55 protein-coding genes, 1 tRNA gene and 1 pseudogene (1 of these 57 only partly in view) are annotated in these 57,552 nt (G+C 52.8%); 27 read left to right on the forward strand and 30 right to left on the reverse strand.

All coding sequences use genetic code 11. From position 1 onward, the window contains the following. Positions 1-118 precede the first annotated feature (118 nt). Together BLQ17_RS15920 and BLQ17_RS15925 are read right to left on the reverse strand one after the other, a co-directional pair. Positions 119-697, reverse strand: a complete 579-nt coding sequence (locus tag BLQ17_RS15920; protein ID WP_092224622.1) for an IS630 family transposase — start codon at positions 695-697, stop codon at positions 119-121. An 85-nt stretch (positions 698-782) separates the two neighbouring features. Next, positions 783-2,750, reverse strand: a complete 1,968-nt coding sequence (locus BLQ17_RS15925) for a Clp1/GlmU family protein (protein WP_092224624.1) — start codon at positions 2,748-2,750, stop codon at positions 783-785. Positions 2,751-3,001: 251 nt separating this feature from the next. On the opposite strand from BLQ17_RS15925, the gene BLQ17_RS15930 reads away from it, so the two are divergent. From BLQ17_RS15930 to ilvN, 4 genes are all read left to right on the forward strand, one after another. Then, positions 3,002-3,448 (forward strand): Fur family transcriptional regulator, encoded by a 447-nt coding sequence (locus BLQ17_RS15930; RefSeq protein ID WP_092224626.1) that lies wholly within the window; start codon positions 3,002-3,004, stop codon positions 3,446-3,448. Between the two features lie 27 nt (positions 3,449-3,475). Beyond that, positions 3,476-5,647: a catalase/peroxidase HPI gene (gene katG, locus BLQ17_RS15935; RefSeq protein WP_092224628.1), complete on the forward strand. Its 2,172-nt coding sequence runs from the start codon at positions 3,476-3,478 to the stop codon at positions 5,645-5,647. A 398-nt stretch (positions 5,648-6,045) separates the two neighbouring features. Further along, entirely contained in the window at positions 6,046-7,734 is a 1,689-nt protein-coding gene (gene ilvB, locus BLQ17_RS15940; protein WP_092224630.1) for an acetolactate synthase large subunit, read from the forward strand. Further along, a complete protein-coding gene (gene ilvN / locus BLQ17_RS15945; RefSeq protein WP_092224632.1) occupies positions 7,715-8,026 on the forward strand; it encodes an acetolactate synthase small subunit in 312 nt (103 codons plus the stop codon). The genes ilvB and ilvN overlap by 20 nt, the downstream gene beginning before the upstream one ends. A 158-nt stretch (positions 8,027-8,184) precedes the next feature. On the opposite strand, the gene BLQ17_RS15950 is transcribed toward ilvN, so the two are convergent. From BLQ17_RS15950 to BLQ17_RS16025, 16 genes are all read right to left on the reverse strand, one after another. Further along, on the reverse strand, positions 8,185-8,625 hold the full coding sequence (locus BLQ17_RS15950; protein ID WP_092224634.1) for a CBS domain-containing protein: 441 nt from the start codon (positions 8,623-8,625) through the stop codon (positions 8,185-8,187). A gap of 89 nt (positions 8,626-8,714) precedes the next feature. Next, positions 8,715-10,124 (reverse strand): NADH-quinone oxidoreductase subunit N, encoded by a 1,410-nt coding sequence (locus BLQ17_RS15955; protein ID WP_092224636.1) that lies wholly within the window; start codon positions 10,122-10,124, stop codon positions 8,715-8,717. 15 nt (positions 10,125-10,139) lie between these two features. Beyond that, a complete protein-coding gene (locus BLQ17_RS15960; protein ID WP_092224638.1) occupies positions 10,140-11,663 on the reverse strand; it encodes a complex I subunit 4 family protein in 1,524 nt (507 codons plus the stop codon). A gap of 13 nt (positions 11,664-11,676) precedes the next feature. Then, positions 11,677-13,590: an NADH-quinone oxidoreductase subunit L gene (nuoL, locus tag BLQ17_RS15965; protein ID WP_092224640.1), complete on the reverse strand. Its 1,914-nt coding sequence runs from the start codon at positions 13,588-13,590 to the stop codon at positions 11,677-11,679. A gap of 4 nt (positions 13,591-13,594) precedes the next feature. Next, positions 13,595-13,891: an NADH-quinone oxidoreductase subunit NuoK gene (gene nuoK, locus BLQ17_RS15970; protein ID WP_092224641.1), complete on the reverse strand. Its 297-nt coding sequence runs from the start codon at positions 13,889-13,891 to the stop codon at positions 13,595-13,597. After that, positions 13,888-14,397 (reverse strand): NADH-quinone oxidoreductase subunit J family protein, encoded by a 510-nt coding sequence (locus BLQ17_RS15975; RefSeq protein WP_281180549.1) that lies wholly within the window; start codon positions 14,395-14,397, stop codon positions 13,888-13,890. Before BLQ17_RS15975 ends, nuoK begins: the two co-directional genes overlap by 4 nt. Positions 14,398-14,401: 4 nt before the next feature. Beyond that, on the reverse strand, positions 14,402-14,926 hold the full coding sequence (locus tag BLQ17_RS15980; protein WP_092224643.1) for a NuoI/complex I 23 kDa subunit family protein: 525 nt from the start codon (positions 14,924-14,926) through the stop codon (positions 14,402-14,404). An 11-nt stretch (positions 14,927-14,937) separates the two neighbouring features. Next, the gene (locus BLQ17_RS15985) at positions 14,938-16,224 is read right to left on the reverse strand and encodes a complex I subunit 1/NuoH family protein (RefSeq protein ID WP_092224645.1); all 1,287 of its coding nucleotides are present in this window, start codon (positions 16,222-16,224) and stop codon (positions 14,938-14,940) included. Further along, a complete protein-coding gene (locus BLQ17_RS15990) occupies positions 16,211-17,773 on the reverse strand; it encodes an NADH-quinone oxidoreductase subunit G (RefSeq protein WP_092224647.1) in 1,563 nt (520 codons plus the stop codon). Before BLQ17_RS15990 ends, BLQ17_RS15985 begins: the two co-directional genes overlap by 14 nt. Positions 17,774-17,787: 14 nt before the next feature. Beyond that, a complete protein-coding gene (nuoF, locus tag BLQ17_RS15995; protein WP_092224649.1) occupies positions 17,788-19,062 on the reverse strand; it encodes an NADH-quinone oxidoreductase subunit NuoF in 1,275 nt (424 codons plus the stop codon). Positions 19,063-19,075: 13 nt separating this feature from the next. After that, positions 19,076-19,582, reverse strand: coding sequence for an NADH-quinone oxidoreductase subunit NuoE family protein (locus BLQ17_RS16000; RefSeq protein WP_092224651.1), 507 nt, complete (start codon positions 19,580-19,582; stop codon positions 19,076-19,078). After that, positions 19,579-21,294: an NADH-quinone oxidoreductase subunit D gene (locus BLQ17_RS16005; protein WP_092224653.1), complete on the reverse strand. Its 1,716-nt coding sequence runs from the start codon at positions 21,292-21,294 to the stop codon at positions 19,579-19,581. Before BLQ17_RS16005 ends, BLQ17_RS16000 begins: the two co-directional genes overlap by 4 nt. Position 21,295: 1 nt before the next feature. Further along, complete coding sequence (locus BLQ17_RS16010; RefSeq protein WP_092224655.1) at positions 21,296-21,808, reverse strand: NADH-quinone oxidoreductase subunit B; 513 nt, start codon at positions 21,806-21,808, stop codon at positions 21,296-21,298. Continuing rightward, positions 21,799-22,158: an NADH-quinone oxidoreductase subunit A gene (locus BLQ17_RS16015; protein WP_092224657.1), complete on the reverse strand. Its 360-nt coding sequence runs from the start codon at positions 22,156-22,158 to the stop codon at positions 21,799-21,801. The genes BLQ17_RS16010 and BLQ17_RS16015 overlap by 10 nt, the downstream gene beginning before the upstream one ends. A gap of 401 nt (positions 22,159-22,559) precedes the next feature. Continuing rightward, positions 22,560-23,972 (reverse strand): NADPH-dependent glutamate synthase, encoded by a 1,413-nt coding sequence (gltA, locus tag BLQ17_RS16020; RefSeq protein WP_092224659.1) that lies wholly within the window; start codon positions 23,970-23,972, stop codon positions 22,560-22,562. Positions 23,973-24,055: 83 nt separating this feature from the next. Next, positions 24,056-24,892, reverse strand: a complete 837-nt coding sequence (locus BLQ17_RS16025; protein ID WP_092224661.1) for a sulfide/dihydroorotate dehydrogenase-like FAD/NAD-binding protein — start codon at positions 24,890-24,892, stop codon at positions 24,056-24,058. A 258-nt stretch (positions 24,893-25,150) separates the two neighbouring features. Here BLQ17_RS16025 and BLQ17_RS16030 point away from each other — a divergent pair, with 258 nt between their 5' ends. Further along, positions 25,151-26,281 carry an amidohydrolase gene (locus BLQ17_RS16030; RefSeq protein WP_218121818.1) on the forward strand — a complete coding sequence of 377 codons (1,131 nt, stop codon included), beginning with the start codon at positions 25,151-25,153 and terminating at the stop codon, positions 26,279-26,281. 56 nt (positions 26,282-26,337) lie between these two features. Next, positions 26,338-27,228, forward strand: coding sequence for a class I SAM-dependent methyltransferase (locus BLQ17_RS16035; RefSeq protein WP_092224665.1), 891 nt, complete (start codon positions 26,338-26,340; stop codon positions 27,226-27,228). A 26-nt stretch (positions 27,229-27,254) separates the two neighbouring features. Here BLQ17_RS16035 and BLQ17_RS16040 read toward each other — a convergent pair whose 3' ends face one another. Then, a complete protein-coding gene (locus tag BLQ17_RS16040) occupies positions 27,255-27,650 on the reverse strand; it encodes a PaaI family thioesterase (protein ID WP_092224667.1) in 396 nt (131 codons plus the stop codon). A 216-nt stretch (positions 27,651-27,866) separates the two neighbouring features. On the opposite strand from BLQ17_RS16040, the gene BLQ17_RS16045 reads away from it, so the two are divergent. The 4 genes from BLQ17_RS16045 to hpt all read left to right on the forward strand — a co-directional run bounded on the left by BLQ17_RS16045 (position 27,867) and on the right by hpt (position 32,887). Beyond that, positions 27,867-29,444 (forward strand): MBL fold metallo-hydrolase RNA specificity domain-containing protein, encoded by a 1,578-nt coding sequence (locus tag BLQ17_RS16045; protein ID WP_092224669.1) that lies wholly within the window; start codon positions 27,867-27,869, stop codon positions 29,442-29,444. A gap of 152 nt (positions 29,445-29,596) precedes the next feature. Further along, positions 29,597-30,250 carry a lactate utilization protein gene (locus tag BLQ17_RS16050; protein ID WP_092224671.1) on the forward strand — a complete coding sequence of 218 codons (654 nt, stop codon included), beginning with the start codon at positions 29,597-29,599 and terminating at the stop codon, positions 30,248-30,250. A gap of 4 nt (positions 30,251-30,254) precedes the next feature. After that, entirely contained in the window at positions 30,255-32,111 is a 1,857-nt protein-coding gene (locus tag BLQ17_RS16055) for a peptidase U32 family protein (RefSeq protein WP_092224673.1), read from the forward strand. 242 nt (positions 32,112-32,353) lie between these two features. After that, positions 32,354-32,887: a hypoxanthine phosphoribosyltransferase gene (hpt, locus tag BLQ17_RS16060; RefSeq protein WP_245695187.1), complete on the forward strand. Its 534-nt coding sequence runs from the start codon at positions 32,354-32,356 to the stop codon at positions 32,885-32,887. A 44-nt stretch (positions 32,888-32,931) separates the two neighbouring features. On the opposite strand, the gene BLQ17_RS16065 is transcribed toward hpt, so the two are convergent. From BLQ17_RS16065 to lptA, 9 genes are all read right to left on the reverse strand, one after another. Further along, positions 32,932-34,194 carry a TRAP transporter large permease gene (locus BLQ17_RS16065; protein ID WP_092224677.1) on the reverse strand — a complete coding sequence of 421 codons (1,263 nt, stop codon included), beginning with the start codon at positions 34,192-34,194 and terminating at the stop codon, positions 32,932-32,934. Beyond that, entirely contained in the window at positions 34,191-34,763 is a 573-nt protein-coding gene (locus tag BLQ17_RS16070; protein WP_092224680.1) for a TRAP transporter small permease, read from the reverse strand. Before BLQ17_RS16070 ends, BLQ17_RS16065 begins: the two co-directional genes overlap by 4 nt. Beyond that, positions 34,741-35,745: a TRAP transporter substrate-binding protein gene (locus BLQ17_RS16075; protein ID WP_092224682.1), complete on the reverse strand. Its 1,005-nt coding sequence runs from the start codon at positions 35,743-35,745 to the stop codon at positions 34,741-34,743. The genes BLQ17_RS16070 and BLQ17_RS16075 overlap by 23 nt, the downstream gene beginning before the upstream one ends. A 65-nt stretch (positions 35,746-35,810) precedes the next feature. Continuing rightward, entirely contained in the window at positions 35,811-36,737 is a 927-nt protein-coding gene (locus tag BLQ17_RS16080; protein WP_092224684.1) for a TRAP transporter TatT component family protein, read from the reverse strand. A gap of 89 nt (positions 36,738-36,826) precedes the next feature. After that, positions 36,827-37,651 carry a hypothetical protein gene (locus BLQ17_RS16085; RefSeq protein ID WP_092224686.1) on the reverse strand — a complete coding sequence of 275 codons (825 nt, stop codon included), beginning with the start codon at positions 37,649-37,651 and terminating at the stop codon, positions 36,827-36,829. Between the two features lie 309 nt (positions 37,652-37,960). After that, on the reverse strand, positions 37,961-38,926 hold the full coding sequence (locus BLQ17_RS16090) for a helix-turn-helix transcriptional regulator (protein ID WP_092224688.1): 966 nt from the start codon (positions 38,924-38,926) through the stop codon (positions 37,961-37,963). 5 nt (positions 38,927-38,931) lie between these two features. Then, positions 38,932-40,386, reverse strand: coding sequence for an RNA polymerase factor sigma-54 (rpoN, locus tag BLQ17_RS16095; RefSeq protein WP_092224690.1), 1,455 nt, complete (start codon positions 40,384-40,386; stop codon positions 38,932-38,934). 7 nt (positions 40,387-40,393) lie between these two features. Continuing rightward, a complete protein-coding gene (gene lptB / locus BLQ17_RS16100; RefSeq protein ID WP_092224692.1) occupies positions 40,394-41,116 on the reverse strand; it encodes an LPS export ABC transporter ATP-binding protein in 723 nt (240 codons plus the stop codon). Between the two features lie 29 nt (positions 41,117-41,145). Continuing rightward, complete coding sequence (gene lptA, locus BLQ17_RS16105; RefSeq protein ID WP_245695188.1) at positions 41,146-41,685, reverse strand: lipopolysaccharide transport periplasmic protein LptA; 540 nt, start codon at positions 41,683-41,685, stop codon at positions 41,146-41,148. A 432-nt stretch (positions 41,686-42,117) separates the two neighbouring features. On the opposite strand from lptA, the gene argB reads away from it, so the two are divergent. The 13 genes from argB (at position 42,118) to BLQ17_RS16170 (ending at position 54,033) form a co-directional block, all read left to right on the forward strand. Continuing rightward, positions 42,118-43,020: an acetylglutamate kinase gene (gene argB, locus BLQ17_RS16110; protein ID WP_092224695.1), complete on the forward strand. Its 903-nt coding sequence runs from the start codon at positions 42,118-42,120 to the stop codon at positions 43,018-43,020. A gap of 1 nt (position 43,021) precedes the next feature. Continuing rightward, the gene (locus tag BLQ17_RS16115; protein ID WP_245695189.1) at positions 43,022-44,221 is read left to right on the forward strand and encodes an aspartate aminotransferase family protein; all 1,200 of its coding nucleotides are present in this window, start codon (positions 43,022-43,024) and stop codon (positions 44,219-44,221) included. Between the two features lie 188 nt (positions 44,222-44,409). Further along, positions 44,410-45,324, forward strand: coding sequence for an ornithine carbamoyltransferase (gene argF, locus BLQ17_RS16120; RefSeq protein ID WP_092224699.1), 915 nt, complete (start codon positions 44,410-44,412; stop codon positions 45,322-45,324). An 86-nt stretch (positions 45,325-45,410) separates the two neighbouring features. Beyond that, positions 45,411-46,616: an argininosuccinate synthase gene (locus tag BLQ17_RS16125; protein WP_092224701.1), complete on the forward strand. Its 1,206-nt coding sequence runs from the start codon at positions 45,411-45,413 to the stop codon at positions 46,614-46,616. An 18-nt stretch (positions 46,617-46,634) separates the two neighbouring features. Next, positions 46,635-48,038, forward strand: a complete 1,404-nt coding sequence (gene argH / locus BLQ17_RS16130) for an argininosuccinate lyase (protein ID WP_092224702.1) — start codon at positions 46,635-46,637, stop codon at positions 48,036-48,038. Beyond that, complete coding sequence (locus tag BLQ17_RS16135) at positions 48,038-49,099, forward strand: fibronectin type III domain-containing protein (RefSeq protein WP_092224704.1); 1,062 nt, start codon at positions 48,038-48,040, stop codon at positions 49,097-49,099. Before argH ends, BLQ17_RS16135 begins: the two co-directional genes overlap by 1 nt. A gap of 148 nt (positions 49,100-49,247) precedes the next feature. Next, positions 49,248-50,087, forward strand: coding sequence for a diaminopimelate epimerase (dapF, locus tag BLQ17_RS16140; protein WP_092224706.1), 840 nt, complete (start codon positions 49,248-49,250; stop codon positions 50,085-50,087). A 44-nt stretch (positions 50,088-50,131) separates the two neighbouring features. Then, the gene (gene dapA, locus BLQ17_RS16145; RefSeq protein WP_092224708.1) at positions 50,132-51,013 is read left to right on the forward strand and encodes a 4-hydroxy-tetrahydrodipicolinate synthase; all 882 of its coding nucleotides are present in this window, start codon (positions 50,132-50,134) and stop codon (positions 51,011-51,013) included. 27 nt (positions 51,014-51,040) lie between these two features. Next, on the forward strand, positions 51,041-51,850 hold the full coding sequence (gene dapB, locus BLQ17_RS16150; RefSeq protein ID WP_092224710.1) for a 4-hydroxy-tetrahydrodipicolinate reductase: 810 nt from the start codon (positions 51,041-51,043) through the stop codon (positions 51,848-51,850). A gap of 31 nt (positions 51,851-51,881) precedes the next feature. After that, a complete protein-coding gene (gene folK, locus BLQ17_RS16155) occupies positions 51,882-52,430 on the forward strand; it encodes a 2-amino-4-hydroxy-6-hydroxymethyldihydropteridine diphosphokinase (RefSeq protein ID WP_092224745.1) in 549 nt (182 codons plus the stop codon). A 122-nt stretch (positions 52,431-52,552) separates the two neighbouring features. Continuing rightward, positions 52,553-52,693 (forward strand): YHS domain-containing protein, encoded by a 141-nt coding sequence (locus BLQ17_RS23730; protein WP_407919127.1) that lies wholly within the window; start codon positions 52,553-52,555, stop codon positions 52,691-52,693. An 11-nt stretch (positions 52,694-52,704) separates the two neighbouring features. Then, positions 52,705-53,349, forward strand: a complete 645-nt coding sequence (fsa, locus tag BLQ17_RS16165; RefSeq protein ID WP_092224715.1) for a fructose-6-phosphate aldolase — start codon at positions 52,705-52,707, stop codon at positions 53,347-53,349. A gap of 9 nt (positions 53,350-53,358) precedes the next feature. After that, the gene (locus BLQ17_RS16170) at positions 53,359-54,033 is read left to right on the forward strand and encodes a lytic transglycosylase domain-containing protein (RefSeq protein ID WP_245695190.1); all 675 of its coding nucleotides are present in this window, start codon (positions 53,359-53,361) and stop codon (positions 54,031-54,033) included. Between the two features lie 66 nt (positions 54,034-54,099). Here the strand turns inward: BLQ17_RS16170 and BLQ17_RS16175 are convergent, their stop codons facing one another. Continuing rightward, complete coding sequence (locus BLQ17_RS16175) at positions 54,100-54,288, reverse strand: ferredoxin (protein WP_092224717.1); 189 nt, start codon at positions 54,286-54,288, stop codon at positions 54,100-54,102. Positions 54,289-54,514: 226 nt separating this feature from the next. On the opposite strand from BLQ17_RS16175, the gene BLQ17_RS16180 reads away from it, so the two are divergent. Together BLQ17_RS16180 and BLQ17_RS16185 are read left to right on the forward strand one after the other, a co-directional pair. Next, positions 54,515-54,601: transfer RNA gene (locus BLQ17_RS16180), tRNA-Leu, on the forward strand. 176 nt (positions 54,602-54,777) lie between these two features. Then, positions 54,778-56,016, forward strand: coding sequence for a tyrosine-type recombinase/integrase (locus BLQ17_RS16185; RefSeq protein WP_092224719.1), 1,239 nt, complete (start codon positions 54,778-54,780; stop codon positions 56,014-56,016). A gap of 10 nt (positions 56,017-56,026) precedes the next feature. Here the strand turns inward: BLQ17_RS16185 and BLQ17_RS16190 are convergent. Beyond that, positions 56,027-56,236: pseudogene (locus tag BLQ17_RS16190) on the reverse strand (transposase); the annotation flags it as partial. A gap of 239 nt (positions 56,237-56,475) precedes the next feature. Between BLQ17_RS16190 and BLQ17_RS23550 the strand changes: the two are divergent. Beyond that, positions 56,476-56,691 carry a helix-turn-helix transcriptional regulator gene (locus BLQ17_RS23550; RefSeq protein WP_092224723.1) on the forward strand — a complete coding sequence of 72 codons (216 nt, stop codon included), beginning with the start codon at positions 56,476-56,478 and terminating at the stop codon, positions 56,689-56,691. Between the two features lie 122 nt (positions 56,692-56,813). After that, positions 56,814-57,552, forward strand: the 5' portion of a protein-coding gene (locus tag BLQ17_RS16200; protein WP_092224725.1) for a helix-turn-helix domain-containing protein. It continues 32 nt past the right edge of the window; the window shows 739 of its 771 coding nt (coding positions 1-739); the start codon lies at positions 56,814-56,816; the stop codon falls past the right edge of the window.

Below are 57,552 nucleotides of genomic sequence, written 5' to 3' on the forward strand. Positions count from 1 at the left end.
ATGAAGTCGCGCGATATCGCCGAAATATTAGCCGACAGACTGGTGGAAAATGATTGAGCATTACAGGGCGAAGAATTTGCCGGTCACAATAAATTGTTAACCCGGTGGGCATTTAGAGTTATGCCGCATATTGTATTGCAGGGTGTTTGAAATAGTCTCTCACTCTCCCAGGCGTCTTCTGCAACATTCGCGTATGCCCTCGAACCTTACCTTTGAGCTCTTCAAGATTTCTAGAGGGTGAAGAACTACAAATGCCATTCTTCAGGTCACAGTTCAAATACTCATATGGATTCAACTCCGGCGAATACGAAGGCAGATAGAAAACCTCGATCTCGTCTTCATGTCGCTCAAGCCACGCTTTGACCAACTTTGCGTGATGCACCCTCAGATTATCCAGTATCAAGAAAACAGTTTTCTCGGCATCTTTTATTAATCTTTTCATGAACTTGATAAGGACACGAGCAGTCAAGTTTCCCTTATAGGTCATGAACCGCAACAATCCTTGATTGTTGATTGCTGAAATCATGTTGAGAGAAAATCTTTTTGCATTGATCTCAATTACTGGAGTCTTACCTCGTGGAGCGTAGCCACGATTATGCTGGCAGTCATTCCTTATCCCTGTTTTATCACCCCAATAAATTTCAGCATCATCCTTTTTGCGAATTTTTGAATTTCTGGATACGTGTGATCTAACCATTCCTGAACTGCCTTTGGGCCTGATTATTCAGGTGAGGCCGCTGTTTTCAAAAACAGGACCACGATTATCCGGATGGATAGTTCAGTCAGGCAGAATACAAATTGCAATCAACGACTGTTACTCCTTTGCTGTCCTCACGCAGTTCTTCATAGAGCAGTTTCGGGTTACGTTCGTATCTTTTGGAAAAGTGGAAGGGCACAAGATTGCGGACTGCAGCCTCTGTTGCAATCTGTGCGGCTGCAGTGGTGGTAAGATGCTGGGTAGCTTTTGCCCTGTCCCTGTCGCCTGCCGCAAAAGCGGTTTCACAAAACAGAGTATGCGCCCCTCTTGCCAGGCTGGTCACCTTGTACCGATTGGCTGGGGTATCTGCCATATCAGCAACATATACCAGTGTTTTTCCGGGGCGGATTGTGGCCAGTTCGGCGGCGATTTTTTTCGGTGCAAGCCCGGACTGGTCCGGCACGGAGGCCAGGAGTTCCGGTTGCTGCAACATGAGGGATTGTTTCAGGGTTGCCAGCCAGGGGCCGGGGGTGAGGCCGTACTCTTTAAGTTTGTCTCTTCGGATATTGACCGCAGGTTTTAATGTGAGTGCGTAAGCCACCGACGCAATGTTGTGGTCGCAGATTTCGGCTTTTACAGTCAGGTCGTCGTCGGCGAAGATTATGGAGTCTTCAATTATCCTGGTCGGCAGCAGGACTTTTTCCCTGCCGGGCTGCAGCCGCGCCCTTGTGAGTCTGGTGCCGTTTATCTCGGCTACCTCAAAAACCGGTCCCAGATTTTCTATCCTGTCCCAGGCGATCGCCTGAAGGAAATTTTCAATTCGCTCAATGGTATCCTCAGGACCGAAAATCAAACACGGACCGAACGGGCCTATACGGCTTCTGAGAAACCAGGGAAATCCGCCGATATGGTCCAGATGGGCATGACTCAGGAAAACCGCTTGAACCTGATGGGCGATTTTGGCCGGCAGACGGGTCGGGTTCCCGAGATCAAAGAGAAAGCTTCTTTTGCGATTGCGAAGCCGGACATGGACGAGCGGGTCTCCAAAGACACCACCCACCAGGGTGGCAAGAGCCGCTCCGACCTGGCATGATACCGGGGGAGTGTGACGTTTTTCCGATGGCGCCGACCCATGCAGTTCTGCGGGGATCCTGCTGTGAGCTCCAGTTGTCTTTTGAAACGTTATGGTCTTGAGATACCCTTGCGCCGAGCGGCATGCATCGCGGATCACAAGCGTTGCCGGTTCGGCTTTGGCGGTTCGGATCAGCTGGGTTGTCAGCTGGTAACCGACAAGCGCGAGGACTTCCCCCATGCCGACACCGTCCCCCCTGCCGTCAAGCAGTCCGAACTGTCTTCCCTTCCAGGCCTGGGGCATGGCAAGGGGCGGGGGGGTGCCGATATGAAACAGGGTGGAGATATCGAAAGACTCAGGGCTTGCCCCGGCAAGAAAATCGTTCCATCTTCTGGTTCTATCTGCTGTTTTTTCCGCCGGTGCAACTCTTCCTGCGTGAGAGGAAGGCGCAACCGGGAGAACTGGTACAAAAAGAGCGCCAAGCTCATCACTAAAAGGTATCTGGGTACCGGTATAAAGAGCCAGAATCGCATCTATCTCGAGGGCCTGGACAAAAGCGGTCACCAGTTCGGCTCCCCCTACCCCGCGGACCAACCCCGGGGAATCGATTAAAAAGTTTGCGTTGCCGTATCGTTTCACGGCGTTGTCCAGCAGTTTTTTCGCAGCCTGGATCAACGGCAATCGGAAGCGGCCGCTGTTCAGGGTACAGATCGGGAACATTGCTTTGCCGACAATCTGATCCGCTTTGGAGGCGGCGATGCAGATTGCCCCCGGAGGGCCAAAAAAAGGTGAACCGGGGTCCAGGGTCAGCAGCAACCAATTGTTTCCTTGCCGGACAAGACGGTGCAGCAGGGTGACTGCCAGGGTCGATTTACCAGTTCCCGTTTCACCCCAGAAAAATATTCTCCGGTATCTCTTTACATGACCAATCAGGGTGACGATGTCATCGTACCCGGTACGCTCAAGAAGTGGTGTCTGCATTCCGTTCTCAGTTGGTGAGGGTAATGATTGTATGGCGCAAAGTATCCCCACGCAGGGTGCTTCTTAATTATATCACGTTGGTTGTATAAAGTTTTCAAACGGGAGTGAGAAAAAACAGTCACCGAATATGAGTCGACACGATCGAACGGCACAACCTGGCTCCTTCATGGATATCGCAAAAAAACATTGACATCCGTGGTATCGATGTTTAATTCTTAAATAAGAATATATTCCTATTTAGAAAGAGGGTCATGAAAATCAAACAAAAAGAAGTTGAACAGCGGATGGACCATTTTGAGGCTGTCTGCCGTGCTGAAGGAATCAAGCTGACCCACCAGCGGATAGAGATATTTCGGGAAATTGCCCAGGCCGGGGATCACCCTGATGCGGACCTGGTCTTTCGCCGGGTCAGAAACCGTATCCCGACGATCTCTCTTGATACTGTCTATCGAACACTGTGGCTCCTGAATGATCTGGGGCTGGTGGTGACGCTTATTACCAGTCGCGGGCGGACCCGTTTTGACGCCAACCTCAGCCGTCATCACCATTTTGTCTGCGGAAGGTGCGGGTTTACTCGTGATTTTTACAGTGATAATCTTGATAATATCAGTCTGCCTGAATCGGTCGCTACGTATGGCGAGGTCGAAGCAACTCATGTCGAAGTGCGGGGACTCTGCCACCGATGCGCGGTAAAATGAGGATAATCTACAGTGGGAGGTAGCATAATGAGTGATGAAAGACAATGTCCGGTGACCGGCGGGGCCGAAAAACGTGCGGTGGCCGGAACGTCGAACAGGGAATGGTGGCCGAACCGGTTGAACCTTGACATCCTGCGTCAGCATTCTTCCAGATCGAATCCCATGGGCAAGAGTTTCAACTATGCCGAAGAGTTTAAAAGTCTGGATCTTGAAGCGGTTAAAAAGGACCTTCATAAGCTGATGACAGATTCACAGGACTGGTGGCCCGCTGATTTCGGCCACTACGGACCATTTTTTATCCGCATGGCCTGGCACAGCGCAGGTACCTACAGAACCGGCGACGGCCGGGGGGGCGGAGGAACAGGTAACCAGCGTTTTGCCCCCCTCAACAGTTGGCCTGATAACGTAAACCTCGATAAAGCCAGAAGGCTGCTGTGGCCCATTAAGCAGAAATACGGCAGAAAAATCTCCTGGGCCGACCTGATGATTCTAACCGGCAACGTCGCCCTGGAGTCGATGGGATTCAAGACTTTCGGTTTTGCCGGAGGGCGGGAGGATATCTGGGAGCCGGAAAAGGATATCTACTGGGGGATGGAGAAACAATGGCTGGAAGACCAGCGCTACACGGGAGAGCGGGATCTGGAAAATCCCCTCGCCGCCGTCCAGATGGGTTTGATTTACGTGAACCCGGAAGGGCCTAACGGCAACCCGGACCCGATAGCCGCGGCCAAAGACATCCGCGACACGTTTGGCCGTATGGCTATGAACGACGAGGAAACGGTCGCGCTCATCGCCGGGGGCCATACTTTCGGCAAATGTCATGGTGCAGGTGATGCGGCCCACGTCGGACCAGAGCCTGAAGCCGCTCCCGTAGAGGATCAGGGACTTGGCTGGAAAAGCAGTTTTGGTACCGGCAAAGGCGGCGACACCATCAGCAGCGGCCTGGAGGTCACCTGGACCAACACCCCGACCAGATGGAGCAACAATTTTTTCAGAATCCTGTTCAGCTATGAGTGGGAGTTGACCAAGAGCCCGGCCGGGGCACATCAGTGGACGCCGAAAAACGGTGAGGGGGCGGCTGCAATACCGGACGCTCACGATTCGTCAAAACGTCACGCGCCGACCATGCTGACCACAGACCTGTCGCTGCGGTTTGACCCGGGTTTTGAGAAAATCTCAAGACGCTTCTACGAGAATCCCGATGAGTTTGCCGACGCGTTCGCCAGGGCCTGGTTCAAGTTGACCCACCGTGACATGGGACCGCGCTCCCGTTATCTCGGACCGGAAGTTCCGGGCGAGGCGCTGATCTGGCAGGACCCGATCCCGGCTGTTGACCATGAGCTGATCAACGACGATGACATTGATGCCTTAAAGGGCCGGATTCTCGGTTCGGGCCTGTCTGTTTCCGAGCTGGTCTCAACCGCCTGGGCGTCGGCTTCAACCTTCCGCGGGTCTGATATGCGGGGCGGGGCAAACGGAGGACGTATTCGTCTGGCTCCCCAGAAAGATTGGGAAGTCAACATGCCGGATCAGCTTGAGAAGGTACTCGATGTCCTTAAGGGAATACAACGCGATTTCGCGAAAAAAGTGTCGCTGGCCGACCTGATCGTGCTGGGAGGGTGTGCGGCGATTGAGAAGGCCGCAAGGGATGGCGGGTATGAAGTGGCGGTTCCCTTCTCGCCGGGTCGCATGGACGCCCTGCAGCAGCAGACCGATGTCCAGTCGTTTGCAGTACTGGAACCGATTGCGGACGGCTTTCGCAACTATCAGAAGAGCGCATATTCGGTACCACCCGAGAAACTGCTGGTGGACAGGGCGCAGTTACTGACGCTCAGCCCGGTGGAGATGACGGTTCTCATCGGCGGCATGCGAGTGCTGAACACCAACTACAACAACACCGACTACGGTGTTTTTACCGATCGTCCGGAGACGCTGACCAACGATTTCTTCGTCAACCTGCTCGACATGAACATCAGCTGGAGAAAGGCGGCCGCGAGGCAGGAGCTCTTTGAGGGGTATGACCGAAACAGCGAAAAAACCAGGTGGATCGGCACCAGGATCGACCTGATCTTCGGGTCGAACTCGGAGCTTCGCGCCCTGGCGGAAGTTTATGGGTGTGCCGACTCAAGGGAGAAATTCGTGGATGATTTTGTCGCCGCCTGGACCAGGGTGATGAACCTGGACCGCTTTGATCTGTAACCCCTTGAACTGATAATTCTATGTAGCAGGGGTGAAGTAACCCCTGCTCCGTCAAGCGCCGACACCGTATTCCCGACAATTGGGACGGAAAAAAAACTTGACGGTTATATACAATTCTGATAATTGGAGCTTATTGATATAAATTTGCGATAAAATTTTTTAGAGGATTAGTAAACTTCATGGGTTCTTTCTCCACCGCCATCAGCACCATTATCGTCAACGTGGTACTAGCAGTCAGTGTGGTGGTCGTGGTCCGAAAGGTCGAAGGCGGAGTGCCATGAGGGGATAATCTGAAATAAAAGTAGTTACTTAACCCCTGTTGGCGCTTCGCCGGCAGGGGTTTTTTCGTTCCTGCCGGCAAAACTGGGGCCAACGATAAACAATCAGGAGGAAAGAGGATGCAGACCATGAATGGAGCCCAGTTGATCATCAAGCTGCTGGAGCGACAATCGATAGACAAGATCGCGGGAATTCCGGGCGGTGCCAATCTGCCCCTGTACGATGCGTTGTGCGAGTCGCAGACGATCAGACATATTCTTTGCCGTCACGAGCAGGGGGCTGGATTTCTTGCTCAGGGAATCGCCCGGGCAACCGGAGGTGCGGGGGTCTGTTTTGCGACCTCAGGACCGGGAGCCACAAACATTCTTACGGCCATTGCAGACGCCTATCTCGACTCCATCCCGGTGGTCTGCATTACCGGTCAGGTGCCCGCATCGCTTATCGGTACCGATGCGTTTCAGGAGGTTGATACCTATGGCATGACAATCCCGATAACCAAGCATAATTACCTGGTGCGCAAGGCTGAAGATCTGTTGCACATCATCCCCCGGGCCTTTGAACTCGCCCTGTCCGGCAGGCCGGGACCGGTACTGATCGACGTGCCAAAAGACGTTCAGGTTGCAGAGGTTTCCTTTGAAAAGTGGCCAACCCCGGGAAGCAGACAGGAGCAGCCGCCGGCCGATATGGAACGGTTGCGGGCGGCGGCGGATATGATCAACAGGGCCAAGCGCCCGGTGTTGTGCCTGGGCGGCGGCATCATCCATGCGGGGGCAAGCGAGGAGGCTAAAGGTCTTATAGAGAGAGGCTCCATCCCGGCGACCATGACCCTGATGGGACTGGGCTCGCTGCCGGCTGATCACTATCTCTCCATGGGTATGCTCGGAATGCATGCCGCGCGCTCAACCAATATAGCGCTCCAGGACTGCGACCTGTTCATTGCCGCCGGGGCACGGTTTGACGACCGGGCAACAGGCAAGATCGTAGAATTCTGTCCAGAGGCCAATGTTATTCATATGGATATAGATCCTGCCGAGGTTTCCAAGCTGAAAGCTGCTCATATTGGCCTTGTCGGTGATGTAAAACAGACCCTAGGCAAGCTGATTCCGCTGATTACCCCCAATGAAAGGGAAATCTGGCGAAATCAGATAGAGGTGCTGCAGGAGACGTATCCGATGACTTCACCGGAGGCCACCGTTCCAGACAAGCCGTACGGCCTCATTCTCAAGGTAGCCGAACTCCTCGATGAGGATGGGTTCGTCGCCACCGATGTCGGCAAGCACCAGATGTGGACTGCGCAGGTTTTTCCCTTTAATAGACCGCGTCAGCTTCTCACCTCCGGGGGACTCGGCACCATGGGGTTCGGACTTCCGGCGGCGATCGGTGCCTCCCTTGCCTACCCTGACAAGACCGTTGTTCTGTTCACCGGCGATGGCAGCCTGCAGATGAATATCCAGGAGCTGGCAACTGCGGTTGAGCAGGACCTCAACGTGAAGATAATCGTGATGAACAATAACTCGCTGGGGCTTGTACGGCAGCAGCAGAATCTTTTTTACCAGAAACAGATTTTTGCCTCCGATTTCCAGATAGATATCGACTTTGCCGCCATCGCCAAAGGGTTCGGCATGAAGGCTTATAATGCCGAACCGGGGTGCGATCTTGACCAACTCTTTGAGAAGGTTCTCGGCCAGCCAGGACCATGTCTTATAAATATACCGATAGCCAAGGAGGAAGAAGTCTATCCGATGGTGCCTCCAGGAGCTTCAAACAGTGAAATGTTAGGAGGGTGCAATGCGGAACAGTGCAAATAATACAATAAAAGCGCAGGGAAAAGATATGACGGTTCTGGAACTTACCGTAAACAATCATCCGGGGGTGATGTCACACATATGCAATCTGTTCTCAAGACGGGCCTATAATGTCGAGGGGATAGTGTGTATTCCCATCGGCAAGGGGGAAACCAGCAGGATGTGGCTGCAGGTCAACGAGGAAGTAAAGCTTGAGCAGATTATCAAGCAGGTAAAAAAGCAGGAAGATGTGCTAGAGGTCGAGCGTCATGACAGCGGTCATGAGGTCTTTCTGCGGCTTGCATCGGTTGTCTGAGCAGAAAGAGATTGCAGCTCAGCGACCATCTCCCTGGGATACTAAAGCAAAAGACCTCCGCCAGACATGAACTGGCGGAGGTCTTTTGCTGCACGCTTCTCAAGGTGTTCGCAGGAGGAATTGAGAAACACCAGAGAGGCGGATAAAAGTGTGATGAATCAGCCGGGGTATTTGTCGGCGATGTAGTCCTTGAGATACTTGTTTTCTACGTCTTTTTCCTTCAGCTGCGATTTGACGACGTCGCCGATAGACACCAGCCCCTTGAGTTTGTGGTCGGAGATGATTGGTACGTGCCTGATCCGGTTTTCGGTCATTATAGCCTGGATATAGTCGATGTCATCGTCTTCGGTGCCGACGATGAGCTCCGAGGTCATTACCTTGTCAACCGTAAGGTTTTTGATGTTTTCATGGTCATTAACAACCGCCATAAGAACGTCTCTTGCGGCGATAATTCCCACAATGGCATCGTTTTTATCAACTACCAGCAGAGAACCTACCCTATTGGCGGAAAAGATGGACATTGCGTCGAAAACCTTGGTGCTCTGCTCCACCGTAATGACCCTTGTACCTTTTGCCGCCAGAATATCCTTAACTTTCATATGGGTTACTCCATTTATTGTGCGTCAACGAATACTTGTGTCAGCTGACCGCTGTTTTCCTATGACTTACTGCCCAACAACTCTCTATATCATATTACGATAGGGTAGAGACCAATTGCAAATACAAAGACGACCAGCACAAAGGTGCTGATGGTCGCAAGGGGCGCGCCCTGGGTCTCGAAGCTTTCCGAAGCGTCATGGAAATACATACTGATTACCAACCGCAGATAGTACCACATGGACAGAATACTTGAGACCACCCCGAGTACCGCAAGTGCCATCTGTCCTGCAGATATGGCGGAGGTGATGATATAGAACTTACCCATAAATCCTGCGGTGGGCGGTATACCGGCCATGGACAGCAGAAAGACGGTTATGGCTGCCGCAGAGTAGGGACGAACCTTGGCGAGCCCTTTGAAATCGTCGAAGTTAACCCGTTTTTCACCGCTGCCGCCAAGATATGACATGGCAGCAAACATACCGAGGGTACCGACTGCGTAGGCCGCAAGATAGTATCCTATTACCGAACCGGTGAACTGTTCGGCATTTATCGCCACCAGGGCGATCAGCAGATAGCCGGAGTGGACGATACCGGAGGCGGCCAGCATCCGTTTTATATTGGACTGGCCGATGGCCACAAGGTTGCCGCCGAACATGGTGAGGACCGCAACCCAGAACAAAAAGTCGATCCACTGTCCGTGAAAACCGCTGCTGAGCGCGATGAAGTTGGCAAAAAGAGCGAAAACAGCAGCCTTGAGTGCAGTTGCCATAAATCCGGTGACAGGGGCCGAGGCTCCGTCGTAGACGTCAACAACCCATGCATGAAAAGGAAAGGCGGCGATCTTGAAGAATATGGCGATGAATATAAAGAATGCTCCGCCGATAAGCAGCGGTTGGCCAGCCGGGTTGGCGGCTATGAACTGGCTGATTGCGACGAATTTGGTGCTTCCGGCCCCACCATAGATAAGAGCAGCGCCCATGGTGAAAAACGCTCCGGCAAACGCTCCGAGCATCAAGTATTTGAGGATCGCTTCGGTTGCGGTGAGCCTGGTGCGGTCGTAACCTACCAGGATGTAGATACCAAGCGACATGATCTCAAGAGCGATAAAGGCGGTGACCAGCTCCTGCGCCATGGTGAGCAGTACCATGCCGCACACGCTGAACATCTTGATCGCATAAAAATCGAGTGTGCAGAACTTGTTGACGCCAAAGTAGCTGTGGCAGCTCATGGAGGTGAAGAATCCGCAGCCGAAGATGACCAGTCCCGCTGCCATCGAAAAATTTGAGGTGGCGAGCATTCCATTGAAAATCTTGTCGAAGATAACGTCCTGGGGACCGCCTCCTACAACAAGCTGGATAAAGAACGCAGCACCATAAAAAACCATACTGATAAGCGCCCCGGTTTCTACTTCAAGCTTTTCAAAGGCAGCAAGAAGCATCAGGAGAATCGCGCCGGCGCCTACGACAATGAGAGGCAGTAATGACACAAAATCTTGCATAGTGGTTACCCTGTCTTAATTCTTGTGGTTGTTTTGGTCTGAAACCGGAACCGCGGTGTCGGCTACCTGGGCCTGACTCATGGCGAATAGCTTGGCCACCTGCTGCGATGCTGCCGGCTCTATTTTCTTTATAAAGGCCTGGGGAAAGATACCCATGGCCAGAATAAGCAGAATAACCGGGAGGAAGGAAAGCATCTCCTTGGCAGTTAAATCCTGAAATTCCGCAGTCTTTTCATTTGTTTTCTCGAAGAATACCCGCTGGAACATCCACAACATGTAACAGACGCCGATAATCAGGGTGGTGCCGGCGAGAACCGCGATGAACGGGCTGAACTTCAGGGCGCCGAGAATGATAAGGAATTCGCCGATGAAACCATTGGTACCGGGAAGTCCAACCGATGCGAGCATGGCGATGGCGAAAAATGTGGCAAAGATCGGTGCACGATAAGCGATACCGCCGAGATCACCAATTTCCCGCGACTTCATTCTCTGCTCCAGCAGTCCGACGAACAGGAACAGCACCCCTGTGGAGGTCGCGTGGGCGGCAATCTGGAAAAGTGTACCGGTCAGCGCCTGGACGTTCATGCAGAACACCCCGAGGGCGATGATGCCCATATGGGAGGCCGAAGAAAAAGCCATAAGCCGCTTCATGTCCTTTTGTGAAATCGCGGCGATTCCGCAGTAGATCATGCCGACCACCCCGGCCAGGCTGAGCAGCATGGCGAAGCGGGCGAACTCGATCTCAAATACCGGGACCACGAAACGAATAATCCCGTAGACGCCTATCTTGGCCATTATGGCAGAGAGCACGAAGGTCGCCGAAGTAGGCGCCTCGGTGTAGGCGTCGGGCAGCCAGGTATGAAACGGAAAGAGCGGAGTCTTGATGGCGAAGGCGATCATGAACATGATGAACGCCAGCACTGCATATCCGCCTCCCAGATCCAGCGCGCTGAGCTGGACGATGTCAAAAGTCCACTTACCGAACTGCTGGTGATACGAGACGCCGACATAGACGAGGGCGGCGAGCATGAGCAGCGATCCGGCGATGGTGTAGATGGTAATCTTAAGCGTTGCCGCAAGCCTGTTGGCGCCGCCGTAGAGTCCTATCATGAAGAAAATAGGCAGCAGCATGATCTCCCAGAAGACGTAAAAGAGGACCATGTCGGTCGCGCAGATCGCGCCGATCATTGCTCCCTGGGCTATCAGCAGGTTGCCGTAAAATCCCTTGGTACGGGTGTCGAATACGAAGAATACCAGAGGATAGAGAATCGCAGCCGCCATGAGGACCAGCAGACTGATGCCGTCGACCCCCAGCGCGTAGTTAATGCCGAGAGACTCTATCCATGGCGTGTTCTGAACGTACTCCATGCCGGAAGTGCCGGTGAAGCCGATGAACATCTCGATCCCCATGAAAAGGATGACGATTGAGACGATCAGGCCGACCGTCCTTGCGACCTGGCCGCGTAAGGGAAACAGGACCAGCGCCAATCCTGCAAGAATTGGCAGAAAGATCATAACTGAAAGGGCGTATTCAAACATTCTTACACCTCACCTAGTTTATCGATTGAGACAAGAAGAGGCTCATAAGACTAAGCCCTATGACCATGTACAACGCGTAGACTCTGACATATCCGACCTGGAGGGCCTTGAAGCTGGTGCCCGCTTTCCTGTAGATCCAGGTAGCGAATTTGACGAAGCTGTCAGTAACGTTGGGTTCGAGAAATCTGGATATCACCGAGCCGATACCTTTAAAAGGCTGTACGAAAACGGCGTTGTAGATTTCATCCACGTAGAATTTATGGTAGCCAAGCTTGGCAAATCCAGTGAACTCAGGTTCCTCGGCACCTTGACCAAACTTCTTGTAGGCAATGGTGATACCGATGACTACGGCAACGACGCTTGCAAGCATGGCGAGGATTTCTACTCCGTGGCTCATATGCGGGTGATGCTCGGTAAGACTTGGTTCCAGCCAGGTGGAGACAACCATGTTGCCGCCAAACAGGGCAGGCAGGTTGAGAACTCCGGCAAGTGCAGCGCCGGCAGCCAGGACGATAAGCGGTACAGTCATAACCGCCGGAGCCTCATGGGCGTGGTCGTAAGCCTCCTGGTTGCGTGGAGTGCCGTGGAATACCAGGAAGATGAGGCGAAAGGTGTAGTAGGCGGTCATTGCGGCTACCAGTACGCCGATCAGCCAGATCCCGGTATGGCCGTTGGCAAGAGCCATGAACAGAATCTCATCTTTTGAGAAGAATCCGGAAAATGGCGGGAAGCCGGCAAGGGCAAGGGCGCCGATGAGCATGGTCATATAAGTCCTGGGCATCTTGTTCTTGAGGCCCCCCATCTGCCAGACATCCTGCTGGTGGTGCAGGGCGTAGATGACGGAACCGGCCCCGAGAAAGAGCAGGGCTTTGAAGAACGCGTGGGTGAAGACGTGGAAGATACCGGCGGAATAGGCCGCCACTCCGACACCGGCAAACATGTAGCCGAGCTGACTGACGGTTGAGTAGGCGAGGATCTTCTTGATATCGGATTGAAACATCCCGTAGATCGCCGAAAGAAGCGCGGTCAGTATGCCGACCCAGGCGACAATGGTTCCGGCTGTTGTAAAATGGGCGTACATGAAGCTGAACCTGGCAACCATATAGACACCGGCGGTAACCATGGTGGCGGCATGTATGAGTGCTGAAACCGGGGTCGGACCCGCCATCGCGTCGGGCAGCCAGACATAGAGCGGAATCTGGGCAGATTTACCGCAGGCACCGATAAAGAGCAGCAGACATACGGCGATGCCTACGCCGGGAGTCAGCAGGTGGGTGTTGGCTTTGAGCGAGAGGTAGTCGAATCCTCCGGACCCGATGGCCCAGAACAGTACCGACATGCCGAGCACGAACCCGAGATCGCCGATGCGGTTGACGATAAAGGCCTTGTTACCTGCCAGTACGTTTTCGGTATCTGTGGCAAAGAAGCTGATCAGCAGATAGGAGCAGAGTCCGACGCCTTCCCAGCCCACGAACATAACTACGGGACCTGATCCCAGGACGAGGATGAGCATCGATCCCAGGAAGAGGTTGAGGTAGCAGAAGAACTTTCCGAAATTCTCGTCCCCGGCCATGTACCCGATGGAGTAGATGTGGATCAGCGAACCGATGAAAGTCACGAAAAGCAGATAGAGACCGCTCAGCGGATCAACGAGAAAGGCCATGTCGACCTTGAGGTCGCCGACGGCGAACCAGGTAAACACGTTATGCGTAAGATGACGCTGATCCACCGGCAGGTCGCGGAGATGAAAGAAAACGACCAGGGCCAGGAAGAACGACAGGACAGGTCCCACGCAGGCGAGAGCTCCGTAAAGCTTCTCGGAAAAAGCTTTCCCGGTGCAAGTAAACATATGCATGAGGCCGATAACAACAGCTCCCACGAGTGGCAGCAAAGGTATCAATCCAATGTAATTAGCTGTATGTTCCATGAAATCACCCTCTTAACAGGCTGAATACGTTGGTATCCAGTTTACCCTTGTGCTTGTGAAGCAGAATAACGACCGCCAGTGCAAGCGCAGCTTCGGCTGCGGCTACCGCCATGATCATCATGGCCAGAACGTGCCCGTCCATGCTCTCGTGAAGTCTTGAGAAAGCGATGAATGCAAGGTTGGCCGCATTGAGCATGAGCTCAATTGACATAAAAACCGTAAAGACATTCCTCCTGGTGATGACACCAAGGATTCCCAGGCAGAAAAGAATAATACTGAGTATCAAATAGTCCTGAATCACTTGCCTACCCTCCTCTTACCTGCAAGAACAACGGCACCGACAAGTGTTACCAGCAGGAGTAATGAAACGATTTCAAACGGCAGCAGCCAGTCCTGAAAAAGTACCAGCCCCACCTCTTTAATACCGCCGAAACCGCTGCCGACGATTGTCGCCTCAACCCCGGGAATGGTGCCCGCAATCTTGATGAGGAAGTAGACGACCGGGATAAGAACGACGATGCCGCCGGCGGTATAGGCGAACCGTTTCTCCTCAACCGGAAGATCATTGTCCTGGATGTTGAGAAACATGATTATGAAGATAATCAGCGACATGATTGCGCCGGCGTAAACGATGAGCTGGAGCACAAAGATAAGCTTTGCTGAGAGCAGCGAATAGAGACCTGCCAGTGATATCATGGTCACTACCAGACTCATGGCCCCCCTCATCGGATGGCGAAAGAGGACGAGCCCCAAGGCGCCTAACACGGCCAGCACTGAAAATGCATAAAATAACCCCTCGGAAAACATGATATCAAGCGCCCCCTTTCTTGTAATCTTCTTCGGTAAAGGCCCCTTGTTTCGCCAGCAGGTCGTCGATGCCCATATTAAAAGACTCCCTGTCTTTTCCAGTTACCGAATAGATTCCGGTATCCATCCTGATGGCATCAAGAGGACATGCTTCAACGCAGTAGCCGCAGTAGATACATTCGAGCAGGTCAATGTTGAAGCTGACAGGCATTTTTTCCGCCTTGCCGTCCAGCCTCTCACCTGCCTGGATTTGAATACACTGTGCCGGACAGTTGGTCTGACACATGAAGCAGGCAACGCACTTGACCGACCCGTCTTCGTGACTGGTCAGCCGGTGCCTGCCCCGCCAGCGAACCGGTATTTCCGGTTTCACTTCGGGATAATGTCTTACGTAAAGTTTGGAATTATCGAGAAGGTTGCGCCAGAAATGACCGAAGGTCGTGGCCATTCCTTTGAAAATCTCGATAAGAAAAATCCTCTCCTGAAGGGTGCTTCCTCTTCTGGCTATCGTTTTTACTTTTGCTCCCATTTCATCCTCCTTTAGCTCAGAGCCACGACAACAGCGCTGGTGATGAAGATGTTCAGAAGTGCCAGCGGTAAAAGCATCTGCCATCCCAATTTCTGTAACTGATCGTATCGAAAACGCGGCAATGTCCAGCGTACCCAGATGTAGACAAAAAGCATCATTGTCACCTTGACGAGGAACGTGCATACCTGGAGAAGGGCGACGAAGATGTTGATCGTGTCACCGCCGGACTGGCACAGCAGAATTGCAAGCAGCAGCAGTTCGACTATGACGATGAGCCCCCAGAAACACCTGATGTACCACTTGGCCTCAAATGCCCGCGGGTCGTTCTCTCTCGGGTAGTGGCTGATATTGGAGCGGCGGATCCAGCCGGCGAAGTAGTACATACCGACCGGCAGACCGATCATAAGTACGAAGGCCAGCGGCTTGGCAATGGTGATAAGGGTCTTGGTAGCCAGGAACGGGATCTGGTAGCCGCCGAAAAAGAGAGTGACTATCATCGCGCTTGAGACAAAGAGCGCCACATATTCACCCATGAAGAAGACCGCGAATTTCATGGCGCTGTATTCGACATGGAAACCGGCGACGATTTCACTTTCACCCTCTGCCAGGTCGAAGGGGGTCCTGTTGGTCTCGGCAAATGCGGCGACTACGAAAATAACCAGCGCAAGCGGCTGCAGGATAGCTCCCCACATCGGTATGAAACCGAACAGCAGCTCCCCCTGAAATCTGGCGATTTCATTGAGGTTGACAGTTCCGTACACAATCAGAAGGCTTACAATGGCCAGTCCCATGGGGATCTCGTAGCTGATCACCTGGGCAGCGGAGCGAAGTCCGCCAAGAATACCGTACTTGTTGGTCGACGACCAGCCGGCAAGGATGATCCCGTAAACCGAAAAACCGGCAAGGGCCAGGAACCAGAGAATGCCGATGTCAATCGGAATACCCTGCATGATGTAGCTTTTTCCGTTGATCACAAGGGTATCGGCGAAGGGAACTACCCCGAAGGAGACAACCGCCGTGAAGAAGACGATGATCGGTGCAAGCACGAAGAAGAACTTGTGCTTGATGTGCGCCGAGATGATGTCTTCCTTGAAGATCAATTTTGCCGCATCGGCGAGATTCTGCACCAGACCGGCGGCGCGGAAACCGAATATGTTGGCTCTGTTGGGACCTGAGCGGTCTTGGATAAAACCTGCGCCTCTACGTTCCATCCATACGCAGACCGCGATAAAGCAGAGCGGCACAAAGGCACTGAACGCGACCCGGATGGCAATCATTAAAATATCAAGCAGTGACATTTGCAGCCTCGCTATCGTTTAGATTCAATCCTTCTGCCGGGATATCGGCAGGTTGATATTCACTGAGCGCCCCTATGGCCCGCTGCAGCTCTGCGTACGCCTGTCCCGCGTTCTGCAGAGGACTGCCGAGCTCTGCGGCAATTGCACACACATCGGGAAGCTCATTGTTCTTGGTTACGGCCTTGGTAAAGTGCTGCAGAACATTGTCGCAGTTAATAACCGTACCTGCGTATTCCGAGTAGGAACTGATCGCCAGGGCAAAATGCGCCTGACCGGTGAGTTCATCGTCGTGAGTGGAGCAGGCTATCGTTCTGGTATCACCAAGCAGCGATCTGATTCCACTCTCATCGTAAGACAGGCTCAGGTCGTTATTGAAATTGATGAGAAGCTCGGCATCGGCCATCGCCTCCTCGAAGCTCTTCCTGGAGGAATCGATGCCGAGGATTTCAAGCCCCTTGCGGTTTGCCGCCTTATCATCGCTTATCAGGTAATCATCGCCGTCGCCGGTCTTGATATATCCGTCACTGAAGCCGGAGAGGGTGGCACCGAGCTTTTCCGCAAGCGCCTTGACGCTTACCATCTGTTCCAGGCTCAAGTCAGGGGAGACGAGAACAACGGTTTTGCGGCTGTGGGCAATTTCCTTGTTGCAACCGGTAATGACGTCGAGCATGTCACGCTCGTTTTTACCGAGGCGGAACTGGGTGAGCCTCCCTTCATTTTCCCGTCTATAGCTCAGGCGTCCGTCGTTACACATGAAATACCCGTTGACCTGCTGGTTCAGGCGGGGCCTGAACCGGTAGATGATGTCGTCCTGGTATTTCTCGCGGTTATGGTCGATTGTGATGGAGCACCCCTTGGCGCATCCGTGGCAGACGGAAGGAACTTTTTTCAGGAACCAGACCCGCTGCTTGAAGCGGAAGTCGGAGCTTGTCATGGCACCGACCGGGCAGAGGTCAACCACGTTGAGACCGTAACGGTTGTCAATCGGTCGGCCCGGGAAGATATTTACCCTCGCGGTGTCGGTCCTGTTGATGATGCCGAGCTCGCCGGTCTTGGTAATCTGCCGGAGGAACCTGACGCAGCGGCCGCAGACTATGCAACGTTCCTGGTCGTGGACTACACCGCCGCCAAAGTCAAGTTTCTTGCTTTTGGTGACCTGGGGAACAGTCATGCGGCTGTCCTTGCGGTCATAGCCCATGTAGTAATCCTGCAGCTTGCACTCGCCAGCCTGGTCGCAGACCGGACAGTCGATGGGATGGTTGATCAGTTCGAACTCCATCACATCGTGCTGGATTTTCCTGATATGTTCAGCATCGAGCAGAACCTTCATCCCCTCCTGCGCAGGGGTCTTGCAGGCGGGCACCAGGGGCGGCCCTCCTTCTTCAAGTCCAACCAGACACATTCGACAGTTACCGTCGGCGCCGAGGGCCGGGTGGTAACAGAGGTGAGGAATCTCGATGCCTACGGCAGAGACGGCGTCAACCAGGTTTTTGCCCGATTCAACCTCTACCTCTTCTCCATTTACAAAAAGTTTAATCTTGTCAGCCATTGGATGCCCTATTCCTATTTCGCTTCCGCAACTGATGATTCATCAGCTGTGACATATGCCTCAAATTCGTGTCTGAACTTGTCCAGATAGCTGCGCACCGGCATGGTACAGGCAGCTGACAGGACACAAACAGTCTTCATCTCAATATTATCGCAGAGCTCACGCAACAGATCGACATCGCTCATGGTGCCTTCTCCGTCGAGAATCTTCTGGGTAATCTTTTTCATCCAGCCCAGTCCCTCCCTGCACGGGGTGCACTGACCGCATGACTCGTGATGATAAAAGTTGATCAGGTTCTTGACCAGTTTCACTATGTCGACTGTCTCGTCCAGGACGACAATTCCGCCGGAGCCGAACATGGTTTTATGCTGCGCCATCGATTCATAATCGAGGGTAACGGTCTTCGCCTCTTCAGGGGTGAGCACCGGCGTCGAACTGCCGCCGGGGATAACACCCTTGAGTTTCCTACCTTTCCAGACTCCTCCCGCTACCTTTTCGAGAACCTCGAGCAGGGGAAGTCCCAGGGGCAGTTCGTACATTCCCGGTTTTTCAACATGGCCGGATATGCCAAACAGGTGGGTGCCCGGACTTTTCTCGGTACCGTACTGCCTGTATGCGTCCGCTCCGTTTTCGATGATGTAGGGCAATGAGGCGATACTCTGGACGTTGTTGATGATCGTCGGACAATCGTAGAGACCTGCCACTGCAGGAAACGGCGGCTTGGACCGCGGCTGTCCTTTCTTGCCTTCGATGGATTCGAGAAGAGCGGTTTCCTCGCCGCACACATAAGCTCCGGCACCGCGGTGAACGGTAACGTCGACCCTGAAGTCGTGGCCGGCGACCTTGTCACCGAGATACCCGGCTTCATACGCTTCATCAATTGCCGCCTGGAGCTCCTTGACCTGGGTGGTATACTCGCCGCGGATATAGATGTAGGTGTCATGGGACCCGATGGCATAGCTGCAGATGATGATCCCTTCTATCAGCATGTGCGGGTCTCTCACCAGGATATATCGGTCTTTGAACGTTGCTGGTTCGGACTCGTCGGAGTTTACCGCGAGATATACCGGCTTGCCGGTATCCTTCGGCAGGAACCCCCATTTTACGCCGGAGGGAAAACCTGCGCCGCCACGGCCCCTGAGGCCGCTTTTCTTGACCTCTTCGATAACATCAGCCGGTTCCATGGAAAAGAGCCTGTCGAGGTTCGCATAGGCACCGTGCTGTTTGGCGACCTCGAGTTTGTTGGCACCTTCGATGTCGAACTTGGCACTGAGAATTTTGACTTCCATATTCGTATGTCTCCTATTTCAGTGTCGCCAGGAGCGATTTGAATTTTTCCACGTCCATATTCTCATGGAACTCTCCGTCTACCTGGACAACAGGAGCAGTGCCGCAGTGACCGAGACATTCAACCTCTTCAAGGCTGAACTTGCCGTCTTCGGTCTTCTTTCCGGGAGTGAGACCAAGCTCGTCCCGCATATAGTCGATAATTTCCTGCTTGCCGCGAAGCCAGCATGACAGAGTCCTGCAGACGCAGATGTGGTGCTTGCCCATGGGATGGAGGTTGTACATGGTGTAGAATGTTGCCGCCTCATACACCTTGCTGGCAAATGTTCCGATCCTGTCAGCGATATAGGCAATGGCTTCCTGACTGATCCATCCTTCCTGTTCCTGGGTCAACCACAGTGCGGGAAGGATCATCGATTCCCTGGTGGGATAACGCTTCACCAGTCGTTCAAATTCAGCATCCCTCTCCTTGTCGAATTGGAATGGCTCTCCAGTAGAAATCAGTTGTGAACGATCGCTCATCTGTCCAACTCCCCGCCAATGATATTGATGCAGCTGAGGTTGATGATCGCGTCGGCGATCATGTTGCCCTCAACCATTTTGTGGAACGCTCCCATGACATAGAAACAGGGAGGTCGTACTTTCAGTTTGTAGGGTCTTCCCGAACCGTCCGATACGAAGTGGAAGCCAAGCTCGCCGTTGGCTGCCTCGAAAGAATCGTACCATTCTCCCGGAGGCGTCTTGACCCCTTCGAAAATCAACTTGAAGTGATTTGCAAGCCCCTCGATGTTGTTGTAAACTTGGGCTTTCTCCGGCAGGACAACCTGGCTGTCCTTGATATTGACCGGACCTTCGGGAATCATCTTCATCACCTGGCGGAGGATGCGGACCGACTGGACCATCTCCTCGAACCGGATCATGAACCTGTCGTAGACATCGCCCTTGGTACCAATGGGAACATCGAAATCAAAGGCTTCGTAATTGTAGTAGGGAGCGTCCTTACGCATATCGTAGGCTACCCCGCTCGCCCGCAGGGTGGGGCCGGTGAGGCCGTAGCTCAGTGCGGTCTCTGCAGGCAGTACGCAGACTCCCTGGGTACGGTCGTGGACGATGCGGTTAGTCTGCACCAGTTTGAGCGCGTCGCCAAAGCCCTTCTCGATATCAACAAGCTGTCTTTCCAGGTCTTCTTTCCAGCCGTCATAGAAGTCGCGGTACATTCCCCCTATACGGGTAAAGGAGCTGGTGAGACGGGCTCCGGTGAGACGGCTTATGAAGTCGTAGGCCGCTTCCTTTTCGTTGTAGAGGTACCAGTAGTTGGTCAGACCGCCCATGTCGACCAGGGCCGCGGCAAGGCAGACGAGATGGTCTAGTATACGGTAGAACTCGGTGAGCACCACCCGCATAAACTGGGCCCGCTCGGTAATCTGTATTCCAAGCCACGATTCGACCGCCTTGACGTAGGCGATGTTGTTGATCATGGAAGAACAGTAGTTCAGCCTGTCGGTCAGCGGTACGATCTGGTTGTAGGTCCTCTGTTCCGCAGTTTTTTCGAAACCTCGATGCAGGTAGCCTATCTCGTTGACGTTGGCGAGGATGGTTTCGCCGTCAAGTGCGGTAAGAATCCTGATAGCACCGTGGGTCGCAGGGTGAGACGGTCCGAGGTTGAGATACATTACCTCGGTGTTGATGTCTTTCATGGTGGCTTCGTCGATACCCTTATCCGCCAACCGTGCGCGTATCTGCGGCTCAAGACTGTCTGTCTCGTAAAGGACCTGCCGCTTGTCGATGGGATAATCCTTTCTCAGCGGATGTCCTTCAAACTGGCAGTGGTTGAGTATTCTCCTGAGATCTGGGTGACCCTGGAAATTAATGCCGTACTGGTCGTAGGTCTCGCGCTCTCCCCACCTGGCTGAATCCCACAGCGGGACTGCGGAAGGAACACCAGCCTCGGGGTCGCTGACAAGAGCCCTGACCTGAACGAGCAGGTTGTCCTGCCAGTTCTTGATGGTGTAGACAACCCGGAACCGTGCCCCCTGCGGAGTCGGGTAGTCCAGGTAGTCGATGGCGGTCACGTCAAGCAGGAGTCCGCAATTGAAATCTTGGTCGTTTTTGAGCCGGGTCAACGTATCCTGCAGCTTCTCAGGCTGAACATCAACGACCACATAGTTCAGTACTTGACTGCAGGTCGCATCGGGAAATGCGGCCCGGATTTTTTCTAGAGCTGTCGCATTCATATCAGTCGAGAATCCCCTTGAAGTCTTTATGGCGGTCTACGAGTACGCTTTCGCCTTTTATCTGATCCTGAAGCTTTATCAGTGCATCAAGGATCGCTTCAGGTCTGGGAGGGCAGCCTGAGATATAAATATCCACGGGAATGATCGAATCAATCCCCTGAACGGTAGAATAGTTGTCGTAAATACCACCCGAACACGCGCAGGCACCAACAGAGACAACCCACTTGGGGTCGGGCATCTGCTCGTAGATCCTCTTGAGTACCGGAGCCTGCTTGTAAGTAACCGTTCCACAGACCAGGAGAAGGTCCGCCTGACGAGGGGAGAACCGGACAACCTCCGCGCCAAAGCGGGAAATGTCGTGCTGGCTCGCCGCTGCGCTCATGAATTCGATCGCGCAACATGCCGTACCAAAAACAAACGGCCACAGTGAATACTGTCGGCCCCAGTTGATGACTTCATCAAGTTTGGTGGTGATGACGGTGTCGCCGAGATTTGCTTCTAATCCTAACGCCAATTTAGCACCCCTTTCTTAAGTATATAGATGAGTCCAGTAAGAAGCAGCAGCATAAATACCACCATTTCTGTAAATCCGAACCAGCCGAGTTCACGCACAGCGACAGCCCATGGATACATGAAAACTGCCTCGATGTCGAAAATAAGAAAAAGAATGGCCAGCAAATAGAATTTGACGCTGAATTTCTGGTCTACCGCTCCGATTACCGGTCCGATGCCGCTCTCGTAGGCCTCGTTCTTCATCTTGCCTTTAGACCGCGGCCCGAAAATTGTCGTGGCGATCATTCCGCATGGAACGAGTGCCGCAATCAAAATAAGAGCCGCAGCTGAGTAAAACAGTTCCGATGACATTGTATCCTCTCTCACTGCTAATTTGCATACATGTGGCGTTGACCTGCCACTGATAACCTACCCAAAAAAATGAATGCATATTCATTAACAGCCGATTCCCGGTTGTGTCAAGGAATAATTTTTCATGACCGATTAAGTTCTTACGTTGTCACAGAACTTTGGCCCTAGCTGTGCGGGTGGGAAACAGGGGGCTTGATTGCAGTCCGAATCCGGATGGGGCAGCAGGGTGAGTGGATTCTGATATATTATAGACAAGACCGGGGTGTGATACCTGCCGCAAGAAATATCCTCATTTTTTGCAGCGCGGTGAAGCGCACCCGGAAATTGTGCGGTACATACATAAAATCCTCCTGATGCGTGAGGCACCAGGAGGATTTTAAAACCCCGGTTGAGGCTGGCGGTTACCAGCCGAGGGTCAGGTAGTCGTGCATGGAGTTTGCCGCGTCGCGTCCTGCACCCATTGCAAGAATGACGGTTGCGGCGCCGGTGACGATGTCACCCCCGGCCCAGACACCCTTTTTGGTTGTCTTGCCGGTTTTGGGATCGGCGACGACATTTCCCCATTTATTCAGGGTCATATCGGGGGTTGTGCTGGTGAGCAGCGGATTGGCACCGGAGCCTACCGCGACGATACAAAGGTCGCAGTCGATGGTGAACTCTGAGCCTTTGACCGGGACCGGACGGCGTCTTCCTGAATCGTCGGGTTCGCCGAGTTCCATCTGCAGACACTCCATTCCGGTCAACCGTCCCTGCTCATTGCCGAGATATTTGGTCGGGTTGGTGAGGAGGAACAGCTCAATGCCCTCTTCTTCGGCATGATGGATTTCAGCCTGGCGGGCAGGCATCTCGTCTCTTGAACGGCGGTAGACGATCTTGACGCTTTCAGCCCCGAGACGCATGGCGGTACGGGCGGAGTCCATTGCGACGTTGCCGGCGCCGAGGACGACAACATTTTTACCGAGCGGAATGGGGGTGTCGACCTTGGGATATTCGTAAGCTTTCATGAGGTTTGCCCGGGTGAGGTACTCGTTGGCGGAAAGAATTCCGACCAGGTTTTCCCCGGGAATGTTCATAAAGCGCGGAAGACCGGCGCCGACACCGATGTAGATGGCATCATATCCTTCCTCGAAAAGTTCATCAAGCGATACGGTGCGGCCGACTACGGCGTTGCACTGGATATTGACTCCCTGCCTTTCGAGAAAGTTCACCTCCTGGGCGACAATGGCTTTTGGCAAACGAAATTCCGGGATACCGTAGACAAGGACACCGCCCGGCTTGTGAAAGGCCTCGAACACCGTCACGTCATGGCCTTTGATGATAAGATCGCCGGCAACGGTCAGTCCCGAAGGTCCAGAGCCGACGACGGCAACTTTTTTGCCGGTGGAGGCGGCTTTCGGCGGCAGCTCTCCTGTGCCGTTTTCCCGTTCGTAGTCGGCACAGAACCTTTCCAGGTTGCCGATGGCAACAGGCTGGCCTTTGCGGCCTACAATGCAGCGTCCCTCGCACTGTGACTCCTGCGGGCAGACGCGTCCGCAGACCGCCGGCAAAGCATTTTTCGACCAGAGGTTGCGGATCGCACCGGTGAAATCACCTTCGGTAATTTTTTCGATAAATCCCGGAATGTCCACGCCAACCGGACAACCTTCAACACAGGCCGGTTTTTTACATTGGAGGCACCGTGAGGCCTCGTCCTGCGCCATCTTGACCGTATATCCGGTTGGTACTTCAAGAAAATTTCTGGCTCTTACCTTTGGCTCCTGCTCGGGCATCGCTACCCGTTCCTGCTTCTTGGCTTTTTCTGCTGTTTCTGCCATAATATCCTCCGTAAGGCATTCAACTCTATATTGTAAATGAAAAGACGAATGTTTGAAAAACAGTACTAAACCGCCAGGGGCGGTTACTTGGCGTCGCGGATTGTGCAGTAATCATTGTGGCACTTGCGCTCTTCCTCGTGGTAAGCACGCAGGCGCAGCATAAGCTCGTCGTAATCGACCTGATGGCCGTCGAATTCAGGGCCGTCGACGCAGGCAAACTTAGTCTCGTTGCCAACAGTGACCCGGCATCCGCCGCACATTCCGGTACCGTCGACCATGATCGGGTTGAGGCTGACAAGGGTTTCGACGTTACGTTCCTTGGTGATCTGCGAGACCGCCTTCATCATCGGTACCGGTCCGATGGCCACGACAAGCTTGACGTCCTCGCTGTCGAGCACATCCTTGAGTACGTCGGTGACGAAGCCGTGGTGGCCGTAGGAGCCGTCGTCGGTGCACACCCGCAGGTCATGGGAGGCGTTCTTCATCTGTTCTTCGAGGATCAGCAACCCTTTGTTGCGGGCGCCGATGATACAGGTCACGTCGTTGCCGATATCTTTGAGGCCCCTGGTTATGGGGTGAAGAACCGCAACCCCGGTACCACCGCCCACGCAGACCACCTTGCCGACTTTTTCCAGATGGGTCGGCTTTCCCAGGGGACCGATTACGTCCTGGAAGCCTTCGCCGACTTTGAGTTCCTTGAACAGCGCGGTGGATTTGCCGACAACCATGTAGATGATGGTTATGGTACCTTTTTCCGGATTAGTCTCGGCCATGGTAAGCGGAATTCTTTCACCTTCCTCGTTTGCCTTAAGAATGACAAACTGACCGGGTTTTGCTTTCTTGGCGATCAGGGGAGCCTCTATTTCATTGAGAACTACTGTTCCTTCAGCCATCTCTTCACGATGAACAATTTTAAACATTTTTTCCTCCGAAGGTAAACCCATTGAATTTTATATGGAAAATATTTCGTGAATATGCCTAATTCCCCGAGTAAATAATCATAAAGTTCTGTTTAAAGCAATAGGTATTGTTGGCTAATTGAAAAGGCTGATAGTAACATGATGCAATACTGATGCCTGCAATTCTTTGGAATTGAACAAAATTTAAAATAAAAACTAAACCATATTTGCCGACCGCTAGAAATGAAAAAGTCAGACAATAGAAATTGGCAGGAGTTGGTGGAAAATGCAGTCCGGATAAGAAAAGAACTGCACCAAATTCCCGAGCCGGCCTGGGAGGAGTTCGGGACCGCCTCCTTTATCCAGACCCAGCTGGATGCGATGGGGGTGTCCTGGAAACGTTGCACTGAGACCGGCATTGTCGCCTCGATTGCACCGCAGAAAAAAGGTGAACACCTGGGGTTTCGCGCCGACATGGACGGGCTGAGGCTGCATGAGCAGAACGACGCCTGGTATCGGTCAACGCACCCCCAGGTCATGCACGGATGCGGTCACGACGGACATATGGCGGTCCTGCTGGCGGTTGTCAACTGGCTGAATCGGCATCAAGACAGGTTAGAGGGCCCGGTGACTTTTATCTTTCAGCCGGCGGAGGAAGGGGGGCACGGTGCAAGGGAAATGATCAAACACGGGGCGCTTGAGGGGGTCGACCGCATTTTCGGCTGGCACAACTGGCCGGCTATCCCCCTGGGTAGTGGTGTCTGCCCGGAGGGGCCCCTTATGGCCGCCAACGGCTCTTTTGTCATCAGGGTGAAAGGCAGCGGAGGCCACGCGAGCCAGCCCGAGCTGTGCCGGGATCCCGTGCTTGCGGGGGCTGCAATTACCCTTGCTCTTCAGCAGATTGTCAGCAGGAACCTCTCCCCCCAGACCCCCGGTGTTGTGAGTGTCACCTCCTTTGACGGCCGGTCGGGGGCGACGATTATTCCGGAGGCGGTGACGCTGCAGGGTTCGGTAAGGCTGGGAGCCGAAGGCGAAATGGGAAAAATCGGCAAAGCCATTGAGAGCATAGCGACTTCTATAGCCGCCGGATACAATACCTCGGCGGAGGTGAAATTCACTCCACGCTACCCGGCGGTGATAAACAGCCGTGACGAGGCCCGCAGGTTCGCCGGTTGTCTGGCTGAAGGGTTCGGTGAGCACTATTTTCGTTCCGAAATAGAGCTGCCGATAATGGCTTCGGAGGATTTCAGCTACTATCTTGCGGAAATTCCGGGGGCATTTGCCTTAATCGGCGCAGGGGACGGGGGACGCTACTCGGTTCCCTGCCACAACAGCTGTTACGATTTCAACGACAGGCTCATAGAACCGATGGTGCGAACCCTGTGCCTGCTGGCCGGAGTCTCTTTCTAGGGAAATTATTGCACAAGCCTTAGTCGTTATGCTGCACCGGCAAAACGACAAAGGCGGTGAAAAAAAACAAGGGAGCTGCAGCCAGTGAGTTCCGTATCTTGAGCAGGCGTCATATCGTGTCGACAAAATTAAAGGAAATATTCAGGCCCATCCTGCCACCGGACGAGCTGGAGCTGCTGGTCGGCAGTTACGATGTGGTCGGTGATATCGCGGTCGTTACCGTACCCGATGAACTGCGACATCGGGAAAAACTGATCAGCGAGGCGATCCTGTCAAGCAACGGCAGACTCAAGGTGGTGGCCAAGAAAACCGGGATCTACGGCGGCGAGTTCAGGACCGTGCCGCTGCAGGTCATAGGCGGGGAGAAGAGAACGGAGACGGAGGTGAAGGAATTCGGGATTCGTCTCAGGGTCGATCTTAGCAGGACCTACTATTCCGTGCGAAGCGGTGCGGAAAGAAAAAGGATCGCCTCCCTGGTTGCCGGGGGCGAACACGTCTTGGTACTGTTTTCAGGAATCGGTCCTTATCCCTTGATAATATCGAGATACAGCAAAGCCGAACGGATAGTGGGGGTTGAGAAAAATCCCGTGGCGCACCGGTATGCCCAGCAAAACCTGGCCATTAATAAAGACGTCGGCAATATCGAGCTTGTCTGCGGGGATGCAAAAGAAGTAAGCGGCCTCTATTGCCGTCCTTTTGACCGGGTGATCATGCCCCTGCCAAGAGGCGGCGAAAGATTTCTGGCCGGCGCCCTTGATGGTGTTCGTTCCGGCGGGACCATCCATTACTACCAGATGCAGAGCCCGGACGGGTTTCAGGACTCAATCGACATGGTGGCCGCTGCCGCCGGCCGTGCGGGGCGAAAAATCATCTGTGCCCAGGCGGTTCGCTGCGGCCATTGCGGACCTAAAAGCTATCGCATCTGCGTCGATGCAAAAATCTCCTGAACCCACAACTAGCCGGCGATATTTTCCTATAATATTTTCCAGATGCCTTCGGCGGAGGCGATACAGGTGTCGCCTGAGTGGATCAGCCCCTGAACGAAGATGAGCGACCGGGTTTTTCTCAATATTGTCGCCGTGCCGTGCAGGGTGTCTCCCGAGGTCGAGGCGGCCATGAACTTCACATCGAGCGAGATGGTGGCTATTCTTTTTTCCCCATCCAGCGACCGGTAGGCAGAGGTCCCCATTCCGGAATCGAGCAGGCTCATGATATACCCTCCGTGGGTAATGCCGACCGTGTTGAGATGAATCTCCTGTATGGTGGTTTTGAACTGGAACTGGGTGTCGCTGATTTTTCTGAACTGCATCCCGCCGTTGTGCTTCATGTAACTGCTGCGGCTTACTTCCTGGTATTCGTCCTGTGTCATCTGTCAATATCCTGGTGTTCGGGGGGCGTTTTTGCCGCTTGTTGGGAGATCGCCTGTTGGGAAATTGGACTTTTATGGTTGATATTTATCTAAAATTAATTGAAATATAAAGAATACGCATCTGTTTGTCATGGTGGAGCTGATGTGCTTCTAAGTTAAATGAGCAGTACGGACATCCATAATACATTATGGTCAATTTTGCGCAAGGGAACGATTATGCATGTAACATTTTACGGGGCGACAAGGGAGGTTACCGGGTCTTTTCATACGCTGTCAACGGACTCCGACACCATTTTACTGGATTGCGGTCTTTTCCAGGGCAGAAGAAAAGAAGCCGAAGCGAAAAACAGAGTCCTTCCGATTAATCCGAAAATCCTGACAAACATGGTGCTGTCCCATGCCCATATCGATCATTCCGGAAGAATTCCGATGATGACCAAAAACGGGTTCAACGGCCAGGTTTTCTGTTCCAGGGCCACGGCCCATGCCTGTGAATACCTGCTGCGCGATTCGGCCAAGATACAGGAGGGCGATGCGTCGTATCTCAATTACAAGACCGCCAAGTATTTTCTGAGCAGGATGAAGACGGGAGGGGGGGATAAGAAGCTGACCAAAACGGAAATCAACGAGATCAGGACACTGCTCAAGTCGGGCAACCACGATCTGCGCAACGAAGTCATCAACAATCTTCTCAGGGAACAGAACCTTGAGGTGATCACCCCGCTCTACTCCTTGACGGAGGCCGAGGAGGCGCTGGAATATTTTCAGGGTGTACCGTTTGCCGAGCCGGTAACGATCGGCAGCAACCTCACCTGCACCTTTTATGTCGCCGGCCACATCCTCGGTTCGGCTATGTCCGTTCTGCAGTACGCGAATAACGGTCAAGTCAAGAATATATTATATTCCGGTGACCTGGGTCGATTCAACAAGCCGATTATCAAGGATCCCACCCTTGATTTCAAGGCGGAACACCGGGAGATAGACCTGATGATAATGGAATCAACCTACGGCGACCGGCTTCACGAGCCGGTATTCGATATGAAACCGTTGTTGAAACAGGTCCTGATCGAAACCTTTGACCGGGGAGGTTCAGTAATAATTCCGGCGTTCGCCTATGGGCGCACCCAGGAATTGATCTACTTTCTGCATGAGCTCTATCTTGCAGGTGAGGTCCCGCCGATGCCGGTCTGGGTCGACAGTCCGCTGGCGACGAAGATAACCCATGTCTTTGGCGAACATCCCGAAACCTACGACGAGGAAACCCACCAGGCCTTTTTGAGCAAGGGGCTTAATCCCTTTGATTTTCACCAGCTCAAGTTCGTACAGACGGTAGAGGAGTCCATCGCTCTTAACAGGGACCAGAAATCCCATGTGGTCCTGGCCGGATCGGGTATGTGTGAGGGAGGGCGGATCCTCCACCACCTGCGGCACAAAATTCACGATGAACGAAACACCATACTTATCGTCGGATACATGGGGGAGAACACTTTTGGCAGGCAACTGCAGATGAAAGCGGAAAAATATGAGGAAGGTGGACGCAAGGGGGAGCCGCCGACGGTAAGATTCTACAACAAGGAATATCCCCTGAAAGCCCATGTTAAAACCCTCGGCGGGTTCAGTGCCCACGGAGACAGAAATGAGATGACGCGGATTCTCAGGGAATCGAACCTGTCCATAAAAAAGATAGCCCTTGTCCATGGGGAAAAAGAGCAGATCAATGGGTTTGCCGAGCATCTCCGCGGTGAAGGGTATGAGGTGACCATTCCGTATCAGGGGCAGAGTATCCGGGTGTAGTCTCACGTCTTTTCCCTCGGCAGGATTTCTGCTGTTGAAAAATGGCTCGATGATGACTATCTGGTTGTCTCGGATGTTATAACAGGAGCAAGTCGCAGCCGATATTCCGGCATGTTCGATGATAACTGAAAAAAATAATTGAGGACAATACCATGGACCAGCCTGTTGAAAACTACTGGCAACTGCGTCTGCAGGCAGTGCAGGAAGCTTTGAAGAGCAATAATTTTGATGCTCATACAGTAAAAAACGTCGCCGCCGCCCGTGCGCTGATTCTTGATAAACTGCTGCCGGAGGCAACACCCGCTTCGGTCTCCTATGGCGGTTCGATGACGGTAAAGGCGACCGGGGTTCTTGAGGAGATCGGTGCTATGAAAGGGGTGGAGCTGATTGTACCCGACGAGCCGAATCTGTCGCTTGAACAGAAGATTGAACGAAGAAGGCAGGGGCTGCTGGTCGATCTCTATCTGAGCGGTACCAACGCGGTCACCGAAGAAGGGTGCCTCGTAAATCTCGATATGATAGGCAACCGGGTTGCCGCGATTACCTTCGGGCCGAAAAAGGTAATAGTCATAGTAGGGAGAAACAAGGTCGTAGCCGACCTGGAGGCGGCAATGTACCGGATCAAGGAGTATGCCGCTCCGGCAAACGCCATTCGTCTTGACTGTAAAACTCCGTGTGCCAAGACCGCAACCTGTGCTGACTGCAGCAGCCCGGGCCGAATCTGTAACCACTGGACCATGAATGAGAAATCATATCCGAAAAACCGGATCAGCGTGATTCTGGTAAACGAGGAGCTTGGGCTCTGAGGAAATGGAATCCGGGACGACAGAGCTGCTTGCTCCGGCGAAAAACCTGAGCTGCGGAGTGGCGGCTATTGATCACGGGGCGGATGCCGTATACATCGGCGGCCCGCAGTTCGGTGCCAGGGCGGCAGCGTGCAACAGCCTGGACGACATCGAGAGGCTGATCCGCTACGCCCATGTCTTTGGTGCGCGGGTGTATGTGGCGCTGAACACCCTTTTCTCAGACCGGGAGCTGGAACAGGCTGCCGGTCTGTGCCGCCGTTACCATGAGATGGGGGCAGACGCGCTGATCATTCAGGATCTTGGCCTGCTGGAGACGGAGCTGCCCCCCATGTCCCTCCACGCCTCGACCCAGATGAACAACCGGACCCCTGAGAAAGTGCGGTTTCTTGAAAAAATAGGGATGCAGCAGGTTGTTCTTGCCCGGGAACTGAGCCTTGGCGAAATAGCAAAAATCCGGCAGGCGACCACGGTTGCGCTTGAGTTCTTCGTCCATGGAGCCCTTTGCGTCTCATACAGCGGCCAGTGTTACATAAGCGAGGTGATGGCCGGCCGCAGTGCAAACCGAGGGGAGTGTGCACAGTTCTGCCGGCACAGCTACACCCTTTCAGACCGGTGCCGGAATATCCTTTTAAAGGACAAGTACCCGCTCAGCTTGAAAGACCTCAACCTCTCCTCCCACCTGGCACAACTGCTCGATGCCGGAATCAGTTCCTTTAAGATCGAAGGGCGGCTCAAGGATGAGGGGTATGTCAAGAACGTTACGGCATATTACCGTCGGCAGCTCGATACGCTGCTGGAGCATGGCGGCAGCCATGGCCGGAGTTCTTCGGGAACATGTTTCTACACCTTTACCCCCGATCCGGAAAAGTCGTTTTATCGGGGCGCGACCTCCTATTATCTGACCAAGAGGAAAAACAGGCCGGCGGAGATCAGGACCCCGAAGGCCACCGGCAAGTTTCTCGGCCGGCTGCAGCGGGTCGAGCGGTCCTTTATGACCATCGACACCCGGGAGAAGATAAATAACGGCGACGGCCTGTGCTTTTTCGGCAGGGACGGAGCGTTGCGCGGAATTCGGGTCAACAGGGCGGAGAGCAATAAGGTGTACCCCAAAGAGGGGTGGGACCGATCACAGCTTGTTTTAGGAACGAAAATATACCGCAACCTGGATGCGGAGTTCAATAAGTTGCTCCGTAATTCCCATAACTGCAGGAAAATTGCCGTATCCCTGGAGCTGACTGAGCAGGCGCAGGGCCTGTTGCTCACCGTGACCGATGAAGACGGCGTCGTGTCAAGGAGTTCTGTCGCCATGCAGAAAGAGCGTGCGAGAAAAACCGGCGGAGTTGCGCAGGTTGCCGCAAGACAGCTGGAGAAAAGCGGCGAGTCGGTTTTTATGGTAAAGAGCGTTGGCGTCAAGGTGAGCGAGGAACTGTTCTGCCCCGTGTCGATTTTAAATAAACTGCGAAGAGATGCGCTTGAAAAACATATGGCGGCGCGGCTTGCGCACTATGTGGTCGAACACCACCCCCATATTCTGGGCAACGATCCGCTGCCAGACGAAAATCTTAGCTATCTTGACAATATAACCAACAGCTATGCCGAGCGGTTCTATCGGCGCCACGGTGCAAAACTGTCCCCCGGAGGATACCGCGAGCTGCTTGTCGAACGGGCTGACAATCCGCTGCTCATGATCACCAGGTATTGCCTCAGGGGCCAGCTTGGGCTCTGTCCGCGTCTCCAGACGCCAGCTGGTGGTGCAGCTGAACCCCTGGTTTTATCCGATAACAGTGGCCGCTATGAACTGGTCTTTTTCTGTGATACATGTGAAATGGGTCTCAAGAGGCTGGAGGAAAAACAGCGGTAACAAAACCGGACGGCCGGGGCAATGTTGACTCGCGCAATTTTTTTTTATACTTTGTCCGGTATCGACGGATGAAAAGACACAGCCGATGGTAGCGCTCCCGGTAATCGGCACGCGGGACGGTCGGTATGACTCACCAATGAAAAAACACCTTTTCAGCGCGTTGAGAGTTGCCGGGCATGGTGTCAATGGCTGCAGGTCATTTTCGTCTTACTATTAACAATTATGAGCTTTCTGGAGCTGAAGTGAATCATAGGGAAATTGAAAAAACTCTGGTCTCTGAAGAAGAGGTTAAACAGATAGTGCAGCGGTTGGGCGATGAAATTTCATCTCACTACGGGGTACTCGAAAAGGAGCTGATGGTGATCGGGCTGCTGCGCGGCTCTTTTATCTTCATGGCCGATCTTATCCGTGTTATCAAGACGCCTCTGGTGGTCGACTTTCTGACCGTGTCCAGCTATGGCGACGGTACCGAAAGCAGCGGGGATGTCAAGGTTGTCATGGATCTTGACTCGTCGGTTGAGGATCGCGACGTGCTTCTGGTGGAAGATATCGTGGATACCGGCAGGACATTTGCCAAGGTGATCACGATGATGAAGAAACGAAACCCCAAATCACTCAAGATATGTACGTTTCTCAACAAACCTGCTGCGCGCATAACCGAGGTTCAGATCGACTTCTGCGGTGTCGATATTCCCAATGAGTTCGCCGTGGGATACGGGCTGGATTTCGCCCAGAATTACCGCAACCTTCCCTATGTCGGGGTATTGAAGACATGAATCTGTCGTGGTGATGGCGGAAAGGACGCGGTCCCCGGTCCTTTTCAGCCGAAGTACCTGATCAGCACCGAACTGAGCCATGGCAGATAGGTGATTATGCCCAGGGTTATCAGCAGCAGCGCTAAAAAGGGAAGGGTCGACCGGTAGAGTTCGGCCACCGGCCGGTCAAACCGGTAGGAAGCCAAAAACAGGTTGAGCCCCACCGGCGGGGTGCAGTAGCCGATCTGCAGGTTGGTCAGAAAAACAATGCCCAGGTGGACCGGGTCTATGCCGTATCCCTGGGCGATCGGCAGAATAATCGGGACGATGAGTACCAGCGCCGAGAAGATATCGAGCATTGCCCCGACCAGGAGCAAAAAGATGTTGAGCAGCAGCAAAAACATGTACTTGTTGCTGATAAACGCCTGGATAACACTAAAGATCCGTGACGGGATCTGCTGGTCGATAAGGTAGTTCGTGGAGGCCATCGAGGCGGCAAGGATGACGAGAATACCACCAAACAGCACCATCGATTTACTCATGATAGCCGGCAGCTGACGTACTGTTACATCCCTGTGGATAAAAAGCTCCACCACCAGGACGTACAAGGCTGTCACAGCCGCAGCCTCGCTTGGCACGAGGTAGCCGCCGTATATTCCGCCTATAAGGATAAAAGGCAGCGGCAGTTCCCAGCATATTTCGCGGATACCCGCGATCATCTCTTTTGGTGTAAGCGATTTTCCAGCCGCCTTGGGCGGGCTCATCCTGAAAGCGTATCCGGCCAGCAGGATAATCATCAGCAGCCCGGGCAGGATGCCCGCCAGGAAAAGGTGGTCGATCCTCGACTCGGAGATCACCCCGTAAAGGATAAGGGGCAGGCTGGGAGGAAAGAGCAGGCCGAGGCTGCCCGATGAGGTGATGAGGCCCATGGAAAAACGTTCCTTGTAGCCGTCCTGGATAAGGGCCGGGAGCAGCAGTCCGCCCAGTGCAAAAATGGTCACTCCGGAGGCTCCGGTAAAAGCGGTGAAAATGGCACAGACCAGCAGGGAGACCACCGCGAGCCCACCGGGGAGCCAACCGAAAAAGATCTGGCTGAATCTGAGCATTCTGGCAGGAGCCCGGCTTTCAGAAAGCAATATCCCGGTAAAAATAAAGAGGGGCAGGGATACCAGCAGCGGTGTGTCGGCGAGCCGGGACATCTCAATGATGACCACTGAGATGTTGATGCCGGCCCCGTGAAACGAAAGCAGGGCCAGGGCGGCGATAACCAGGAACAGGGGAGAGCGCAGCAGGGCCAGTCCGAGAATCAGCAGCTTGAGGGTGTTCATGACCGGTCTCCGCCGCGTTGGGTAAAAAGGTGGGAAATAGCTTTGAGCTGCAGGATGATCAACAGAAAATATTTTACGGTAATCAGGCCGAAGGCAAAGGGGAAGATCGTATTCCACAGCCAGAGTGGCAGCGTAAGCGGCCCGGTCCCGCCATATTCAAACTCATTTCTTAAAAACAGCCAGCCAGCAAGGGTCAGTCCGGCCGAAGCGCAACAGCTGAACAGATGGGTAACAAGGGACAGGAAGGGGGCGACCCGGTCGGGAAAGCGGCTGCCGACCAGGTCGAGCGCGATATGTTTTCCCTTGGCTGTTGCGGTCACTGCCCCCAGCAGACCGCACCACAGGACCAGGTATCGCAACAGTGGATCGAGCCAGACAAAACCGCTTTCGAAAACGGTCCGCAAAACGATCTGGGTGCAGGCAAGACAGATGACCGCAACCAGCATTACCGACAGCACAGCTTCCTCGGTTTTGTTCAGCAGCCCGAAAACGCCATCTTGCCCTTGGGGGAAGAAAGCGACGGTATAGGGAGGCGGCTGCTGCCGTTTATTGCTTTCTGAATTCTTCAAGGAGTTTAAAAGTGTGGTCCTGGATCGATTTGGAAAAAGCGTCCGGAACAAGCTGTTTTATGGTCTCGTTCCGCTTTTCTTTGAGTAATTCGATGGTCCCATGGTCCAGGGTCAGGAACTGACCGCCTCTTTGCTTGAGTATCAACCGCGATTCCTGGTTGCTCTGCCTTGTCTTCTTGAGCAGCACCGGAAAATGTTTATGTGCCGCCGCAAGGAAAACCTGTTTTTGTTTTTCTGTGAGTTTGTTGAATTTCTGGCTGCTCACCACGAATACCCCATAGGCGTAACCGTAGGGGAGATCAACTATGTATTTAGTCTTGGTGAACCACTGCAGGACAATGGAGCCGTAAAAGGAGTTGTAGACGGTTTCAACCAGTCCGCTCTGCAGCGAGGAGAGTACATCCGGAATGATAAGCTGGATCGGCGTGATGCCCAGGGTCTGGAGGAATTTTTCCGAGACGGGATCGCCGGTTGGCGCCCAGTTCTTGCTTTGCTTGAAAGTTTCAAGGTCGGAAATCGGCAGGGTCGACATGGCGTAGACGAACCCGACCTCGGTCATGGCGATCAGTTCCAGCCCCTTGTCGCGGAACTGTTTTTCAAACTCGGGGAGCAGACCTTTTTTTACAAAGTCGATCTCTTCGTACGAATGAAAAAGAAAGGGAATTCCAAGTATCCGAAAATCGGGGACCTGTGACGCAACGCCGGTCATTGTGAACCCGCCGCCATGGAGCTGGCCGACGCGCATTTTTCTGAACATCGCTATATCGTCGCCCATGACCCCGCCGGGGTAAATTCGAAAATCGACCTCCCCACCGGTCTTTTCCCTTACTTCCTCTGCGAAGTTTTCAAACTGCGTGGTCCATACCGAGCCGGCGGGTGCAAGGCTGGCAATCTTGAACAACTGCTTCGATCCACCATTGGCCTGCGGGCCTGCTAGAAACAGCAGCACCAGAATTGAGATAAAAGAGGAAAACAACTTCATAGATACTTCTCCAAAAGGTTGTGAGGGCGGGCAACGACGAAAAAAAGATTGCCCTACAGTCGAGTCTAATCACCGAAGTAGTTTTCTTCCAGAAGTTTTTTGGCCCTGCGCTGGGCGAGATGATTGCTCAACCCGTATTCGGCAGCCGAATCAACCGGGAAAGACACCACTTCCTCAAGAAGAGCATCATGCAGCTCCCTGTTCATAGTTGAACGGGCGTAGGTCTCGGCATAGCTGGTTTGCACCATGAGAAAGCGCCTGTCGGATGCGGCGAGGGCCTGCTCGAAATGCATTCTGCTCAATTCCGGCCTGCCGCCAAGCATCTTCGGTTTCGCTGCGTAGTAGACACCCCAGAACAGATGAACGCTTCCTCCCTGATACCCGGGGGCAAGTACAAGAAGTCTCTGCATTATCTTTTCCAGGTAGACCAGATCCGCCAGTGCCGTGGGAGAACCCTGCTGGGATTTTACCCATGTCAGCCAGCCCATTGCTCCCCAGAACAGGGCGGGAACGTCGGCGGTGTCGGTGCGCGATAATGACCGATCAAACTTCTGGTCTGAGCCGTCAAACTCAAACTGCATGGCCAGAAGGGTTTTGCCGTATCGTTTTGCCTTTTCGGTTATTGCCGAGATCCGTTCTTCACCGTCGCTGTTGCACGATTCAAAAGCCTCACTATAACCGGTATATGCCTGAACGGCGGAAAGCAGCAACCCGCGGTTGGTAGGCGACGACACAAGAAGGGAGTCGAGCATCAGCAGGTACGCAGGGGCTCCCTCGCATACTAGATCTATATCGGTCTGTTGCTGCAGGTTATCCAGGGTCGGTTGGATTAAATGTCTGTTGACAAGGCTGGAGCAGCCTCCGAGGATTACAAGCAGGAGTGCAGACCCGAAGAAGAGCGCTGTATTTTTCCGCATCATCTGGAACCCGTCTTTGCTGTTTGTGCTGCCGGCGATAAAAGCGACGAGCCATGGCATAACGTGTCGGCTCATCTTCAAAGAACAGCGGACTAACAGGGGAGAGGGGTGTTTTTATCCCCCATCTCCCCCTTGCAGACCGATGTGTTTTCCCCCAGCTCCGGCTACTGCTTGTTGTTTTCCTCAACGGCTTTTGAGATTGCCTCGCTGGTTACTTCGAGTATTTCCTTAGTGGCCTGAACCAGATCCTGCAGTGTTTTTACCACTTCTTCCTGGAGTGCCGGCTTGGCGGCGCCATCCTTTCCGGTTTCCTCGGGAGCTTCTACTGCACCTTTTTCCTCTTTTTGGGCGTCGATGATTTCCTTGCCGGTATCGACAACTTCAACCGCAACGGTTTTTGATGCGGCAAGCATCTGTTGGGTGGCTGTTGCCAGTTGTTTTGATACGGCTACCATCTGGCTGGTTGCCTGAACCATGCTCTGCATGGCGATATCAAGTTCTTCCTGAGTCGTTATCGGCTCCTGCCTGGAAGGCCTCATGCACGGAGGAAGCTGATCCGGGGACGGCTTGACGATGGGCTTGCCGCACGGAGCTATAACGATCTGTGCAGGTTCATCTTTCGCTACGGCAACGTCCTGCTGCTGAGCGTTTTTGTGCTCAACCGCCGCCTCCTGCTCATCCTGGGTCGGTTGCTGCTGCGCTGGTTGCTGTTGTTGAGCTACTTCCTGCTGAGCGTCTTTGTGCTCAACTGTCGTTTTTTCCTCTACTGCATCGGCAGTGTGAGTAGCTTCTGCACTCTCCTGCGACTCTTCTGCCACTGCTGCTTGATGCTCCTCAACCGCTGGTGCACTTGCTTCTGTATGCCCGGTCTCAACGGTTGACTCAACTATTGGTTGCTCATGGGAGGTACTGTTTTGGTCATCTGAGTCGGGGCTGCAGCCGAAAGTGATCAGATAAATTGCAACCATTGCAATTATGGCGTACTTCATAGTCTTTTCTCCTGTGTTTGGTAAGTCGTTTAATAGCAAGTGATTCGTATATTGTTAAAATAATTAAATTATCCGCGCGGTTGTTGTCGATAAAACATAAATATTACCACAATTTGTCGATATTTTTTATAATTTTTACCGGCACAGACCGTCATTACGGGAATTTTTGTCATTTATGATTGTTTTTTCCACAATTGCCGGCGGGTGTGCTTTGTTCTCCGGCATGGCAGGGACATTGCGGATAAAATTACCGTAACTCAATTCTTAACAGATTGAATTGAGTTACGGTTGGAACAGGAATCAGCTCTTCTATGCAATGTCGGGAGCAGGGTCCGACTTTTCAAGGCCGTAGTTCCTGGCCATCTGCCCAATCTCCTGCTCCAGGCGAAGAGTCAGCTCGGGCGGGCCGAGCACTTTTGCCATCGATCCGTATTGCAGAATTTTCATTATCAGCTCCCGGTCGTCGCTTACCGGCAGGTGCATCACGATGCCTTCCTCTGTCTCCTGCATTTTCTGCTCATCGTGCCAGTGCTGATTTTTTATCAATGCGGCGGCTGTGCCGGTAAAGAGAATTTTCGCATGGTAGCGTATTTCTCCCTGAAAGATACCGAAAGTATGTGCTCTTGACCGGTTTTCACGGATCGCTTCCGGCGGTGGCGACTCTTCTGTAAGTGCGGCTTTTTGAATTCTACCGATGTGAAAGAGCCGCTCACTGTCTCGCAACAGACAGAACCCCCTGAGATACCACCGCCCTTGGTAGTTAATAATCCTGATCGGGGCGATAGGCCTGACGTTCTCCTGCCCCCCGGGTGACCGGTAATGGATAATGAGGAGCTTTTCCGAGATAACCGATTCTATTACGCTCTCAAAGATCTGGTGGCTGATGGATTCGATTTCGATCCATTGCACCTCCAGAGCTGTCATTACCTTGCCGAAGTCACCGCCGAGCATGGGCGTCAGGCGCTGTTCGAGCTGTTTTACCTCCTGCAGCTCGCTGAGTCCCGTCTCTTTGGCCATTTTGCCGAGCATGGCCAGAAAGAAGGCGATTCGCGGACTTTCGGCAAATGGAAGACAAAAAGAGTCGTTCTGGTAATAAAAGCCGTTCCTGGTACTGTCAAACGAGAGCGGCGCGAGCAGTCTGTCGCGCAGATAGGCTATATCCCTTTTGGCGGTGGGGAGAGAAACCTCAAAATGTTGGGCAATCTGTCGGGAGTTGGGAAACTTGCCTTTCAGGATTTCCTGGTGAAAATAGAATATCCGCTCGATAAGGCTCATCGGCTCTATTTGGTGTGACGGCGATGTTTTACAGGAAGAATTTTTAACTGTTCACGGTATTTGGCCACTGTCCTTCGGGCAATCTTGATATTTTTCTCGGCAAGATTTTGGGCAATGGCGTTGTCGCTTAAAGGCGAGTCCTTGTCTTCGTCCTGGATCATTTTCCTGATCAGGGTCTTGATCGATTCCGACGCCATCGCATCACCCCCTTCTCTGGGAATGGCGGTAGAGAAGAAGAATTTCAGCTCGTAAATTCCCTGGGGCGTGTGTACGTACTTGTTCGATGTCACCCTGCTGACGGTGGATTCGTGCATGTCGATATCCTCGGCCACATCCTTTAGAATCAGCGGCTTGAGATGTTCGGCGCCCCGCTCAAAAAAATCATACTGGAATTTCAGGATGGATTCCATCACCTTGTATATGGTCCGCTGTCTCTGGTAAAGCGACTTGATGAACCAGTCGGCATTCTTCAGCTTTTCATTGAGATACTGTTTGGACTCCTTTTCCAGGGTCTTATCATTTTTCAGCAGTTCCTGGTAGATCGAGGACAGTTTGAGCTGCGGGAGATCGTCCTCGTTGAGCTGGATGACGTATTCATCGTCTATTTTTTTTACATAAACGTCGGGGACGATGTAATTGGTGTCGTCGGTAGCGTAGGGCAGTCCGGGAAACGGCGTCAGTTCACTGATGATATAGTTGATGGCTCTTTCTATTTCCGGCTTCTTCTTCCCGGTAGCACGGGCCAACATTTTATAGTTGCGGGTCTGCAGCAGGGGAAGATGGTTGAGCACGATTTCCGCTGCGAGACTGTCACCTTTGCCGAGCCGTTCCAGCTGGAGGTAGAGGGATTCGCTGACGTCCCTTGCGCCTATGCCCGGAGGATCAAGATCCTGGATAACCTCCAGCACATACTCCGCGTCGTCCAGTTGGCATCCTGTCTCCCGGCAGACGGAATCGAGATCGATTTCAAGAAAACCGTAACGGTTGAAGTTGCCGATGATGTACAGGGCGATGTCCCACTCGTTCTCGTCGAGTTCACAGTGGGCCAGCTGCCACTGGAGATACGCCATAAGGTCCGGCTTCTCGGAAATGAAGTCGAACTGGGATGGTGCGTCGGCGGGGGGAGTTTCCCTTGCAAAGGAGAAATTGCTGTCGAAATTGTTGGCGTAATCCTCCCAGTTGATTTCCGGCAGGTTGTCAGAAACCTGAAATTTCTCAGTAAAATCGGACTCCTTGCCGGGATCAAGGTTCTCGTCCGTTGCCGAAAGCCCCGAGGAGCGCTCGCTTGAGTCCTGCACAAGAGTATCTTCTTCCAGCGCCGGGTTCTGTTCGATCTCAGCTTGCAGGGCACCGGACAACTCAAGCCTGTTGAGCTGCAGGAGCTTGATGGCCTGACGCAGTTGCTGCGTCATTACCAGTTTTTGTGCAAGTTTGAGCTGTTGTCTGAGTTCAAGGGCCATGAGAATATCACATGTGAAAATTTTCGCCGAGATACATTTTACGTGCTACTTCACTTTCAATTATATCATCAGCAACACCGCTTGTAAGTACCTGACCCGCATTCATAATGTAGGCAAAATCACAAACCTGTAACGTTTCTCTGACATTATGGTCGGAAATCAGTATACCAAGCCCCTTTTCTTTAAGGTTGAAGATTATTTTCTGGAGATCGCCGACCGCCAGCGGATCGATTCCGGCAAATGGCTCATCGAGCAGGATGAACTGGGGCCTTGTTGCAAGAGCCCTCATGATTTCCACCCGCCGCCGCTCTCCTCCCGACAGGGCGTGGCCTTTGTTTTTACGAAGGTATTCTATGTTGAGTTCCGCCATCAGTCCGTCAATTCGCAGGTTGATTTCCCTTTTTGAAAGACCGAGAGGTTCGAGTACTATCCGGACGTTTTCTTCAACAGTGAGCTTTTTGAAAACGGACGGTTCCTGGGCAAGATAGGAGATGCCGCGCAGCGCTCTCTTATGTATCGGCAGGTTGGTTATCACCTCGCCGCTGAGGATGACGCTGCCGGAGTTTGGCCGTATAAAACCCGCTATGGAGTAAAAAGTAGTTGTTTTTCCAGCGCCGTTGGAACCAAGGAGTCCCACGACTGCCCCGGTGTTGACCTGCAGGCTGACGCCGTCAACCACAGTTCTCGGGCCGTATTTTTTAACTAAATTTCGTGTTTCAAGAAGTGCCATAAATTTTACTGTGACAGGTCACTGAGTGTCTAATTTTGCAGGATCGTCATGTTTACCCTGGAACCCTTCTTGTCCTTATCCTGCTGCTCAGCACCGGTTACCCGCGGACCGCCGATTACCTCGGAACGTCCTTCGTCAAGGTAATAGATGATCTTTTCGCCGCTGACCATGTTCTGCCCCTGCCAGGCCTTGGCGTTCCCGGTAAGGATAACCTGCCTTTCCTTGGCGAGATAGATCATTTTCTTTGAGGTCCCAAGCCACTCTGCACGGGTGAGTTCCACGTTGCCCGTGCAGACAAGTTTTTCAACCTCCTTGGATGAGCTCTGCTTGGTTTTATTTTCGCGGTAATGGACGACCATTTTATCCGAGCGGATTCTTACATCCGCCTGTTTTGCGTCCACGTCTCCTGTGAAAGTTACGGAGTTGGTCTTTTCCGTCGAGGTCATGTGGTCCGCTTCTACCTGGATGGGGGCGTTGTCGGCAAAGCAAGGGGAGACCATGAATATGAGCAGGGAAAACAGAGCACAGAGACGGCGAAACAAACTGTGCTGACAACAGAAAATCATCATTACTCTCCTCGAGTCAGATAATGAGCAGGCTGTAATTCTTTTACGATACTGTCATATTTTGCAGCCATGGTAGCGTAAGGCGGCAAAAATGTAAAGTGGTGGTGCATTCTAGCGCTCACAATTAAAACATTTTCCCGTCCTGTTGCAGGCCCTGGTTTTTACCGGCCCGGCAGAGCCGGATGAAACAGCTCTTTACTTACATTAGAGCAGCCATTACAATAGGCACCTGTCCGGTTTCTGGTCTGTTTTGTTGTTTGCTCCCTGTTGGTTTTTAACCATTCTTATTCCAGGCTGTACTCCAAAGCGGACAACATGAAACGTTGACAGGTCTGCCCCGTGCCAGGAGCGGATGATAATACCCTTTACCGCATAATAATCACATAAAATTTTAACAGCACCATAAGGATCGATTTCACAATCGAAAATACAATCATGGCTAAAACCGTCCAGGACCAGATAGAAAAGGCAAAGGTTCTTATCAATGCCCTGCCGTACATGCAGAAGTTCAGGGACAAAACCATCGTGATCAAATACGGCGGTCACGCGATGGTCGACGACCACCTGAAAAGGCAGTTCGCTCTTGACGTCATCCTGCTCAAACAGATCGGAATCAATCCGATTATCGTTCACGGCGGGGGGCCCCAGATAAACAGGCTTCTTGAACGTCTTGACATCAAGCCCAGCTATGTCGAGGGAATGCGGGTGACCGACGGGGAGACCATGGATGTGGTTGAGATGGTACTGGTCGGCAAGGTGAATAAACAGATCGTCGGCCTGATCAACCACTGCGGAGGCAAGGCGGTGGGGCTGTCCGGACGGGACGGAGATCTGGTCTGCGCCGAAAAACTCAAGGTGTCGAGCACCAGGATCCGGGAAGCGGTGAAGGATTCTCCGCCGGAGCTTATTGACCTTGGCAGGGTCGGGCGAGTGACCCGGGTCAATACGGCGGTGCTTGAAAGCCTGTATCTCAAAGATTTCATACCGGTAATCGCCCCGGTGGGGGTTGGTGAAGACGGGCAGGCCTTCAACATCAACGCCGACCTGGTGGCTGGCGCCATAGCCGGAGCGCTGTCGGCGGAGAAGTTGATGCTGCTTACAGACGTGGAGGGAGTCAAGGACAAAAACGGTGAGCTGATCACCTTTCTGCCCCATCAGGAGCTTGAGTCCCTTGTCGCCGACGGTACTGTTGCAGGGGGAATGATTCCCAAGGTGCGCTGCTGTGTGGATGCGCTGCAGAGCGGCGTTGCAAAAACATATATCCTCGACGGCCGGGTGGAGCATTCCATTTTACTGGAAATATTCACCAAAGAAGGCGTCGGAACGGAGATTTATTGACGTGGAAAACAACAAAAATCTGAAATCCAGGGGAGATGACGTCTTCATCGGAACCTACCTGCGCTACCCAGCGGCAATGATAGAAGGCAGCGGCTGCAGGCTGGTCGATGCCGACGGCAAACAATATCTTGATTTTCTGTCCGGCATCGCCGTTTGTGCGCTCGGTCACAGCCACCCGCAGGTGAGCAGGGCGATATGCGCCCAGGCGGAAAAACTGGTGCATGTGTCAAACCTCTACTATACCCAGCCGCAGATTGAGCTTGCCGAAATGCTTGTCGCCAATTCCTTTGGCGACAAGCTGTTCATGTGCAACAGCGGGGCCGAGGCAAACGAGGCGGCGATCAAGCTTGCACGTATCCATTCCGCCAGCGGACGCTATAAGGTCATCAGCCTTGGAGGCTCGTTCCATGGCAGGACTCTGGCCACTGTCGCCGCGACTGGCCAGCCGAAATTTCACCAGGGGTTCGAGCCGTTGCCCGACGGGTTCGTTCATGCGCCGTTTGGCGACCTTGACGAGCTCGAAAAGTGTATCGACGACGCAACCTGCGCCATCCTTTGCGAGCCCCTGCAGGGGGAAGGCGGGGTGCGGCCCCTGTCCGTTGCCTATCTCCAGGGGATCCGCGAACTGTGCGATAAATACGGTCTGTTGCTTATCTTCGATGAAATACAGACGGGAATGGGAAGGACCGGCACCCTGTTTGCCCACGAGCAACTGTCGGTTACTCCGGATATCCTGACCATGGCCAAGGCCCTGGGCAACGGGTTGCCGATCGGGGCGATGATGACCACTGAAGCCATCGCCGCCTCTTTTGTGCCGGGAACCCATGCGTCCACATTCGGCGGCAATCCGGTGGCCTGTGCCGCCGGGGTGGCAACGCTTAGAATCATTCTTGAAGACGGTTTTCTAGCCGGGGTGCGGGAGAAAGGCGACTATTTCAGGAGCAAGCTGGAAGGGCTTGCCGTCCGGTTTCCCGGACTGCTCAGCTCGGCACGGGGAATGGGCCTTCTCGTCGGCGGCGTACTGACGGAAAAGGGTATCGCCGTGGGCGGTGAGATCGTCACCCGGATGTTTGAACGGGGATACCTGATGAATTTTGCCGGGAACTCCGTGCTGCGTTTTGTACCACCCCTCATCGTAACCGAGCAGGAGATCGACGAAATCGTCGAAGCGCTGGCCGGGGTGTTGGCCGAGTATTCGTAAAAGAGAACAGACGGGGGAAAAAAGCCGGGTTGGTTGCTCATTTGGGAAAATGTTTTGCAAATAACCCCTCTTTTTTGTATTGATAATTTTTTTCTCCTCGAAATACATAGAAAAATCGTGGTGGGAGAAATGTAACCGACGGGAGCGTCCCGGGGGGCGCCGTGTCATCAGGTTTTGAGGTGAATAGAGTGGCTAAACATTTGCGATCGTTAGAAAACTTTACCAAAAAAGAGCTTGTCGGTTTGATCGACAGGGCAATCGAGTTAAAAAAAGAACAGAAGCAAGGGAAGCGTCATACCCAGCTGACGGGAAAAACTATCGGCCTTATTTTCGAAAAACCTTCAACCAGGACCCGCGTCTCCTTTGAGTCGGCAATGTACGGGCTCGGGGGGCAGGTGATCTTTCTTTCGGCAAACGATACCCAGCTGGCAAGGTCTGAACCTTTGAAGGATATGTCCCGGGTAATGTCGAGGTATGTAGACGGAATGGTTGTCAGAACATTCGGCCAGGCGGTGGTTGATGAGCTTGCCGATTACGCGACGATACCGGTGATCAATGCCCTGACCGATCTGCATCACCCCTGTCAGGTCCTCTCCGACATGATGACCGTCGTCGAGGAGAAAGGTGCCATCGAGGAGCTGCAGATTACCTGGGTGGGAGATGGCAACAATATGGCCAATTCATGGATCCACGCGGCGTCAATCATGGGGTTCGAACTCACCCTGGCCTGCCCCGAGGGGTATGATCCCGACCCGCAAGTCCTGGCTGCAAGCCGAGAGCGGGCCGTCAAGCCGATCACGGTGGTGAGAGATCCGGCCCAGGTGGTGGCAAAGGCAGATGTTATCAACGTCGACGTATGGGCGTCGATGGGGATGGAGGGCGAGGAGGAGGAGCGGCTACGGGTTTTCGCCGGCTATCAGCTGAACAGCGAACTGCTCGCCAAGGCCCCCAAGGACTCTATTGTCCTGCACTGTTTGCCGGCGCACCGTGATGAGGAGATTACCGACGAGGTGCTCGAGTCCGCCAGGTGTGTAGCTTTTGATCAGGCGGAAAATAAAATGCATATGCACAAGGCGATCCTGGAGAGTTTTCTCGCCGGGTAACGGTTCCGGCGGCCAGGTGCTGCGGGACGCAGGTTCAGTGTAAAAAGAACTCCTGATAACAGGATAACATAGCTTGAGGATATACGATGAGTGTTAACAAGATAGTGCTCGCCTATTCGGGCGGGCTTGATACTTCGGTAATTTTGAAATGGCTTGAGCAGGAATACCAGTGCCCGGTAATTGCCTATTCCGCCGATATCGGCCAGAAAGAAGACTGGGAGGCGGTAACAGCCAAGGGAATGGCCACCGGGGCCGAGAAGGTGATCATCTCGGATCTGAAAAAAGAGTTTGTGGAAGACTATATCTTTCCGGCTTTCCGTGCCAATGCCATCTATGAAGGCTCGTATCTGCTGGGGACTTCTCTTGCCAGGCCGCTCATTGCCAAGGAGCAGGTAAGGATCGCCGAGCAGGAGGGCGCCGACGCGGTGAGCCACGGCGCAACAGGCAAGGGTAACGACCAGGTGCGATTTGAACTGGGATATATCGGGCTCGCTCCTCAGCTGAAAATCATCGCTCCCTGGAGAACCTGGAACCTGACATCCAGGCAGAAGCTGGTCGAGTTTGCCAAGGCGAACAATATACCGGTTCCGGTAACCAAGAAAAACCCGTACAGCTGTGATGAGAATCTGCTTCATATCAGCTACGAGGGCGGTATTCTTGAAGATACCTGGAACCAGCCGGACGAGGATATGTTCAAGTTCACCGTTTCTCCGGAAAAGGCTCCCGATGTCCCGACCGTTATTGAAATCGACTTTGTCGCCGGTAATCCGGTGGCGATCAACGGTGACAAAATGGAGCCGCTCGCCCTTTTTACCATGCTGAACAAACTGGCGGGAGAAAACGGCATAGGCAGGCTTGACCTGGTGGAAAACAGGTATGTCGGTATGAAGTCGCGGGGAGTGTATGAGACCCCGGGAGGCACTGTTTTGCGCATTGCCCATCGTGACCTGGAATCGATCACTCTTGACCGTGAAGTCATGAAAATTCGCGATTCGCTTGTTCCCCGTTACAGCGAGCTGATCTATAACGGATTCTGGTTCTCCCCGGAGCGGGAACTGCTCCAGTCCACCATGGACCAGACCCAGAAGACGGTCAACGGCACGGTGCGGCTGAAGCTCTATAAAGGCAACTGCATCTCTCTTGGCAGAAAATCCGATTTTTCACTGTATCAGGAAAGTTTTGCAACCTTTGAGGAAGACGAGGTCTACGATCAGGGGGATGCAACCGGGTTTATCAGGCTCAACGGCCTGCGTTTGAAAATTAACGGTCTGCAGGGCCGCTACTCCAAATAGCAAGAGGACTGAATCAAAATGGCCAATCAGCAAAACGGCGGTTCCAAGAAGTTGTGGGGAGGAAGGTTCAGCGAAGCCACTGCCGCCTCGGTAGAAGCTTTCAGTTCATCGATCGATTACGATTCACGGCTGTACAAATACGATATAGCTGGCAGCAAGGCCCATGCGGAGGCCCTTGCCGCAAACGGCGTGTTGACCCAGGATGAGTTGACGGCGATCGTCACCGGTCTGACCGAGATAGAAAACGAGATCGAAAGCGGCAGCTTTGTGTTTAAGCCGGAACTGGAAGATATTCATATGAATATCGAGAAAGCCCTGATCGACAGGATCGGGCCGGCGGGGGCTAAACTGCACAGCGGACGTTCGCGAAACGATCAGGTGGCGGTGGACTTCAAGCTCTATCTACGGGACCAGTGCGATGCCCTGGTCGGACTGCTGGACGATATTCGCAGGGCGTTTGTGGTACTGTCGCGAAAATATATCGGCCGGGTGATGCCGGGCTATACCCATATGCAGCGGGCGCAGCCGGTCCAGATTTCCCACCATATGCTCGCATATTACGAGATGTTCAGCCGCGACCGCGACCGGATAATCGATTGCCGAAAACGGCTCAACCTGTCGCCGCTGGGATGCGCGGCGATGGCCGGCACCGGCCTGCCCGTTGACAGGATGAGAACGTCGGCTGCCCTTGGTTTTTCCGGGGTCACGGCAAATTCAATAGACACTTCTGGAGACCGTGATTATGCGATTGAGTTCGCCAGCTGCTGTACGCTGATCCAGCTCCATCTCTCCAGGCTGTCAGAAGAGCTGGTGCTCTGGTCCACCGAGGAATTTAATTTCGTCAACATCTCCGATAAGTTCTGTACCGGCTCCTCGATCATGCCGCAGAAGAAAAACCCCGATATTCCCGAACTGATCAGGGGCAAGAGCGGCCGGGTGGTCGGTAGCCTGATGAGTCTTATCACGCTGATGAAGGGATTGCCGCTGACCTACAACAGGGATATGCAGGAAGACAAGGAACCGGTTTTCGATGCAGTCGACACGGTTTCCGCATCTCTTGCAATCATGGCGGAGCTTCTTGGAAACCTGAGCTTTAACACCGAGGTATTGGCAAAGGCCACCGAGTCCGGCTGCATGACCGCAACCGATCTTGCCGACTACCTGGTGATGAAAAACGTGCCTTTCAGGGAAGCGCACGGTATTGTCGGCAGGGCAGTGGCCTATTGTCTTGACAACAGCAAAGAGCTGGCCGACCTGAGCCTTGAGGAGCTGAAGCAGTTCTCGGGAGAAATCGAGTCCGATGTATTTGCAGTGCTTAGTGTCGAAGGTTCCGTAAACAGCCGTAACTCAATAGGCGGAACCGGTTTTAAGAGAGTTGAGGAAGCGGTAACCGTAGCGGAGAAACAAGTGGGGATTGGGTAATGAGCATAAGAAACATGGTACAGATCGCAGGGATTTTGCTGGTGTGCAGCGCACTTCTCGTCAGCGGCGGTTGCGGCTACAAAGATGATCCGGTGCCTCCGCAGACTGTGGTGCCTGAACCGATAAGCGATCTTGTTTATAGTCTTGACGATGAAGGGGTGGAGCTCAACTGGTCTTTTCCCGTTGAAACCATAAGGGGAACAGCGCTTGAGGAGGTCTCCGTCTTCGATCTGTACCGTGCGGAGATTCCCTTGGCTGAGTACTGCGAGGATTGTCCGATTCCCTTCGGCCCGCCCATCGAAGTCAGCGGCGGCGCAACCTTTGACGGCAAGGAGCGCAGAAAAGCGCGTTACGTCTCTTCGATGCTGAAGCCCGGATATAAATACTTTTTCAAGGTGAACACCAAGAACAGCTGGTTTGCCTCCAGTGCGGATTCCAATATCGTCACCTTCACCTGGTTTCGTCCGGCCGCAGGTCCTGCCGGGGTAAAAGGTGTGGGCGGCGACCAGGAAATTGTTCTCAACTGGGACCCGGTGACTTCCCTCAATGACGGAAGTGCATTACAGTATCCCGTCAAATATCAGGTTTTTCGGAGTGTCGGCGGCAAAAATCTGGAGAAAATCGGTGCCCCCACCGATTCCCATTCATTCATCGACAAGCGGGTAAAAAACGGACAGAAATATTTTTATTCGATCCAGTCCCTTATGGTATACAAAGGCGAGCTGATCAACGGCGGCAAAAGTGCGCCGATTGCGGTTATTCCAGTCGACCTGACTCCGCCCGCTGCCCCGTCCGGGGTCAACGCCGTTGCCACCGGTGTGGGGATCAAGGTATTCTGGGATCGGAGCAGTGCACCGGATCTTGGCGGCTACCGCGTCTACCGGCGTGCCGTGGGCGAGGACAATTTCGTTCTTGTGGGCAAAGTCAAGCCAGGGTTTACCCTTTATGTTGACAGGACAGCCATCGCCGATACAAGATACTATTATGCAGTAACAGCGGTGGACTCCGCAGTTCCGCCGAATGAGAGTAAAAAATCGAAAGAAGCGAAAATCAGAGACTAGCTGAAGGATAATCCATTACAGTCGTGGCCGCAGGTGCCCTCTAACCGTGATGGATGCGGTTGGAGGGCATTGTCATTAGGTCTGCGGCAGTGTTTGCAGGCGGGTGCACCACAAATTCAGCATTGACTATGACAGAAGGAGTTACGTGATGGTACTTGATTTTCCCATTGCATTTGAGAAAATGAGTGGTACAGGAAATGATTTTGTAATTATCGATAATAGGGAAGGCCTGATTCCGCTGGAGCAGCATCCGGAACTGGCGAAAAAGGTTTGTCAACGGAAGTTTTCTGTTGGTGCCGACGGTTTGATTCTGCTGAAGAACTCCGACAAGGCCGATATTGGGTGGGATTTCTACAACGCCGACGGTTCGGTTGCGGAGATGTGCGGCAACGGCTCCCGCTGTGCGGCAAAGTTTGCTCACAGTCACGGTATTGCCGGGAAAAAGATGAAACTTGAAACCATCGCCGGGGTCGTTGAAATGGAAATCTGCAACGGCGACCAGGCGGTCAGGGTAAAGATGCCCCAGCCTTTTGACTTCAGGGTGGGATTGTCCATAAGCCTTGACGATGTCGAGTATCCCGTGACCTATGTCAACACCGGAGTGCCACAGGCGGTGATCTTTGTCTCCGAGGATAATGTACCCGTGAAGAAATGGGGGAGAAAAGTTCGTTTCCATCAGCTGTTTGAGCCCAAGGGCACCAATGCCAACTTTGTGCAGGTACTCGACAAGGGACTGCTGAAAGTTCGCACCTATGAGCGCGGAGTGGAAGACGAGACCATGGCCTGCGGTACCGGAGCGGTGGCGGCGGCGTTGATCAGTGCCATGCAGAAAGATATGGACTCGCCGATAGAGGTGATTACTTCAGGGGGCGAGCGCCTGACGATTTTATTTGATTTGCAGGATGGGCCGGTGGCGGATAATGTTTTCCTCCAGGGGCCGGCAAAATTAATATATACAGGGGAACTGACCGGCGAAGCGCTACTCTGAATCCCGTGTAGTTGTGTAGCCTTAAAAATAGATCAGGAGGAATAATGGAAAAGTTTCACGGCGCGCTCGTTGCGATTGTGACCCCGTTCATCGACGGCAAGCTCGACGAGCAGGGGTTGGTCGATCTTATTGAATTTCAGATTGAGAACGGAACCCACGGAATCATACCCTGCGGTACCACCGGGGAATCCGCAACGACCAATTTCGACGAACACAAACGGGTTATTGATCTCACCGTCAAGACAGTTGCGGGCAGGATTCCGGTTATAGCGGGAACCGGCGCCAACAACACTCTGGAAGCACTGGAGCTTACCGAGAGCGCGAAAGAGAGCGGAGCGGACGCTGTGCTGTCGGTGGTTCCGTATTACAATAAGCCGGACCAGGAGGGGATGTACCTCCATTTTAAAACGATAGCGGAAAAAGTCGACATCCCGATGTTCCTCTACAACGTTCCCGGAAGGACCGTGGTCAGTATAGACCCGGTGACTGTGGGCCGCCTGGCTCAACTTGACAACATTATCGGCATCAAGGAAGCGACTGGCAGCCTGGCGCAGTTTTCCGAAGTGATCGCCAACTGCCCTGACGACTTCATCGTTCTCTCCGGTGACGATTTTACCTCGATGCCCTCGGTTATGATTGGCGGAAAGGGCGTGATATCGGTTATTTCAAATGTCTATCCCCTGGGGATGGCGCAGATGATGGAGCGCGCGCTGGCCGGTGATATTCCCGGAGCACGTGAGTTGCATTACAAGATGTATGACATGATGAAATTGATGTTCAGTACACCGAGCCCTGGTCCGGCGAAAAAGGCCCTTGAGCTGATGGGCAGGATTCAGGACGGTTCTACCCGTCTTCCCATTGCGCCGATGGCCGATGGGGCTGTTGAAAAACTAAAAGAGGGCATGGTAAAGCTGGGGCTGCTGTAAGCGGCTATCTCGTGAGAGGGGGTGACAATGGTTAAGGTTATTATTGCCGGGGCTGCGGGCAGGATGGGCCAGCGCATTGCCCATATGGTCGAGTCCCATTCCGGGTTGCAGTATGGTGCGGCTTTCGAGGCGGCGGGCCATCCGGAAATCGGCAGGGATGCCGGGGAACTTGCCCTGGGAAGGAAAAACGGAGTTATTATAAAAGAGGGACTGGAGTCGGTTATTGAGCAGGGAGACGTCATTATCGATTTCACTTTCCACCAGGCGACCATGGAGTTTGCCCGTATTGCGGCTAAACACAACAAGGCGATGGTGATCGGCACCACCGGCCTTACCGCGGAAAATCTTGCTGAACTCAAAGAGCTCGCGGCAAATTTCCCCTGTGTCCAGGCTCCCAATATGTCTGTGTGCGTCAATGTGCTGTTTCAGCTGGTGAAAAAGACCGCTGCCATACTAGGCGATGACTACGATATCGAAATCATCGAGGCGCACCACAACAAGAAAAAGGACGCTCCGTCAGGAACCGCGCTAAAGCTTGGAGAGATGGCGGCCGAGGGAGTTGGCCGGAATCTGGCTGAAGTTGCTGTTCTTGAACGGTCAGGGATCATCGGCGAGAGAAAACCAAACGAGATCGGAATCCAGACTATCCGGGCGGCTGATATTGTCGGCGAGCATACCGTCTATTTCGCCGGACCGGGGGAGCGTATCGAACTCAGTCACAGGGCACACAGCAGGGACCATTTTGCCAAGGGAGCAGCAACCGCTGCTGCGTGGGTCGCAGACAAGGACAATGGCATCTATTCCATGTTCGACGTGCTTGGACTCAATGACCTGTAACAAAGGCTGCAAAGATTGGGGATTTGTCGGTATGACACGCGTATATATTGCTCTTGGGTCGAACCTGGGGGACAGCAAACGTATCCTGACAGAGGCGTGGGCGACGCTGGGTGAATGTGAACGCATAACTCTGGACGGGCTGTCGAGTCCGTATCTCAGCGCCCCGGTGGGGATGAAGAGCCAACACTGGTTTACAAACGCCGTGGGCCGGCTGCATACCGATCTTGAGCCGCTTGAACTGCTTGAGGTGCTTCTTGAGACCGAGGCCCGTTTTGGCAGGATCAGAAAGAGCGGCAGCTTCGGGTACCAGGACCGGAGCCTGGATCTCGATCTGCTCTATTACGGCAATGTGATCATGGATGTCCCGGAGTTGATCCTGCCCCATCCCCGGATTGGTGAGCGGCTTTTTGTGTTGGTTCCCCTGCGTGAACTGGATAGTGAGCTGGTCGACTATGCAACCGGTAAAAGTGTCGGGGAAATGCAGGCGGCGCTGGAACACGCCATGGAAGTTTCCGGGGGAAAGCCCCAGGAGATCATCTGCGACAGCTGGGAGCCGGCGCATCTTGAGATTCTTAGTTAAACGAGTATCGGAGTAGTGATTTGAGTCCTCTGCGAATTTTAATCCTTGCTATTCTCATCTATGTTGGATATCGACTGATTGTGTCCGGATTTAAGAAGGATTCATCCGGGCCTGTCGGGCCGATGCCTTCAGATGATATCCTGGAAGAGGACCCGGTCTGTAAAAAGCTTGTTCCCAGACAACAGGCAATAACCCATGAAGAAAATGGAAGGAAATATTATTTTTGCAGCAAAAAGTGCTGCAGGGAATTCAGAAAACAGTAAGGAGAGCAGCCGTGAAATTTTTTATTGATACTGCCAATCTTGACGAGATCAAGAAAGGTGTGGCGATGGGCATGGTCGACGGAGTGACCACCAACCCGTCGCTTGTGGCCAAGGAAGATAAGCCGTTTGAAGAGATTATCAGCGACATCTGCAAGGTTGTCGATGGTCCGGTCAGCGCCGAGGTGGTAAGCCTTGAGGCCGACGGGATGGTCGCGGAAGCACGGGAGCTTGCCAAGATAGCCGATAACATAGTCATCAAGATCCCGATGATCGTAGAAGGGTTGAAGGCTGTAAAGATGCTCTCCGCAGAAGGCATCAAGACCAATGTTACCCTGGTGTTTTCCTCGGCGCAGGCGCTTCTGGCAGCAAAAGCCGGAGCCAGTTTCGTCAGCCCGTTCGTCGGTCGTCTCGACGATATTGGAACCCCCGGGCTTGATCTCATCAGCGATATCGTGACCATCTACGATAACTACGGGTATCAGAGCGAAATCATCGTGGCCTCTATCCGCAGCCCGCAGCATGTTGTCGACTCTGCCCTGGTAGGGGCCGATATCGCAACTATCCCGTTCAAGGTGATCAACCAGCTGGCCAAGCATCCCTTGACTGACAAAGGTATGGAACAGTTTCTCGCCGATTGGGAGAAGAGGACACGGTAAAAACCGACTATGAATGTCCTGCAGCTGGTCAAATCATATACCGGATTACGGCATGGCAAAGGTTGTTTTTCTGGCCATGCCGTCAGTCGCCTGCCGTTTGCTCTGCTGCTTACCGCTGCAATGATAGGTTGCTGCTGCGAAGCGGAGGCTGAAATATATATCTGCCAGGATCAAAGTGGCGCGGTAAGTTTTACCAACGTTCGCAACAGCCCCACATGCCGTCCTTACTCTCTGGATAAAAAATCGAGAGCGGACAGGAGTTGGGCCAACGCAGCGCGAACGATAAACGGAGCGCAACTTGACCGGGAAATTCAGAAGATCGGCCAGCGCTACGGGGTCGATCCGCCCTTGATCAAGGCAATTATCCATACCGAGTCAAATTTTAACTCCCGGGCCGTATCGAAAAAAGGCGCCCAGGGGCTGATGCAGCTGATGCCTTATACCGCCCGCGAACTGCGCGTGCGCGACCCTTTCAATCCCCTGGAAAATATAGACGGAGGAACCCGGTATTTCAGGAAGATGCTTAATAATTTCAACGGTAACATCATCCTATCTCTTGCCGCCTATAACGCCGGTCCTGGGCTTATCCGAAAGGTGGGCGGTATCCCCCGAAACGGCGAGACGAGACAGTACATCAAGAAAGTTCTGCGGCGCTACAAATTCTATAAACAGAGCTGGAAGTAACCGTTGTGCCAGTGCCTGGAAGGTTTTGGGCGCAAACAGGTATGCGCTGGGCTCTTTCCGCAGTTGTTACACTTTTTCGATGCATTCTGCCGGGCACGATGCTATCGCCTCGTCTACGCAATCCTCATCCGGGTCGGAACCTTCAATGACATATGCTTTTTCCTCTTCGTCATTAAATTCAAAAACCGCGGGACAAGTTTCCACACAAGCTTCGCAACCGATGCATTCGTCGTGATCAATGATGATTTCTGCCATGATTCGCTCCCTTATGTTTCCCGTCGCACGGGAAAATAGCTTTCCTGTAAATTATCCTGAGGATAATCTCTTTCGCCTTATGATACGCCTTTTCCCCTGCGTTAGTAAAGCTGCAAATCACTGCCAGACGCGGTTTTTCCCGCAACCTAGCTGTTACCAAAACAACTCGTTACATATTGTTTTCCCTTGACTATAAAAGGATTAGTAGAGTATATATCAACGCTACGCCGGAGTGGTGAAACTGGTAGACGCACTGGACTCAAAATCCAGCGGGGGCAACTCCGTGTCGGTTCGATTCCGACCTCCGGCACCATTTTCTTTTCCAAGGACTTCCGTAAAAGTCCTCGAAACCCGCAACCTGAAAAGGATTGCGGTTTTTTTGTTTCCACTGTAGTTCCTTAACGTCCATTGACATCCTGTGACTATTGTGACTATAATTGTGTATATGTCATTTAAGAACCGAATACACACAGCAGTGGAGGTCACAAAATGTCAAAGCTTACAGCAGTCCAGGTCAGAAGCCTGAAACCTCGCCAAAAGCCTTACACTGTTGCCGATGGTGGAGGCCTGTCGGCTCATATCTCAACCTCTGGGGTTATTTCTTGGCGGTATCGCTATCGTTTTAACGGAAAAGCAACTACCCTGGTCCTTGGTAAATATCCCGCAATGTCACTTGCAGATGCAAGGGAAGCTCACCAAAAGGCAAGGTCGATCCTTTCTGAAGGGTTAAACCCTACCGCCGAGAAAAAGAATAGGGCTTTGGAAGCGCGAAAAGCCGAAGATGAGGAGCAGGAGAAATCTAAAAATACCTTTCGGGCTGTCGCCCTAGAATGGATTGACCAGCAGGCAGAGAGGTGGAGTCATGACCACGCAGCCGCAGTCCTTGCTACTTTGAAAAGAGATGCCTTTCCTCTTATCGGTGATATAAGAGTAGATCAATTAACGCCGCCAGAGATTTTAAAAGTTATCCGGCGGATAGAGAAGCGAGGAGCTTTTGAAATAGCTTCCAAGGTCCTTCAGCGGATAAGTGCGGTGTGTAGATATTCTGTCCAGACCGGTAAGGCAATGTACAACCCTGCAGCAGAGATGCGGGGTGCGCTGAAAACCAGGAAGGTTGTACACCGCGCGGCATTACAAAGAGATGAGTTGCCGGAATTTTTACAGAGATTGAAAAAATCAGACGAACATATCATCACCAAGGCCGCTTTGATGTTCACTATTCTAACTGCTGCTCGATCCGGTGAGGTGCGTTTTGCGGTGTGGAGCGAAATAAATTTTGATACCAAGGATTGGCGCATTCCTGCAGCGCGGATGAAGATGGGAACCCCTCATGTCGTGCCTCTGTCGCGACAGGCAATGACCATTTTGGAAGCTATGCAAGCACATTCCACGGGGCCGGAAGGATTGATTTTCCCAGGGATAAAAAACAATAGAAAACCACTCAGTGAAAACACCATGCTCTATTGCATGTATCGGCTTGGTTACCACAGCAGGGCAACCGTTCATGGTTTCCGGTCCGTATTTTCGACAATGGCAAACGAAGAAGGGTTCGACGGTGATGTGGTAGAGAAAGCTTTGGCCCACCAGGAGCGCAATCGGGTACGGGCGGCCTATCACCGAAGTGAATATTTAGAACAACGCCGAGAACTTATGCAGTGGTGGGCTGATATGTTAGATAATTTTAAGGTTAATCAGAGTTGGTCTGAAAACTATACGCCAACCAGATAATCCATTTGGGCATAACGCGCTTAAGCTGTCGATTTTCCTCTACAAGCTGCTTCAATCGTCGCAGTTCCGATACTCCAAGGCCGCTGTATTTTTTCTTCCAGTTGTAAAACGTGGCTACCGAAATACCCATCTTCCGACAGACTTCTCCCACCCAGGTCCTGGTATCTGCCCGTCGTAGGGTGAAGCATATCTGGCCCTCGGTGAATTTCGATTTTTTAATCGGTGATTCTTTCTCATCTTACTTTATCTGGTTTTACCGAAATTTTCTATTTTTCAAAGGTCCGGTTTTTAGGGAAAATGTTCTGCAACTACATGTTATAATTGTGAATATTCTTTGATTTTTTTGCATTGCCTTGTTTTGTCAATATTCGTCTATTAAAATTATAAGGAAACAAATGAAAACCTGTAAGCAGGTTTGTTTTGTAGTAAAAAAAAATAGTTGCTGTTTGGAGGATCGCTATGGACCCATGTGTTTTAAACCTGGAATTACTCAGATTAAGGGGAGTCGAACAAAAGACCGGTTGTAAAAAATCTAAGATATATCAGTTAATGAAAGAAGGATCTTTCCCGTTACCCTTAAAATTGGGAAGTCGATGTGTTGCCTGGCGTTCCGATGAGGTCGACGATTGGATCAATAATCTGCCCAGATCGAAGTGTTCCAATGAAAACCAGTAAAGACGACATGAAAATCAACAATAGGTTTTCTGGGCAGGCGCAGGTTTGGGAATTTGTGTCAAGATGGTCTTTATCTCCCAGAAAGATCACCTGCCCTGGAAATATTTCTGGGGGATGTGAAGATGTATCATTTCAAAGAAGAATGGAATAGGCGGGGGCATTTCTGGTTTGACAAGAAACTTATTGAAAACAAAAACTGGGCAATTTTATCAAAAGCTTCCAAATCAGTTTTTCCTGTGATTGCTTCTCATAGAAATGAAAAGGGTGAAGCGTTTCCCGGCGAACAAGCTATCGCCATTCTGTCCGGTCTTAGCGATAAAACTGTCCGGCAGGGGATTAGGGGGCTTGAGGATTTTCCCGGAATCGAGATACAAAATTATGTAACAAAACGAGGCAGGCGGTCCAAGAGATACAAAATCGATAAACCTCCAGAAGTGCAAGGCCGCTCTTTTCCATTTTATCGCGGTGTCTTTGAGGGTGGAAATTGGCTGCACCTTATCCCTTCCGCTCAAGCTCTTTATCCTGTTATGCGCTATTTCGGTTATTTTGACTCAGTCGTGTGTGAGATCTACCTTTACGAAGAAGATGCCGGGGGCTATGACCTGCATGATTTTGATGCGGTTTACAAAGATAGAAAATGGGATTTTTGTATAGCGGAGCTTGATATTTTGGCTGAATATGCGGGTATCAGTAAAAGGTCTGTTTATGATGCGCTCAGGAGTCTTGGAGATAATCATCTTATTGAAAATTATTCTGATGAGGACTTGGTTGGCTGGAAAGTATTTTTGCTGCCAACCACGATTTACAACAGGGACTATCTCAATGAAAAAACCAGGGACAAGTATCGACACCTAAATGCGC

It is taken from the genome of Desulforhopalus singaporensis (assembly GCF_900104445.1).
In the GTDB taxonomy this organism is placed as follows: Bacteria; Desulfobacterota; Desulfobulbia; order Desulfobulbales; family Desulfocapsaceae; genus Desulforhopalus_A; species Desulforhopalus_A singaporensis.

What these genes read in the sequence shown, in the direction of transcription:
- BLQ17_RS15920 (WP_092224622.1), bottom strand. Translation starts at nt 697, where the DNA reads ATGGTTAGATCACACGTATCCAGAAATTCAAAAATTCGCAAAAAGGAT.
- BLQ17_RS15925 (WP_092224624.1), bottom strand. Translation starts at nt 2,750, where the DNA reads ATGCAGACACCACTTCTTGAGCGTACCGGGTACGATGACATCGTCACC.
- BLQ17_RS15930 (WP_092224626.1), top strand. Translation starts at nt 3,002, where the DNA reads ATGAAAATCAAACAAAAAGAAGTTGAACAGCGGATGGACCATTTTGAG.
- katG (WP_092224628.1), top strand. Translation starts at nt 3,476, where the DNA reads ATGAGTGATGAAAGACAATGTCCGGTGACCGGCGGGGCCGAAAAACGT.
- ilvB (WP_092224630.1), top strand. Translation starts at nt 6,046, where the DNA reads ATGCAGACCATGAATGGAGCCCAGTTGATCATCAAGCTGCTGGAGCGA.
- ilvN (WP_092224632.1), top strand. Translation starts at nt 7,715, where the DNA reads ATGCGGAACAGTGCAAATAATACAATAAAAGCGCAGGGAAAAGATATG.
- BLQ17_RS15950 (WP_092224634.1), bottom strand. Translation starts at nt 8,625, where the DNA reads ATGAAAGTTAAGGATATTCTGGCGGCAAAAGGTACAAGGGTCATTACG.
- BLQ17_RS15955 (WP_092224636.1), bottom strand. Translation starts at nt 10,124, where the DNA reads ATGCAAGATTTTGTGTCATTACTGCCTCTCATTGTCGTAGGCGCCGGC.
- BLQ17_RS15960 (WP_092224638.1), bottom strand. Translation starts at nt 11,663, where the DNA reads ATGTTTGAATACGCCCTTTCAGTTATGATCTTTCTGCCAATTCTTGCA.
- nuoL (WP_092224640.1), bottom strand. Translation starts at nt 13,590, where the DNA reads ATGGAACATACAGCTAATTACATTGGATTGATACCTTTGCTGCCACTC.
- BLQ17_RS15975 (WP_281180549.1), bottom strand. Translation starts at nt 14,397, where the DNA reads ATGTTTTCCGAGGGGTTATTTTATGCATTTTCAGTGCTGGCCGTGTTA.
- BLQ17_RS15980 (WP_092224643.1), bottom strand. Translation starts at nt 14,926, where the DNA reads ATGGGAGCAAAAGTAAAAACGATAGCCAGAAGAGGAAGCACCCTTCAG.
- BLQ17_RS15985 (WP_092224645.1), bottom strand. Translation starts at nt 16,224, where the DNA reads ATGTCACTGCTTGATATTTTAATGATTGCCATCCGGGTCGCGTTCAGT.
- BLQ17_RS15990 (WP_092224647.1), bottom strand. Translation starts at nt 17,773, where the DNA reads ATGGCTGACAAGATTAAACTTTTTGTAAATGGAGAAGAGGTAGAGGTT.
- nuoF (WP_092224649.1), bottom strand. Translation starts at nt 19,062, where the DNA reads ATGGAAGTCAAAATTCTCAGTGCCAAGTTCGACATCGAAGGTGCCAAC.
- BLQ17_RS16000 (WP_092224651.1), bottom strand. Translation starts at nt 19,582, where the DNA reads ATGAGCGATCGTTCACAACTGATTTCTACTGGAGAGCCATTCCAATTC.
- BLQ17_RS16005 (WP_092224653.1), bottom strand. Translation starts at nt 21,294, where the DNA reads ATGAATGCGACAGCTCTAGAAAAAATCCGGGCCGCATTTCCCGATGCG.
- BLQ17_RS16015 (WP_092224657.1), bottom strand. Translation starts at nt 22,158, where the DNA reads ATGTCATCGGAACTGTTTTACTCAGCTGCGGCTCTTATTTTGATTGCG.
- gltA (WP_092224659.1), bottom strand. Translation starts at nt 23,972, where the DNA reads ATGGCAGAAACAGCAGAAAAAGCCAAGAAGCAGGAACGGGTAGCGATG.
- BLQ17_RS16025 (WP_092224661.1), bottom strand. Translation starts at nt 24,892, where the DNA reads ATGTTTAAAATTGTTCATCGTGAAGAGATGGCTGAAGGAACAGTAGTT.
- BLQ17_RS16040 (WP_092224667.1), bottom strand. Translation starts at nt 27,650, where the DNA reads ATGACACAGGACGAATACCAGGAAGTAAGCCGCAGCAGTTACATGAAG.
- BLQ17_RS16045 (WP_092224669.1), top strand. Translation starts at nt 27,867, where the DNA reads ATGCATGTAACATTTTACGGGGCGACAAGGGAGGTTACCGGGTCTTTT.
- BLQ17_RS16050 (WP_092224671.1), top strand. Translation starts at nt 29,597, where the DNA reads ATGGACCAGCCTGTTGAAAACTACTGGCAACTGCGTCTGCAGGCAGTG.
- BLQ17_RS16055 (WP_092224673.1), top strand. Translation starts at nt 30,255, where the DNA reads ATGGAATCCGGGACGACAGAGCTGCTTGCTCCGGCGAAAAACCTGAGC.
- BLQ17_RS16065 (WP_092224677.1), bottom strand. Translation starts at nt 34,194, where the DNA reads ATGAACACCCTCAAGCTGCTGATTCTCGGACTGGCCCTGCTGCGCTCT.
- BLQ17_RS16075 (WP_092224682.1), bottom strand. Translation starts at nt 35,745, where the DNA reads ATGAAGTTGTTTTCCTCTTTTATCTCAATTCTGGTGCTGCTGTTTCTA.
- BLQ17_RS16080 (WP_092224684.1), bottom strand. Translation starts at nt 36,737, where the DNA reads ATGAGCCGACACGTTATGCCATGGCTCGTCGCTTTTATCGCCGGCAGC.
- BLQ17_RS16085 (WP_092224686.1), bottom strand. Translation starts at nt 37,651, where the DNA reads ATGAAGTACGCCATAATTGCAATGGTTGCAATTTATCTGATCACTTTC.
- BLQ17_RS16090 (WP_092224688.1), bottom strand. Translation starts at nt 38,926, where the DNA reads ATGAGCCTTATCGAGCGGATATTCTATTTTCACCAGGAAATCCTGAAA.
- rpoN (WP_092224690.1), bottom strand. Translation starts at nt 40,386, where the DNA reads ATGGCCCTTGAACTCAGACAACAGCTCAAACTTGCACAAAAACTGGTA.
- lptB (WP_092224692.1), bottom strand. Translation starts at nt 41,116, where the DNA reads ATGGCACTTCTTGAAACACGAAATTTAGTTAAAAAATACGGCCCGAGA.
- lptA (WP_245695188.1), bottom strand. Translation starts at nt 41,685, where the DNA reads ATGATGATTTTCTGTTGTCAGCACAGTTTGTTTCGCCGTCTCTGTGCT.
- argB (WP_092224695.1), top strand. Translation starts at nt 42,118, where the DNA reads ATGGCTAAAACCGTCCAGGACCAGATAGAAAAGGCAAAGGTTCTTATC.
- BLQ17_RS16125 (WP_092224701.1), top strand. Translation starts at nt 45,411, where the DNA reads ATGAGTGTTAACAAGATAGTGCTCGCCTATTCGGGCGGGCTTGATACT.
- argH (WP_092224702.1), top strand. Translation starts at nt 46,635, where the DNA reads ATGGCCAATCAGCAAAACGGCGGTTCCAAGAAGTTGTGGGGAGGAAGG.
- BLQ17_RS16135 (WP_092224704.1), top strand. Translation starts at nt 48,038, where the DNA reads ATGAGCATAAGAAACATGGTACAGATCGCAGGGATTTTGCTGGTGTGC.
- dapF (WP_092224706.1), top strand. Translation starts at nt 49,248, where the DNA reads ATGGTACTTGATTTTCCCATTGCATTTGAGAAAATGAGTGGTACAGGA.
- dapA (WP_092224708.1), top strand. Translation starts at nt 50,132, where the DNA reads ATGGAAAAGTTTCACGGCGCGCTCGTTGCGATTGTGACCCCGTTCATC.
- dapB (WP_092224710.1), top strand. Translation starts at nt 51,041, where the DNA reads ATGGTTAAGGTTATTATTGCCGGGGCTGCGGGCAGGATGGGCCAGCGC.
- folK (WP_092224745.1), top strand. Translation starts at nt 51,882, where the DNA reads ATGACACGCGTATATATTGCTCTTGGGTCGAACCTGGGGGACAGCAAA.
- BLQ17_RS23730 (WP_407919127.1), top strand. Translation starts at nt 52,553, where the DNA reads ATGCCTTCAGATGATATCCTGGAAGAGGACCCGGTCTGTAAAAAGCTT.
- BLQ17_RS16170 (WP_245695190.1), top strand. Translation starts at nt 53,359, where the DNA reads ATGAATGTCCTGCAGCTGGTCAAATCATATACCGGATTACGGCATGGC.
- BLQ17_RS16175 (WP_092224717.1), bottom strand. Translation starts at nt 54,288, where the DNA reads ATGGCAGAAATCATCATTGATCACGACGAATGCATCGGTTGCGAAGCT.
- BLQ17_RS16185 (WP_092224719.1), top strand. Translation starts at nt 54,778, where the DNA reads ATGTCAAAGCTTACAGCAGTCCAGGTCAGAAGCCTGAAACCTCGCCAA.
- BLQ17_RS23550 (WP_092224723.1), top strand. Translation starts at nt 56,476, where the DNA reads ATGGACCCATGTGTTTTAAACCTGGAATTACTCAGATTAAGGGGAGTC.